The organism is Pseudomonas sp. NPDC088444, from assembly GCF_044900175.1.
In the GTDB taxonomy this organism is placed as follows: Bacteria; Pseudomonadota; Gammaproteobacteria; order Pseudomonadales; family Pseudomonadaceae; genus Aquipseudomonas.
Genome location: NZ_JBJDNK010000003.1, coordinates 401,902 through 458,336, shown reverse-complemented (window position 1 = coordinate 458,336; position 56,435 = coordinate 401,902). Strand labels below are relative to the sequence as shown.

Here is a 56,435-nt window from a genome sequence, read left to right as displayed (position 1 = left end):
CAGCCACTGGGCAGCGAACGCAGCTGCGTCTTCTTTGCTCTTGACCAGCTTGACGCCGCCAGCCTTACCGCGACCACCTGCGTGAACCTGGGCTTTGACGACCCACTCGGCTCCGCCGATCTTGTCGCACGCTTCTGCTGCTGCTTCCGGGGTGTCTACTGCGAAGCCTTTGGATACTGGCAGGCCGTATTCAGCAAACAGCTGCTTACCCTGATACTCGTGAAGATTCATGCTTTTTACCGTCTTCGTTAGGTACTGCGCTTCGGTGCTGCTCGTCCAGGCGTGCCGCACCACCTGTGACCGCTTCTCCTGACGATTATCCGGCCATCACCGAAGTCATGACCTGACCCTTGTCAGGAGTTCGAGTCCAACGGACCTTCCGCGGCACGCCTTGCGAGCAAGGCCTGCGACGGGCGGTCCGCCGTGGTTTTTTCTTAGCGTTTCTTCTTGTTCTGAATGTGGATGGCGTGGCCATTCACAGCCAGCGCTGCTTCGTGCAGAGCTTCGGACAGGGTCGGGTGCGAGAAGACCATCATGCCGATGTCTTCAGCGCTGGTGCCGAATTCCATACCGATAGCGCCCTGCTGGACCAGTTCAGCAGCGCCTGGGCCAATCACGTGTACACCCAATACGCGGTCGGTCTTGGCGTCCGCGATGACCTTGACGAAACCGCCAGTGTCGTTGGCCGCCATTGCACGGCCGCTGGCCGCGAACGGGAACTGACCGACGTTGACTTCAACGCCTTCGGCTTTCAGGGTCTGCTCGGTTTTACCGACCCACGCGATTTCCGGGTGGGTATAGATAACCGAAGGGATCAGGTCGTAGTTCATCTGGGTCTTGTGACCCTTGATGCGCTCAACCACCATGATGCCCTCTTCCGACGCTTTATGCGCCAGCATCAGACCACGAACCACGTCACCGATCGCATAAACGCCAGGCACGCTGGTTTCGCACTGATCGTTGACGAAGATGAAGCCGCGCTCGTCGATGTCGACGCCGCTGTCGGCTGCCAGCAGATCGGTGGTAACCGGACGACGGCCTACCGCAACGATCAGGCGGTCGAACGTGATGTTCTGCTCACCGTCTTTGTCGGTGTAGTTGACGACCACTTCGTTGCCGTTGACTTTCGAACCGGTGACGCGAGCGCCCAGTTTGATGTCCAGACCCTGCTTGGTGAAGGTCTTCTGTGCTTCTTTGGACACGGCTTCGTCAGCGGCTGGCAGGAACTTCTCCAGTGCTTCCAGAACGGTGACCTTGGAGCCCAGACGGGACCATACCGAACCCAGCTCCAGACCGATCACGCCAGCACCGATCACGCCCAGACGCTCTGGTACTGCCTGGAATTCCAGGGCGCCAGTGGAGTCGACGATGACGTTCTGGTCGACCGGAGCCGGTGGAATGTCGATCGGACGGGAACCGGACGCCAGGATGATGTTGTCGGCTTCGATCACTTCAGTGGTGCCGTCAGGCTTGGTCAGCTCGACTTTCTTGCCGGCCAGCAGTTTGCCGTGACCTTGCAGAGAAGTGACGCCGTTGGCCTTGAACAGGCTGGCAACGCCGCCGGTCAGGCCTTTGACGATCTGCGACTTGCGACCGACCATGGCCGGTACGTCCATCTTCACGTCGCCCGAGATCGAGATGCCGTGAACGTTGAACTGGTTTTTCGCTTCATAGAACTTCCAGGAGCTGTCCAGCAGCGCCTTGGACGGAATACAACCTACGTTCAGGCAGGTACCGCCGAGGGCCAGCTTGCCCTCTTTATCCTGATACTTCTCGATGCAGGCAGTCTTGAGACCAAGTTGCGCAGCCTTGATGGCGGCAACATAACCGCCAGGGCCTGCGCCAATCACTACCACGTCGAATTTCTGGGACATAACAAAGTTCCTTGTTAGCTGCGAGCTTGAAGCTGCAAGCCACAAGCCGGACTGCGCTGATTTGCAGCACCGGCTTGCCACTTGTTCATAGGGGCGAAACTGTACACCTCAAACTGCACGCTGGTCTGCTTCCAAAGGAAGTTTTCAGCCTGCAGCATGGAGATGCCTCTTAGATGTCCAGCAACAGACGAGCCGGATCTTCCAGCAGGTTCTTGATGGTCACCAGGAAGGTCACAGCTTCTTTACCGTCGATCAAGCGGTGATCGTAGGACAGAGCCAGGTACATCATCGGACGGATCACAACCTGACCGTTGATCGCCATCGGGCGTTGAACGATGTTGTGCATGCCCAGAATGGCCGCTTGTGGCGGGTTCACGATCGGGGTCGACATCATCGAACCGAAAGTACCACCGTTGGTGATGGTGAAGGTACCGCCAGTCATCTCGTCGATGGACAGTTTGCCGTCACGGGCTTTCTTGCCGAAAGTGGCGATGCCGCCTTCGATTTCAGCCAGGCTCATCTGCTCGGCGTTACGCAGAACCGGAACCACCAGACCGCGGTCGCTGGAGACGGCAACGCCGACGTCTGCGTAGCCGTGGTAAACGATGTCGGAACCGTCGATCGACGCGTTGACTGCCGGGAAGCGCTTCAGCGCTTCGGTAGCCGCCTTGACGAAGAACGACATGAAGCCCAGACGCACACCGTTATGGCTCTTCTCGAACAGGTCCTTGTACTTCGAACGCAGCGCCATGACTTCGGTCATGTCGACTTCGTTGAAAGTGGTCAGCATGGCCATGGTCGATTGAGCTTCAACCAGACGCTCGGCAACCTTGGCACGCAGACGGGTCATCGGCACGCGCTTCTCGGTGCGGTCGCCAGCGGCGAAAACAGGCGCAGCAGCAGCTGGAGCTGCGGCAGGCTTGGCAGCAGGTGCGGCGGCCGGAGCGGATTTCTTCGCTTCGATGGCAGCCACCACGTCTTCTTTGGTGACACGACCGTCTTTGCCGGTGCCTTTGATGCTGGACAGCGCGATGCCGTTTTCTTCAGCCAGCTTGCGGGCAGCGGGGGCGCCGATGGCGTCTTCGTCAGCAGCGGCAGCAGTAGCGGCTGGCGCGGCAGCAGGAGCAGCGGCCGGAGCAGCAGCGGCAGCCGGAGCAGCCGATGCAGTGGCGCCTGCGTCCAGGGTTGCGATCAGTTCGTTGGACAGGACAGTGTCGCCCTCGCCCTTGACGATGGAAGCCAGCACGCCGTCTGCTTCGGCCAGCACTTCGAGCACGACTTTGTCGGTTTCGATGTCGACCAGCAGTTCGTCACGCTTAACCGCTTCACCCGGCTGTTTGTGCCATTTGGAAATGGTGCCGTCGGCAACGGATTCCGGGAAAGAGGGGGCTTTGATCTCAATAGCCATTGTCTGTAATTCCTTAATTCGGTTTCTAGTGCGCGAAGGCGTTAAACAGTGAACGCGTCTTGCAGCAGTTTTTCCTGCTGTTCGGCGTGCATCGAAGCGTAGCCACAAGCAGGCGCAGCGGAAGCATCACGACCGGCATACTCAAGCACCAGATTGCGGTTGTGATTGCCGATGCTACGGCGCAAGTGATGCTGGCTGCTGTACCAGGCGCCCTGGTTCATCGGCTCTTCCTGACACCAGACCACATTGGTCAGGTTGGTGTAAGGCGCGATGGCCTCCATCAGGTCGTCTTCCGGGAACGGATAGAGCTGCTCGATACGCACGATGGCGATATCTTCGCGGCCTTCGGCACGGCGTTTTTCCAGCAGGTCGTAGTAGACCTTGCCACTGCACAGGACCAGGCGGGTCACTTTTGCCGGATCGAGGGTATCGATTTCCGGAATGACCGTCTGGAACGAGCCTTCGGCCAGATCTTCCAGGGTCGAGATCGCCAGTTTGTGACGCAGCAGGGATTTGGGCGACAGCACAACCAGCGGTTTGCGCAGCGGACGAATCACCTGACGACGCAGCAGGTGGTAGATCTGAGCCGGGGTAGTCGGCATGCACACCTGAATGTTGTGCTCGGCGCACAGTTGCAGGTAGCGCTCCAGACGTGCCGATGAGTGCTCCGGACCCTGACCTTCGTACCCATGAGGCAACAGCATGGTCAGACCGCACAGACGGCCCCACTTGTGCTCGCCGCTGGTGATGAACTGGTCGATCACGACCTGTGCACCGTTGGCGAAGTCACCGAATTGAGCTTCCCAGATCACCAGCGCGTTCGGCGTGGTGGTCGAGTAGCCGTATTCGAATGCCAGCACTGCCTCTTCCGACAGGAAGGAGTCGTACAGTTCGAATTTGGGCTGACCGGCGAACAGGTTCTGCAGCGGCAGGTAGACGCTGGCGTCCTTCTGGTTGTGCAGCGCAGCATGGCGGTGCGAGAAGGTGCCACGACCTACGTCCTGGCCGGTGATGCGCACAGGATGGCCTTCGAACAGCAACGTGGCGTAGGCCATGGTTTCTGCGTAGCCCCAGTTGATCGGCAAGCCACCGGCCTGCATCTTCTGGCGGTCTTCGTAGATCTTCTGAACCTGACGCTGAACCACGAAGCCTTCCGGCAGCTCCATCTGTTTGGCAGACAGCTCTTGCAGGGTCTTGAGGTCGAAACGGGTGTCGTGACGCGCGGTCCAGGCGTGGCCCAGGTACGGACGCCAATCGACGAACAGTTCCTTGTTAGGCTCTTTGACCAGGCTCTTGACCACGTGCATGCCGTTGTCCAGTGCACTGCGGTACTCATCGACCTTGGCCTGAGCGCCTTCAGCGTTCAGCACACCGGCGGTGGCCAGTGCATCGGCGTACAGCTCACGGGTGGTGCGCTGCTTGGCGATCTGCTGATACATCAGAGGCTGAGTACCGCTTGGTTCGTCGGCCTCGTTGTGGCCGCGACGACGGTAGCAGACCAGGTCGATGACCACGTCACGCTTGAACTGCATGCGGTAGTCGATCGCCAGTTGGCTGACGAACAGCACCGCTTCCGGGTCATCGCCGTTCACGTGCAGGATCGGGGCCTGAATCATCTTGGCAACGTCGGTCGCGTACTCGGTGGAGCGCGAGTCCAGAGGATTGCTGATGGTAAAGCCGACCTGATTGTTCACCACGATGTGGATGGTACCGCCGGTCTTGAAGCCGCGGGTCTGCGACATCTGGAAGGTTTCCAGAACCACGCCCTGACCTGCGAACGCAGCGTCACCGTGGATGGAAATCGGCAGCACTTTCTCGCCAGTGGTGTCGTTACGACGGTCCTGACGAGCGCGCACCGACCCCTCGACCACAGGAGAAACGATCTCCAAATGGGACGGGTTGAATGCCATCGCCAAGTGAACTTCGCCACCGGTGGTCATGACGTTGGACGAGAAACCCTGGTGGTATTTCACGTCACCGGAGCCCAGCTCGACCTTCTTCTTGCCTTCGAACTCGTCGAACAGCTCGCGCGGGTTCTTGCCAAAGGTGTTGACCAGCACGTTCAGACGACCACGGTGGGCCATGCCGATGACGATTTCCTTGGTGCCGTAGGAACCGGAACGCTGGATCAACTCGTCCAGCATCGGGATCAGGCTTTCGCCACCTTCCAGACCGAAACGCTTGGTGCCCGGGTATTTGGTGCCCAAGTACTTTTCCAGGCCCTCAGCCGCGGTGACGCGCTCGAGCAGATGGCTCTGAATGTCGGCGGAGTAAGCTGGACGGCCACGCACGCTTTCGAGGCGCTGCATGAACCAGTTGCGCTGGTTGGAATCGACGATGTGCGTGAACTCGGCGCCGATGGTGCGGCAATATGTCTTCTGCAAAGCGTCGACGATTTCGCGTAGGCTCGCTTCCTCCTTGCCGATGAACAGGTCTCCGGCACGGAAGGTGGTATCGAGGTCAGCGTTGGTCAGACCGTAGTGGTCGATCGACAGGTCAGCTGGCGCAGTACGCTTCCACAAACCCAGCGGATCGAGCTGCGCACCCTGATGGCCGCGCATACGGTATGCCTGGATCAGTCGCAGCACTTCGACTTGCTTCTTCTCGTGTTCACTGCTCACGCTACCGGCAGAGACCGGCTGTGCGCGACGCTGGTTCTTGCCCAGCAACACGAAATGATCGCGAACCGTAGAGTGCGATACATCGGTGACAGTGCTGCCATCTGCCGGCAGCGTCTGGAAGTAGGTGCGCCATTCTTCTGGCACAGCGTTAGGGTCGTGCAGGTAGAGCTCATAAAGCTCTTCCACATAGGCAGCGTTACCACCTGAAAGGTGGGCGCTGTTCCACATGCGCTGCATCACGCTTTCTTGCATGCTTGGTCACCCTCGGTTAGGGGACACCATCAGCGTCGATGGCCCGGGCAAACTCGAAAGTCCATACAACGACCGCTTCAGGTCGTCGAGTGCACCAAGTCGCCAAGGATCGCGCAGATAGCCCGGGTACCAGCCCGGATGCCCCTGCTGGTCTCATTTCTTCAAAATAAGAGCCGCAGCCTGATGGCCGTTGCTCAGGTTTAAACCACGACGTGGGCTGTTGCCTGTGCCGCAGCGTTTACGGGTACAACATTTTCAAATACTGCAGTGCATCGATGCCACAAGGTGCAACGAACCGGCCCGTGACATGCACGGGCCAGAACATTAGATACCGCTGGTCAGAAGCATGCTGCGAACGTGACCGATAGCCTTGGTTGGGTTCAGGCCTTTCGGGCAAACGTTCACGCAGTTCATGATCCCTCGGCAACGGAACACACTGAACGGGTCGTCCAGCGATGCCAGACGCTCCTGGGTCTTGGTGTCACGGCTGTCAGCCAGGAAACGATAGGCTTGCAGCAGGGCAGCTGGACCGAGGAACTTGTCCGGGTTCCACCAGAACGAAGGGCAGGAAGTCGAGCAGCAAGCGCACAGGATGCACTCGTACAGACCGTCCAGCTTCTCACGTTCTTCAGGCGATTGCAGACGCTCGATGGCCGGAGCCGGCGTATCGTTCTGCAAGAATGGCTTCACCTTCTCGTATTGCTTGTAGAAGATGCTCATATCGACGACCAGGTCACGAATGACCGGCAAACCAGGGAGCGGACGCACCACCAGCTTGTTGTTCTTCACCACGGCAGACAGCGGCGTGATGCACGCCAGGCCGTTTTTGCCGTTGATGTTCATGCCGTCAGAACCGCAAACGCCTTCACGGCACGAACGACGGTAAGAGAAACCTTCGTCCTGCTCTTTGATCAGCGCCAGCACGTCCAGAACCATCAGGTCCTTGCCACCGGTATCGACGTCGAACACCTGAGTTTTAGGTGCCGAGTCGGTGTCGGGGTTGTAACGATAAACTTCGACTTTCAACATAGCAGCCACCCTTAGTAAGTCCGGACTTTTGGTTCGAACGCCGGAACGGTCTTCGGCGCGAAGTTGACGGCACGTTTGGCAACGCGCTTGTCACCCGGGTAGTACAGGGTGTGGCACAGCCAGTTGACGTCATCACGGTCTTCGAAGTCTTCACGGGCGTGAGCGCCGCGGGACTCGGTACGGGTGTTGGCAGCGATCGCGGTGGCTTCAGCGACTTCCAGCAGGTTTTGCAGCTCCAGCGCTTCGATACGCGCGGTGTTGAAACCCTGGGACTTGTCGTTGATTTTCACGTTGGCGATACGCTCGCGCAGGCCCGCCAGTTGCTCGATGCCCTTCTCCATGTATTCACCGGTACGGAATACACCGAAGTAGTTCTGCATGCAGCTCTGCAGCTCGCGCTTCAGGCTGGCAACGTCTTCACCTTCGGTACGGCTGTTCAGCGCGTTCAGACGGTTCAGCGCGACATCGATGTCGGTATCGCTGGCGTCGGCGTATTCGATGCCGTCGCTCAGCGCTTTTTCCAGGTGCAGACCGGCGGCGCGGCCGAACACGACCAGGTCGAGCAGCGAGTTGCCGCCCAGACGGTTGGCACCGTGGACCGATACGCACGCCACTTCACCTACGGCGAACAGACCTGGAATGATCTGGTCGTTGCCTTCGGCGTCCATGGTGATCGCCTGACCGTGGATGTTGGTGGCAACGCCGCCCATCATGTAGTGGCAGGTTGGAACGACAGGAACCGGAGCGACGACAGGGTCGACGTGGGCGAAGGTCTTGGACAGTTCGCAGATACCTGGCAGGCGGCTGTGCAGCACTTCCTCACCCAGGTGATCCAGTTTCAGCAGCACGTGATCCTTGTTCGGACCAACACCGTTACCGGCGATGATTTCTTTAACCATGGAACGCGCAACCACGTCGCGACCTGCCAGGTCTTTCGCGTTCGGCGCATAACGCTCCATGAAGCGCTCGCCGTGAGCGTTGATCAGGTAGCCACCCTCACCGCGGCAGCCTTCAGTGACCAGTACACCTGCGCCAGCAATGCCGGTTGGGTGGAACTGCCACATTTCAATGTCCTGAACTGGAACACCCGCACGCAACGCCATGCCGATACCGTCACCGGTGTTGATCAGGGCGTTGGTGGTGGAGGCGTAGATACGGCCTGCACCGCCGGTGGCCAGAACGGTAGCCTTGGACTTGATGTACATGGTTTCGCCGGTTTCGATGCAGATCGCGATCACGCCGACGAAGGCGCCTTCGGAGTTCTTCACCAAATCGACGGCGTAGTACTCGTTCAGGAAGGTGGTGCCCGCTTTCAGGTTGCCTTGATACAGGGTGTGCAGCAGCGCGTGACCGGTACGGTCGGACGCCGCGCAAGTACGGGCAGCCTGACCGCCCTTACCGAAGTCCTTGGACTGACCACCGAACGGACGCTGGTATATACGACCGGTTTCGGTACGGGAGAACGGCAGGCCCATATGGTCCAGCTCGAAAACCGCGGCCGGGCCTTCCTGACACATGTATTCGATAGCGTCCTGGTCACCGATGTAGTCGGAACCCTTGACGGTATCGTACATGTGCCAGCGCCAGTCATCGTTCGGGTCGGCCGAAGCGATGGCACAGGTAATACCACCCTGGGCGGACACAGTGTGGGAGCGGGTCGGGAAGACCTTGGTGACTACGGCGGTCTTATGGCCGCCCTGAGCCAGCTGCAAGGCAGCGCGCATGCCCGCGCCGCCACCACCAATGATGATGGCGTCGAAGGAAAGAGTCTTGATGTTAGCCATGAATCAGATACCCCAAAGAATCTGCACACCCCAGACGAAGTACGCGAACATCACGATGCCGCAGAACGCCTGGAACAGGAAACGCACAGCCAGCGCCGACTTGCCGAAGCTCATTGGCGTCAGGTAGTCGGTCGCAATGGTCCACATGCCGACCCAGGCGTGAGCGCCCAGAGCAACGAGGGCCAGCAGACTGAAGATGCGCATTCCGTTATGGGAGAACAGGCCATGCCACTGGGCGTAATCGAGGCCCGGGTGCACAACGATGTATCCGATCAGGAAAATGAAATAAGCCGCGAGCACTACGGCGGAGACGCGTTGCGCCATCCAGTCATAGAGGCCCGAACGAGACAGGTTCGTAACGCTGGTTACCATATCCAAACTCCCGCCAGAACGATCAACACCACGGAAACGGCGATGACGATTTTCGAGCCCAGCTTTCCGCCTTCCAGCGTCTCACCGACACCCGAATCCATGATCAGGTGACGAACGCCCGCCACCAGGTGATACAACAGGGCAGACAGCAGCCCCCATGCGATGAACTTGGCCAGAGGACTGGTCAAGGTCGCCTTCACATCGGCAAAGCCTTCTTCGGAACCCAGCGATTTGCCCAATGCGTAGAGCATGAAGGCGATGCCGACGAACAGAATGATGCCGGAGATGCGGTGAAGGATCGACGTGATCGCGGTGATGGGGAGTTTGATGGTCCTTAGGTCTAGGTTTACAGGTCGTTGGCTATTCACGGCTTTTTTTCACACTGAAGAGCCCCTAGGAATCAGGGCAAGTTGTTGGGAAGTGCACTGGTCAGGTACCCACTACCCAGGAAGTGACGACCCCCAGAAAAACAGGCTTGCAAGCCCCTGGCGGTCGGGTGCCGAGTATAGACAGTTAGCCAACTAATGACAACGCACACGCCCTCCCCTAATGGCGGATTGCATTAGCGGAATAAAAGGCGTAAATGGCAGGGAATTTCGCGGAAAACCGTGGGTTAAAGCCTTCTGCTACAAGACTTTTGGCAAATTGACTTTAGAATTTATCTCACTATAGTGATGCGGGCCCTGCGTGGGGGGCCTGTCTGATGATTTGAAGCATAAATAGGAGGCCACATGGCTGACAAAAAAGCGCAGTTGATCATCGAGGGCGCTGCCCCCGTCGAGCTGCCCATTCTGACCGGCACCGTTGGTCCCGATGTAATCGACGTACGCGGCCTGACCGCCACCGGACGCTTCACATTCGACCCAGGCTTCATGTCGACCGCCTCATGCGAATCCAAGATCACCTACATCGACGGTGACAACGGCATTCTGCTGCACCGTGGCTACCCGATCGAGCAACTGGCCGAGCAGTCCGACTACCTCGAAACCTGCTACCTGCTGCTCAATGGCGAACTGCCAACTGCCGAACAGAAAGCCCAGTTCGTCGGCAACGTGAAAAACCACACGATGGTTCACGAGCAACTGAAGACCTTCTTCAACGGCTTCCGCCGCGACGCCCACCCGATGGCCGTCATGTGCGGCGTTGTCGGCGCCCTGTCCGCGTTCTACCACGACTCACTGGACATCAATAATCCGCAACACCGCGAAATCTCGGCGATTCGCCTGGTCGCCAAGATGCCGACCCTGGCCGCCATGGTCTACAAGTACTCCATGGGCCAACCCATGATGTACCCGCGCAATGACCTGAGCTACGCGGAAAACTTCCTGCACATGATGTTCAACACGCCGTGCGAGATCAAACCGATCAGCCCGACGCTGGCCAAGGCCATGGACCGGATCTTCATCCTCCACGCCGACCACGAACAAAACGCATCGACCTCGACCGTGCGCATGGCCGGCTCTTCGGGCGCCAACCCGTTCGCCTGTATCGCCGCCGGTATCGCTGCACTGTGGGGACCTGCTCACGGCGGCGCCAACGAAGCCGTACTGACCATGCTCGATGAAATCGGCGATGTGTCCAACATCGACAAATTCATTGCCAAGGCCAAGGACAAGAACGACCCGTTCAAGCTCATGGGCTTCGGTCACCGCGTTTACAAGAACCGCGACCCACGCGCCACCGTGATGAAGCAGACCTGCGACGAAGTACTGCGCGAGCTGGGCATCACCAACGATCCGCAACTGGAACTGGCCATGCGCCTCGAAGAGATCGCTCTGACCGATCCGTATTTCATCGAGCGCTCGCTGTACCCGAACGTCGACTTCTACTCGGGCATCATCCTGAAGGCGATCGGCATTCCAACCAGCATGTTCACCGTGATCTTCGCCCTGGCACGCACCGTTGGCTGGATCTCGCACTGGAAAGAAATGCTCTCCAGCCCGTACAAGATTGGCCGTCCGCGCCAACTGTACACAGGCGAAACGCCACGCGACATCAAGCCCTTGGCTGAGCGCAAGTAAGCGATACGACCAACGAAAAAGGCTGCCACTGGCAGCCTTTTTTTTGTTTGCGCAGAAGCTGTAACAGCTACTTGGCAGCCGCACGCTCGCGCAATGCTTTCAACGTATTGAAAGGCGCATCGACTACAAATTTGTTCGCCAACCACGACGGAACACTGCCACCCGGCTCGGTGTGCACCTGATACGTCACTTCCGTTTCGTTCGGACCCTTTGGCACCAACTTCCAGAAGCCCTCGACCTGAGCTACACGGACAAAGCCTTTTTCTTCCGGAATGTACGCAGGCTGCCCCAACAGGTTCCGCGTCACACTCCCATCTGCACCCTCAACCGTGGTGATTTGCAGAACAGAATCACGAGGCGTGACAGGCCATGGCGTGTTGAACTGGGTGTATGTCCACGTTTTGTCACCATCGTGCTTGAGCACTTTTTGCAGCTTGCACTCGTGCACCCACGAACAAGCCCCAGCCACATCCTCTTGCAGAGCGCGCAACTTGGCGACACTGGCCCCGATTGTGGTAACACCCTGGTACGCCTTGTATTGCGAGCCCGCAACATCACTCAACGATACCTTGATGCCATCCTCATTCTTGGCGACCTTCCAGTCATCAGCCTGAGCAGCACTCATCACCAGTACAGTCATGCCAAGACCTAATGCAATCCGGTACAGAGAACCCATATCTTATTCCTTATTGTCGGTAGTTCCGATGCGTCAATTGCGCACACACGTGCGTCAAGCGACCGATGTGGCCTGCTCCCACCAACCGATCAAGCGAATAGCCTCCTCGGAGCTGTCGCCACACACTTCGGGATCCGCCGCAAACCCGCCGCACACCAAAGGCCGATCAGGCTGACCGAAGATCATGCACAGCATGTCGACCGACAACTGCACACAACGTTCTCCTGTCGGCTTGCCGTGGGGCATGCCAGGGATGGGCGACGAGATGGAGGGCGCGATGCAGCAAGCGCCACAGCCCGGACGGCATTCCATGAAGGCATTCTCTTGAAGATCGATGAGAGACCGCTGGATCTTAACCGCTGAAACGCGCGTTTGAAAACGCAGCGTTTTCGGCAATCACCAGAGATTTACTGTTTGAATTTGAAATCCAGCGCAGCGCCGTCAACTTCCTTGCGCGCCTCGTTACGCAGTTGCAGCTCCATTTCATTGCTCAACAAGCGCCCCTGTAGCTGGAAGTCCGAAGGGGCTTCGCTGTCAGGAAACATTTTGGGTAGCAACGGTTTGCCGCCCACGGGCTGGGCTTTTGTCTTGCCGTTGGCCGTGATGACGTTGGCAGGAGGATTGAGCTGCTTGACCATGTCGGGCGGCAAACTCAAGTCCAGAGACGCCTTTGGCAATCGAGTGTCCTTCACCACTTGAGCGGGCGTTTTACTCTTGCTGGCCACGGGTGCGCGGTTCGCCACCTCGGCGTTATCCGCTTTAACCTTGGCGGATTTGGCGTTCACACTGGGCGTCTTCTGTTCGATCGCAGCCGCCTTGGCGGGCGTCGTGGCCTTCTTTGCCACATCGGTCTTCGCGGGATCGGCTCGGGTGTTCGCAATGACAGGCACGACATTCACGTTGGGCTTGAGCTCATGCACCACTGGCGCCGACTCCGGCGCCTTTTGAACCGACACAGCAGCTTCAGGAGCCTTGTCAGCAGGCACCACCGCAGGTGCTTGCGCAGCCACCTTTGGGGGCGGCGCAGGCGACTTGTCAGCGTCACATCCACTGAGAAACACCCACATCAAAAGACCGACACATCGCAGTGAATTCATAATTGAACGGCAGAAAAATAGGCGGAAGCCAATATGCTGGCTCTTTGCAGGATCGCTGACAAGTGAAGGCCTTGTCAGCGACCTCGTTATAAAGTGGAAAACGCCCGGCGGCACGAGTTCACCAGGATTGACCGGCGTCCTGACACAGCTGTTTGGCCAACATGCCCAGCGTCATCAACGCTCGCTCGGCCTCCCGATTCCAAGGCAAACCACAGTTCAGGCGAATACAGTGATTGAATTGTTCTGTATTGCTGAAAATCAGGCCCGGCGCAATGCTGATGCCCTGCTCCAACGCCCGGACATGCAGTTCCTGCGTATTGACCCTTCCCGGCAAGCTGATCCACAAGATGAACCCGCCAGCGGGGCGACTGATCTGTGTGCCTTCCGGAAACATCTGTTGGACTGCCAGCTGGAATGCACTCAGATTCTTCCGATGCTCCTGTCGGATGTAGCGCAAGTGGCGATCGTAACCGCCGTTTTCCAGATAAGACGCCACCGCCATCTGCGTCACACTGCACGCAGAATGGGTACTGAACGTCTGCAAACGCTGGATTTCCGCTTGGTATTTACCGGCGATCATCCAGCCGATCCGCACGCCCGGCGACAGGGTTTTCGAGAAACTTGAGCAATAGATCACGCGCCCCAGACGATCAAAGGCCTTGAGCGCCTTGGTCTTGTTCTGCTCGTACATCAGCTCGCCGTAGATATCGTCTTCGATGACCTGAATATCGAAGTCGGAGGCCAGTCGCAGCAGGTGCTTCTGCCGCTCTTCAGGCATGGTGCTGCCCAAGGGGTTACTCAGGCGCGAGGTCATCACCAGCGCCTTGATCGACCATTGATTGGCCGCCAGTTGCAAGGCTTCCAGACTGATACCCGTGTTCGGGTCGCTGGGAATCTCGATCACTTTCAGGCCCAGCAGATCAGCCAGTTGCAGCAGCCCGTAATAGGTAGGGGACTCCGCCGCAATCAGGTCCCCCGGGCTGGTCAGCACCCGCAGCGACATTTGCAGTGCATCGACACAGCCATGAGTGATCACGACATCAGAAGGGTCGACCACCACACCTGCATCGCGCATGCGGATCGCCACCTGCCGACGCAGCGGCTCAAATCCGGGACTGAACATGTAGTTGAAGGCACGGGGGCTCTGAAAACGCGTGACCTTGGCCAGTTGCTGATGCAAGGCGCGCAGCGGCAGGTAGTCGATATGGGGCACAGCGGCGCCAAAGGCAAAGACGCCCTCACGACGCGCCTCGACCAACACTTGCTGAATGATACTTGCTCGCGTGACCAGGCCAGGCCGCTCAACCCGCGCAATATCAGGGGTCGGCGCCGTCAGCGCGGGGGTCTGATGCACGTAGTAACCGGACTGCGGACGTGCGCGGATCAGCCCCTGATCCTCAAGATTGGCGTAGGCCTGCAATACCGTCGCATGGCTCACATTGAGCTGAGAACTCATCTTGCGCACCGAAGGCACACGCTCACCGGGCTGATAAACGCCACGGCGAATGTCTTCAGCCAACTGCTGAGCGATGCGTTGATACAGCAGAAGATTGGTCATTTCGTGTCCCTCGATTGCGCGCCTTCACTGCTATGGCCGAGTGCGAAACAGCGATCAGCGCAAGCCACTTACCGTAACAGTTGGAAAGTGTACGGGGACAGTTCAGTTCGCGGCTAGTCATACTTCGGTTTGCGAAAAAATAAACTGCAGCATATCTGCCAAATGACCGGCTTTTATGTACAAAAAAGCCCGGCTTTTCTGATTAAAACCGGGCTGATTGAAAAATATTTTTCAGCGGGCAGCGCTGAGCTTGCCTTTTTCGTCAGAAAACACGATTTCAACCCGACGATTTTGCGCCCGACCGCGTTCCGAACTGTTCACATCCACCGGAAATTGATCACCGTAACCCTCAACCTGGATGCGCTCGTCTTCAATGCCAAGGTCCGACAATACATCCGCCACGGCCTGCGCGCGGTCGCGAGACAGTTGCAGGTTCTCCTGGCTGTCACCCGTGCTGTCGGTGTAGCCCTCGATCCGTACCACCCGCTTTGGGTTGAATTGCAGGAACTGTACGACCTTCAGCACGGTGCGATTGGCAGAGCTTTTCAACTCCGCGCGCCCCGTGTCGAACAACATGTCGCCAAGGGTCATCACCAGACCGCGCTCATTTTGTTGAGTCGACAGGCTGATGACCTGATCCTCTGCCCACTTGCCCTGCTGCTGCGCCCCGGCGAGCTTGGCTTCGCGCAGTGCCAGTTGCAGGCGCTGGCGTTCGAGCTCAAGCCGCGCCAGTTTTTCCTGATTGAGCAGCAACTGGCTGTGTTCCGCAGCAATGGCACTGTATCGGCTACTCAGGTACGCGTAGTGGCTGACGTCGTCCGAACTACCAACATAACTGGACAAGCGCTCAGCTCGCGCCAGCAATTCACCGGCACGGATCACATCCTTGGGCGCGCTGCGCAAAACGTTGGTATCACCCTTCACTTTCTGGAAATCGGCGCTGGCGCTTTGCAGTGCTTTTTCACTGCTCTGGTGCCCGGCGCAGCCATACAGACCCGCACTGCCCAGGAGCAGACATACGCTCAAGATGCGAGGGATGCAGTTCATTGAGCAGCCCCCAACTGTTTGCGCAACCGCTCCAGACGAGTGTTCACCTGGGTCAGTTGCTCGTCGCTCTTTTGAGTCAGTACGCGCGCTTCCGCCAGCCGCGCATCCAGCTCCGACTGCTCCGCCTGCATGCGTGCATCCTTATAGGACTTGTTCGTCATGTCGGCCCGGGCTTGGGCGAGCTTTGCCTGAGCACTGGCCATATCAGGCTCTTCGTCGGTGGCGCCGACAGCCGTCGCCTGAGCAACAGCCTGTTCGGTGAGTTTGAGTTGCTCGTTGGGCGCGGGGTCATTGGCGCAGCCGAATAGCGAGACAATGGCCATGACGGCGAATAAAGGTCGTATTCTCGAAAAAACGCTCAAAACGAATTCCTGTTGAACATGCTTACTGTTTGATGGCGCTGGTCGGCTGCTGAAGTTGAGCTTTCCACAGTTCCAGGTTGTGCGCGATAGCTTCACTGGAACGACCCGAAGCCGCCAATTCTGTCATTTTTTTCGCCAACTGTCCGCGCAGCCAAGGGTCGTTACAGGCCGAATTGAACGACAGCGCCAAATACAAACCCGGTCTATCAAGCGGCAACGGCTGCGACTGAAGGTCCTTGGCCATCGCCAGCGTTTGGACCAACGCCATTCCGGCATAGCGCCCGGCGAGCACAAACTCGACCTGCCCCAGCATCAACTTCTGGAAGGCTTGCGTCAGATTGGGCTGTTTCTCGAGGGTCAGATGTTCCTTGATAGCGTTATCGAATCCGGGAGTGATGCGGGTTTTTTCCGAGATTGCACCGGGATGCCCGTGCAGTTCAGCGAGTGAGTTAAAAGGCTGCGCATGCCCGACGCGGGTCCAGACCATGATTTCGTTCTGGGCAATCGGCGGGTGAATGAAATCCAGCGATTCCAGTTCGTTATTGTTCAGCGGCGTGTCGGCCAGCAGGTCCATTCGGCCGGTGCGCACTTCTTCCAGTGCCTGGCTGCGCTTGCCGCCATAGAGCAACTCAACTTTGACGCCCATTTGCGCCGCAGCCTCCTTGAGCAAGTCGGCGTTGGCCCCCATCAAGTGCGCGGGGTCCTGCGGGTCGCGCCACAGATACGGCGGGGCGTCGGGGCTGCCGGTCACGACCAGCCGATCACATTTGCCTGCCGCACTGGCCTCCATCGAGGACAACAGCAGCAAACCCGCAAACAGCGTAATCAGCGTCTGCCTTGGCGACGGCATGGCAACATCCTTTTTCAATCCAATAAAAAACCCGCTCATTCCAGGCTATGGAACACACAGGCCATCGATGAAGCTCGATGATAGTGGGTTCGAACAGCCCGAAAGAACGGGTTCTCTTTATAAGTCAGGCGACTGAATTAGACCAGCTTCTCCAACTCGGGAACGGCTTCGAACAGATCCGCCACCAGACCGTAATCGGCCACCTGGAAGATCGGTGCTTCTTCGTCCTTGTTGATCGCAACGATCACTTTGGAGTCTTTCATACCGGCCAGGTGCTGGATCGCGCCGGAGATGCCGACAGCGATGTACAACTGAGGTGCGACGATCTTGCCCGTCTGACCGACCTGCATGTCGTTCGGTACGAAGCCTGCGTCGACCGCAGCGCGGGAGGCGCCCACGGCAGCACCCAGCTTGTCGGCCAGGGCGTACAGGTGTTTGAAGTTGTCACCGTTCTGCATGCCACGGCCGCCAGAAACGACGATTTTGGCAGCGGTCAGCTCAGGACGGTCGGACTTGGCCAGCTCTTCACCGACGAAAGACGATTTGCCTGCGTCGTGAGCAGCGCCCACGGCTTCAACAGCAGCGGAACCGCCCTCAGCAGCAACGGCATCGAAGCCGGTGGCGCGAACGGTAATGACCTTTATGGCCGCCGACGACTGAACGGTCGCAATGGCGTTACCCGCGTAGATTGGGCGCTTGAAGGTGTCAGCCGATTCAACCGAAATGATTTCGGAGATCTGATCGACGTCCAGTTGTGCAGCCACACGCGGCAGGACGTTCTTGCCGTTGGACGTCGCTGCAGCCAGAACGTGGCTGTAACCCGATGCCAGCTCAACGACCAGTGGCGCAATGTTTTCTGGCAGTTGGTGCGCGTAGGCCGCATTGTCGGCCACCAGCACTTTCGAAACACCGGCGATTTTCGCAGCGGCTTCTCCGACAGCGCCAACACCCTGGCCTGCGACCAGGACGTGAATGTCGCCACCGATCTTGGCAGCAGCAGCAACGGTGTTCAGGGTGGCGGGAGCGATCGCGCCGTTTTCGTGCTCAGCGATAACCAGGATAGTCATTTAGATTACCTTCGCCTCGTTCTTCAGTTTCTCGACCAGTTCAGCAACCGACTTGACCTTGATGCCTGCGCTGCGAGCAGCCGGGGCTTCGACTTTCAGGGTCTTGTTGGTGGAAGCCACGGAAACGCCCAGTGCATCCGGGGTGACGGTTTCCAGTGGCTTCTTCTTGGCCTTCATGATGTTCGGCAGCGACGCGTAGCGTGGCTCGTTCAGACGCAGGTCGGTGGTGACGATGGCCGGCAGGCTCAACGACACGGTTTGCAGACCGCCGTCGATTTCGCGGGTGACGGCAACCTTGTCGCCCGAGACCTCGACTTTAGAAGCGAAGGTGCCTTGCGCGTAACCGCTCAGGGCAGCCAGCATCTGGCCAGTCTGGTTGTTGTCGCTGTCGATGGCCTGCTTGCCGAGGATGACCAACTGTGGCTGCTCTTTATCGACGACGGCTTTGAGCAGCTTGGCCACGGCCAGGGAGTTCAGCTCGTCAGCGGCTTCAACGAGGATGGCGCGGTCGGCACCCAGGGCCAGCGCGGTGCGCAGTTGCTCCTGAGCAGTGGTCGGGCCGACGGTCACGACGACGATTTCGCTCGCAACGCCCTTCTCTTTCAGGCGAACAGCCTCTTCCACAGCGATTTCGCAGAAAGGGTTCATGGACATTTTGACGTTAGCGAGATCGACGCCGGAGTTGTCCGCTTTGACGCGAACCTTGACGTTGTAGTCGACCACTCGTTTGACAGCTACAAGAACCTTCATGGATTCCTCGTTACTCTCCGGTGAAAAGAAGTCGCCAGGTCGTGCCTGGCGATGGGTACACGTCAGTGTAAAGAACACCTTTGAAAACAGCGTATTCGTGGTTGCTTAACGGTGAGTTCAGCAAAAAACAACCGCCCATCCGCCTTAAGCCAAGTCATACGCGGGCCGCACGTGTAAACTGCTCCCCGCCTGCGGTCCTTGAAGATTCAAGGTACTTTGCGGGTTTGCTGCACGGCACTCGCGTCGCTTTCAGAGGTGTTCTCGTACCAACGGCCAGCCTACGGCGAGCGCAAAACCGCCCGTATCTTGACCGGAACGCCTATTCCGGTCAATACGACAAAAACGCCAGTCACAAGCCGTCTCCCTATGTTTTATCAGGGTTTCAGCTGATTCAAACAAACGTTTGTATTGGACCTTCAAGGTGGTGTAGATATAATGCGCCCCTTTGAGATGACACCCGGATGACAACCTGCCCCGCGTGTCGGTTTTCAGTGACCTATAAAAAAATACCGTTCGAGCCTTGATCAGGAGATAGCCAGTGGAACGCGAATTTATGGAATTCGACGTCGTCATCGTCGGAGCCGGCCCCGCCGGGCTGTCCGCCGCATGCCGTCTGAAGCAGAAGGCCGCCGAAGCGGGCCAGGAAATCAGCGTCTGCGTGGTGGAAAAAGGCTCCGAAGTCGGCGCCCACATTCTCTCCGGTGCCGTGTTCGAACCACGCGCCCTGAACGAGCTGTTCCCTGACTGGAAAGAGCTTGGCGCACCGCTGAACACGCCGGTCAAGGGCGATGACATTTATGTGCTGACCAGCGGCGAAGCCGGGACCAAAGTCCCTGGCGCCTTCGTGCCGAAAACCATGCACAACGAAGGCAACTACATTATCTCCCTCGGCAACCTGTGCCGCTGGCTGGCACAGCAGGCCGAGAATCTGGGCGTCGAAATCTATCCAGGCTTCGCCGCTCAGGAAGCGCTTATCGACGACAACGGCGTGGTGCGCGGAATCGTCACAGGCGACATGGGCGTGGACCGCGAAGGCCAGCCCAAAGACGGCATGTACACCCCCGGCATGGAACTGCGCGGCAAGTACACCCTGTTCGCTGAAGGCTGCCGTGGCCACATCGGCAAACAACTGATCAAGCGTTTCAATCTGGACAGCGAATCCGACGCCCAGCATTACGGCATCGGCCTTAAAGAAATCTGGGAAATCGACCCGGCCAGGCATCAACAAGGCCTCGTCGTGCATACCGCTGGCTGGCCGCTGGACGTCATGGGCACCGAGAACACCGGCGGTTCCTTCCTTTATCACCTGGAAAACAACCAGGTGGTGGTCGGTCTGATCGTTGACCTGTCGTACTCCAACCCGTTCCTGTCGCCGTTCGACGAGTTCCAGCGCCTCAAGCATCACCCGGTCCTCAAGCAGTACCTGGAAGGCGGCAAGCGCATCAGCTACGGCGCTCGCGCGATCTGCAAAGGCGGTCTGAATTCGCTGCCGAAGATGGTCTTCCCGGGCGGCGCACTGATCGGTTGCGACCTGGGTACGCTGAACTTTGCCAAGATCAAGGGCAGCCATACCGCCATGAAGTCCGGCATGCTGGCCGCCGAATCGCTGGCCGATGCCCTGCTCGCCGGTAACGAAGGCGGTGAAGTGCTGAACACTTACGTGGATGCGTTCAAAGGCAGTTGGCTGTACGAAGAGCTGTTCGCCAGCCGCAACTTCGGCGCGGCGATTCACAAGTTCGGTCCGATCCTGGGTGGTGCGTTCAACTACATCGATCAGAACTGGTTCGGCGGCAAGATCCCGTTCACTCTGCACGACAACAAGCCGGATTACGCCTGCATGAAGCTGGCCGCGGATTCGAAACGCATCGAGTACCCGAAACCGGACGGCAAGCTGAGCTTCGACAAACTGAGTTCGGTGTTCATCTCGGGCACCAACCACGAAGAAGAGCAACCGTGCCACCTGAAGCTGAAGGACCCGAACATCCCGATCAGCGTCAACCTGCCCAAGTACGACGAACCGGCGCAGCGCTACTGCCCGGCGGGCGTGTATGAGGTGGTGACGCAGGAGGACGGCGCCAAGCGCTTCCAGATCAACGCCCAGAACTGTGTGCACTGCAAGACCTGTGACATCAAGGACCCTTCGCAGAACATCACCTGGGTCACACCGGAAGGTGCGGGCGGACCGACGTACCCGAATATGTAAACGCCTGTAGGAGCGCGCTTGCCCGCGATGAACGATGACGCGGATTGCCTGACAGACCGCGGTGCGGGTTTCGCGGGCAAGCGCGCTCCTACAATGCGCTACCGAGTCATGCCGAAATCCTCAGCTGCGCCCCCTCCTCCCCCGGGCTTCGCTCGAAGTAGCGCTTGTACTCGCGACTGAACTGCGATGTGCTCTGATACCCCACCTTGTGCGCGACCTGCGCCACGCCCATGCCTTCACCGATCAACATCTGTTGCGCCTTGAGCAATCGCACGCGTTTGAGGTACTGGACCGGCGACAGCAACGTGCAGCGTTTGAAATGCTCATGAAAGGTCGAAGCGCTCATGTTGGCGCAACGGGCCAGTTCTTCGACGCTCAGCGCTTCGTTGTAGTGATCGCGCAGGTGCTGCAATGCCGCGGCGATCCGGGCGAAGTGGCCTTGCTGCTCGACCAGCGCGCGTAACACCCCCGCCTGTGGTCCGCGCAAGGCGGCATACAGTACCTCGCGAACCAGCGACGGCCCCATGACCTGACGATCCATCGGCGTGTGCAGGCAGCGCAACAGGCGTTCGACGCTTTCCCGCATCGGTGCGTCCAGCGCCGCAGAGGTCATGGATTCCGGGGTCTGGGCCTTGACCGACGCATCGATGGGCAGCGCCATGGCTTGCACCAAATCCCCCAGCACCATCCGGTCAATCGAGACCGACACGCCATACAGCGGCTCTTCAGGCGTAGCGAAGGTTTCGCACATGAACGGCACCGAGAGGGCTTGCACCAGATAGTGCCCCGCACCGTATTCGAATGTCCGAGCGCCCAAACGCGCCAGCTTGCTGCCTTGAGCCAGGATGATCAGGCTGGGTTCGTAGATCTGAGGGCTGCTGGCAACGTAATAGCTCCATGAGAGTGTCTGTACGCCCGGCAGCCCCGTGTCGAGAAAACCGGGTGTATGGGAAAGCGGCTTGATCAAAGACACCAGCGTTTCGTTTTCTGCGGAATGAGAAGTCAGGGGCATGGGGAACCAGGCAGAGGATTAGACACTGGCATGATCGCAGATCCGCACGCCCACGCATCGCCCGATCATCCAACTCCGGAGCATTAGGCATGACAGACGTAGGAATGGTCATGGTCGCAGAGGACCTCGCTGAGCAGAATGCATCGCCTCCACTGTATCGTTTTAGCGAGGTTCCACATGTACACAGCTATCGGTTACGCCGCCCAGTCGGCCACCACTCCCCTCGCCCCCATGACCTTCAACCGCCGCAGCCCGCGCCCGGACGATGTGGCCATCGAGATTCTGTACTGCGGCGTCTGCCACTCCGACATCCATCAGGCGCGCAACGAATGGGGCATCGCCGTTTATCCGCTGATGCCGGGCCACGAAATCGTTGGCAAGGTCACTGAAGTCGGCGCCAACGTGACGAAACACAAAGTCGGCGACCTGGTCGGCGTCGGCTGCATGGTTGATTCCTGCCGTCATTGCGAAGCCTGTGCGGCGGATCTGGAACAATATTGCCTGGAAGGCCCAACCCTGACCTACGCCACGCCGGACCGTGTCGACGGCAGCAACACCATGGGCGGCTACTCCAGCAGCATCGTGGTCAGCGAACACTTTGTGGTGCGCATTCCCGAAAAACTTAACTTGGCAGCTGCCGCGCCGATCCTCTGCGCAGGCATCACCACCTACTCGCCGCTCAAGCACTACGGTGTGAAAGCGGGCGACAAGGTCGGTGTACTGGGCATGGGTGGTCTGGGCCACATGGGCATCAAATTCGCCAAGGCCATGGGCGCTGAAGTCACGTTGTTCACCCGTTCGGCCAGCAAGGCTGAAGAAGCCCGTCGTCAAGGCGCAGACCATGTGATCGTGTCCACCGACGCCGCGCAAATGAAGGCCGCTGCCGGGCGTTTCGACTTCCTGCTGGACACCATTCCGGTGCAGCACGACCTGAACCCGTACCTGGAAACCCTGCGTTTTGACGGCGTGCACATTCTGGTGGGCCTGATCGAACCGGTCGACTCGGCACTGCATGCGGCCAATCTAGTGATGAAACGCCGCGTGCTGGCTGGCTCGTTGATTGGCGGTATCGCCGAAACTCAGGAAGTGCTGGATTTCTGCGCCGAGCATGACATCAGTTGCGACATCGAGATGCTCGATATCAAGAACATCAACGAGGCGTACAGCCGCATGATCGCGGGCGATGTGAAGTATCGGTTCGTGATTGATATGGCGACGTTGAAGGCCTGATCACCTTACCGTGATCGTTGATCGTTCCCACGCTCTGCGTGGGAATGCCGGTAGTGACGCTCGCGGAGCGTGGGAACGATCATCATCGGCTGTACCGGCGTATCGCGAATGAATTCGCTCCCACAGAGGGATCGCGGAGTCTGGCAGACCTCTACCTTACCCACCCAACTCCGCCGACAAGCGCGCCGCCACTGCCTTGATCACCGGCACCAGCTCGGCCATCTTCTCCAGCGGCATGTAGGGAACGGTACTGGCAATGCTGATCCCGGCCACAATGTGTTTGCTGGCATCCCGAATCGGCGCCGCCACGCAGCGAATCGACGGCTCGTTGTCTTCCAGATCGAATGCATATCCGCCCTTCACGTACTCGTGCATCCGCGTGCGCACCTGTTCCCAGGTCTGTTCCTCATAAGCGGGCCAGAGTGGATTCCTCACCCCTTCCGGCACGCTGATATCGAACAGCCGCTGCCATTCACTTTCCGGGCTGTCCAGCAGCAGCGCCTTGCCGATCCCGGTACGCGCCAGCGGCATGCGATGGCCGACCCGAGAGCGCATTTCCGGGCCGTTGCGGCCTGGGTTTTTGTGCAGATAAAGCACATCATCGCCTTCGCGAATCGCCAAATGCACGGTGTCGCCGGTCAGCGCTGACAACTCATCGAGAAACGGTCGCGCCAGCATGGGCAGCGGCAGTTCTTCCCGCGCCTGAAACCCCAACTCGATCAGCTTTGGCCCCAATACGTAACCCATCTGTGGCAGCACCCGCAGGTAACGCTCTTCAACCAGACAACTGGCCAGACGATGGGTCGTGCTGCGCGTCGTGCCGATCAGGCGGGCAATTTCCTTGAGGTCACGGGCACCACTGGCCACCGCGTGCACCACACCCAAGCCGCGCATCAACGTTTGCGTGCCGGTAGGTGCTGGGTCTTTGCCTGTTGTCGGTGCGGTGTCGGGGGAATCTTGCATATCGCGCCTTATCGATGTGGGAGCTGGCGACATTATCGTCGCCAGTTCTTTGCAGTGCCAACCTTACAGCTCGATCCGCTCCACCTTGCCCACCAGCAGGATGTAGGACAGCGCGCCGAGCAACGCCAGCACGGCAATGTAAGTGATCGCCGGGGCGAACGACTCACCCGACGCCAGGAAGCCGATCACGATCGGCGTGGCGATGGCCGCAAGGTTGCCGATCAGGTTGAAGGTGCCGCCAGTCAGCCCCAGCAAACGAGCCGGTGCCAGGGTCGAGACCAGCGACCAGGTGATCGACGCCAAACCGTTGCCGAAAAACGCCAGCGCCAGGAAAGCGATGACCAGCGGCGTCGATTCCACATAGTTGGCACCAATGATCGACGTGGAGATCAGCAGGCCCGCGATGATCGGCAGTTTGCGCGCAAAACCCACGGTGTAGCCGCGACGGATCAGCCAGTCGGAAAAGAAGCCCGAACAGAGCACGCCGATGAAGGCGGCAAGAAATGGCAGCGACGCCAACAGCCCGGACTTGATGAAGTCCATGCCCCGGTATTTGACCAGGTAGGTCGGAAACCAGGTGAGGAAGAACCACAGGGTGGAGTTGAGACAGAACTGGCCCAGGTAAATGCCCCACAGTTTGCGCTTGCTCAGGACGATGCCCAGGTCGGACCAGTTGAAGCCTGCCTTGGCTTTGGCGGTGTCAGTCTGGATGTCCACCAGCCCGCCGCCCTCTTTGATCAGGTCGATTTCTCCCTGATTCACACCTTTGAAGTCGCGAGGCTCGCGATAGACCATGTACCAGATCGCCGCCCACAGCACGCCGACACCACCGGTGACAACAAACACCATGTGCCAGCCGAATGCGGTTTGCAGCCAGGCGAGGATCGGGGTCAGGAACGCCAGGCCCACGAATTGCCCCGAGGTGTAGAAGCCCACCGCGGTGGCGCGTTCTTTTTCCGGGAACCAGGCGGTGACCACGCGGCTGTTGATCGGGTAGGCCGGAGCTTCCAGCGCGCCGACGGCCATGCGCAGGACGAACAGGCCGACAAAACTGCCGACGAAGCCGAGGAAAATGGTGGCGATGGACCACAGTGCCAGCGCGACGGTGTAGAGGATGCGCGGCGGGACGCGGTCCACCAGCCAGCCGCCGGGCAATTGCATGGCCGCGTAGGTCCAGCCGAACGCAGAGAAAATCAGACCGGCGTGCACCGCGTCGATGCCCAGTTCGTTGGTCAGCGCGGGGGCGGCGATGGACAGGTTGCTGCGGTCCAGGTAGTTGATGACCACGGTGATGAACAGCAACACCATGATGAAGAAGCGTTTGCGGGTGGGCGTGGCAGTGATCGCCTGCGCCTCCGGCAAGGTCTGTGTGCGCATGGGGGAGTGCCTCTTTTTATGGTTGTCTGAGGTCGTGTGTATTTTTTTGAAGTGTTGATCGTTCCCACGCGGAGCGTGGGAACGATCAGAGGATCAGATCACCACTCGGCAAAGCTGCCATCGGCATGGCGCCAGATCGGGTTGCGCCAGCGGTGGCCGACGGCGGCGCGTTCCTTGACGTACTCTTCGTTGATTTCGATGCCCAGACCCGGACCATTCGGGATTTTCACCATGCCCTGTTCGTAATCGAACACCCGTGGATCTTTGACGTAGTCCAGCAGGTCGTTGCTTTCGTTGTAGTGAATGCCCAGGCTCTGCTCCTGGATGAACGCGTTGTAGCAGGCCGCGTCCAGTTGCAGGCACGCCGCCAGCGCGATCGGCCCCAGCGGGCAATGCAGCGCCAGCGCCACGTCGTAGGCTTCGGCCATGTTGGCGATCTTGCGGGTTTCGGTGATGCCGCCTGCGTGGGAGGCATCAGGCTGGATAATGTCGACGTAGCCTTCGCTCAGCACACGCTTGAAGTCCCAGCGCGAGTACAAACGCTCGCCCAGCGCAATTGGCGTGCTGGTCAGCGGCGCCAGTTCTTTCAAGGCCTCGTAGTTTTCGCTGAGCACCGGCTCTTCGATGAACATCAGCTTGTAGGGATCCAGTTCCTTCATCAGCACCTTGGCCATCGGTTTGTGCACACGGCCATGGAAATCCACACCGATGCCGACGTTAGGGCCGACCGCATCGCGTACGGCGGCGACGTTGGCCAGCGCCAGGTCGACCTTGTCGAAGGTGTCGAGGAACTGCAGTTCTTCAGTGCCGTTCATCTTCACAGCGGTAAAGCCACGGGCCACAGCCTCCTTGGCCGCTCGCGCCGTGTCAGCCGGACGATCACCGCCAATCCACGAATACACGCGAATCTTGTCGCGCACCTGGCCGCCCAGCAGGTCGCTGACCGACACGCCCAGCGCCTTGCCCTTGATGTCCCACAGGGCCTGGTCGATACCGGCCAGGGCGCTCATGTGAATCGCGCCGCCGCGGTAGAAGCCGCCGCGATAGAGTACGGTCCAGATGTCTTCGATGTTGCGCGGGTCTTTGCCGATCAGGTAGTCGGACAGCTCATCCACGGCAGCGGCCACGGTGTGGGCACGGCCTTCGACCACAGGTTCGCCCCAGCCGGTCACGCCCTCGTCGGTTTCCACTTTCAGGAAGCACCAGCGCGGCGGCACGATGAAGGTCGTCAGTTTGGTGATTTTCATCTTGTCTCTCTCTTATTCGAAGTCACGTAGTCCGCAAGCGGCGTCTCAAGAACGACCGCCGATCATCATCATTGGCCGACCGGGCGATACTGCTTCCAGGCCGCAACATAGGCCTTGGCACGCTCAGCCACATCGCTGGCGCTCATGCCCGGCTTGAACAGGCCCGAGCCCAGACCAAAACCGCCCACGCCCGCCTCCAGGAACACCTTCATGTTGTCCGGCGTGATGCCACCCACCGGCAGCAGCAACGTGCCCGCAGGCAACACTGCCAGCCAGGCTTTCACCACGGCAGGCCCCATCTGCTCAGCCGGGAACAGCTTGAGTACATCGGCGCCGTTGGCCAGCGCAGCGAAGGCTTCGGTCGGTGTGGCGACGCCTGGCGACAGCAACAGCCCCTCGGCCTTGGCCGCACGCAGCACGTCGGGATCGCTGTGAGGCATGACGATCACCTGACCACCCGCCGCTTTCACCTGACGCACCTGCTCCGGGGTCAGCACCGTACCGGCGCCGATCAGGCAATCGGCGGGCAGGCTCTGACGCAGCAAGCGGATGCTGTCGTACGGCTGGGGGGAATTGAGCGGCACTTCGATGACACGAAAACCGGCGGCGTACAGGACTTCGCCAATGGCGATGGCTTCTTCGGGGCGCAGGCCGCGCAGGATCGCGACCAGGCCGTTTTGCGCGAGGGCTTGCTTGAGCATGTCAGTTCTCGACGTGTTGGGGCCGGGGAGCGGCCACGGAAAGAGGGGCAATCAGACCGGCCTGTAGCGCGACCTGCCACAAGCCACGTTCGGTGGCCTGTTCGGCAAGGGTCACCTGCGGGAAACCGTTGGCGTCCAGCGCGCGCTGGTAACGTTCGAGCAACGGACCGCTGCCGATCAGAATCACCGCAGGCAGCGCGGCGTCGGCCTGTGGCAGCAGTTGCTTCAACGCGACGATTTCATGACCGATCAACAGGCCAGACAGATAATCGGGCTGCTGCGCGCCGGACAGTACACCGGTCAGACCCAGCGTCCGGGTGCTGAAGATGGTCGACAGCGGCCCGGCAGCGCCGTCAGAGGAGCGCGAAACCGCCACGCCCCGGTCAAACGCCGCGCAATCGAAGGCCTCGCTGCGCTGCATCGTGCGCCCGAGGATGGTGTGAGCGGACAGCGCGGCGTAGACCTCGCCAGTCATGAAGGTGTCGAAATGTTCGATGCGCCCGTCCACCGCCCTCACCCACTTGGAGTGGCTGCCGGGCAAGCCGATCAACAGGGATTGAGTGTCATGGGTGGGCAAGGCGTTGAGCACGCCAAGCACTTGGGTCTCTTCGCCGCGCATGACATTGGGCAGTGCCGAGCGCTGCAACACGCCAGGCACGATGTGTACGTCCACACCGCGAAGACTGCGCACGCTTACCAGTGCCGAACTCAGCGCACTGACGCTGGCCGGGGTTACCTGATAGACCGCCTCGCGCCAGCCCTGAGCGCTGCCGACCATGCCACAGGCAATCACCGGCACATGCGGCCCAGCATCGAGCCAGTCACCGCAGGCCTCGTCGAAGGCCAGTTCGAATCCGTCCGCGCACAGTCGCCCGGCAATCGGCCGAGGCGTCGAAGGCAGTTGCATGATGCCCGCACTCAGCGAGCGTTGTTCCAGTACCCGGCCGTTCTCGCCGAGCCGATACGCGCGAAGGGAGGTCGTCCCCCAGTCGAGCGCGATCAATTGCGCCTGCATGGCTTCACCTGATTGTTATTAATGAGTGAATGCGGGGCGAACTATAAACCTGGCGCTACAAATTTCTCAATATGTAAATAAATATCCCATATATTGGGATATTTACGATTTGCGACGAATATACAATGGGTCTCGCGAAACGCGGGTGGTAGAACCTTCAAGCGCTAGGGCATACTCCAACGCACTTGGCGCCCACATTCCTACAAGCCATGACCACCGCTCATCAGCCTTTCGTGCCGAAGGTGGTAACCTCCCCGCCCCTTTTCCTGCCTGTTTTTTCGACGGCTTCAGCGCGTATTCACGCTTGATAGCTCACGACCAGCCAACGTCTACACTCATCTACAAAAGGACCCGTAAGATGAAGCGATTCCTCGTGCTCGACAGTTTTCGCGGCCTCTGCGCAGTGGCCCTGATCGTTCATCATTCGCACATTGAACGCAGCATCACTGAGCTTTCGTTTTTCCGGAACGCCAGCCAGTTCGCCGGGTTCTTCTTCGCGTTGAGCGGCTTTTTGATCTATCGCCGTTACAGCAGCCACCTGGGCACCCCTCGCCTGTTGGGTGAATTCATGGTCACCCGCGCCTGTCGGGTCATGCCGCTGCATGTCGCCGTGTTGCTGTTCTTCATCGGGTTCGAATGCCTGAAGCTGGTGCTGGAGCGCTATGGCCTGTCGCTCAGCTATCCGGCGTTTAGCGGCGACCGCGCACCGAGGGAAATCCTGCCCAATCTGCTGTTGATCCAGGCGTGGTGGCCGACGTTCAACGCCCTTTCCTTCAACTACCCGTCGTGGCTGATCAGCGTCGAGTTTTACGTGTGGATGATCTTCGGCCTGCTGCTGTTCTCGTTGCCGGGTATCGCGCGCAAGCTGTTTCTGGTTCTGGCCGTGTTGGCGTTCGTGGCGCTGTATCTGGAATTCACGTTGATTCCGCGCAACGTGCTGTGGGGGATATCGTGTTTCTTTGCAGGGGCGATGACCTATCGCCTGTACGTGCGTCTACACGATTCGGCGCCGGGGCCATGGGTGTCCAGCGTGCTGGAAGTCGCCATTCTGGCGGCAATCTTCTGGGTGATGACCGAGGGGGGCGGCCCGTTGACCGTTGAATTGGGGCTGCTGTTCTGCGCGGCCATCCTGATCTTTTCCCACGAAGCGGGAATCGTCTCGCAGCTGTTGAGCCTGCGGCTGTTTCCGGCGCTGGGCAAACTCTGGCTGTCGATCTACCTGACCCACGCAGCGGTGATTTTCGTGCTGGCGACAGCTCTGACCCTCGCGTCGAAATTCGCGGGGATCTCGCTGCTGCTAGACAAACCGGGCGAGACCAGCGGGGTCATGGTGCGTTACCTGAGCACCGGCAGCGCGCTCAACGACAACTTGTTGATGCTGTTCGTGGTGGTGGCCGTGATCGTGGTCTCGATGATCACTCACTGCTACATCGAGGCGCCGGGGATTCGCTTCGGCAAGCACTGGAAGCGTGGCACGCTGTTTCGCCGACGCAAGGACGACCCGCCGCAAGCCCAGGCTTGAGCGCGGGCTTTAGCCTTTCATGGCGGCTTCGATGACGGCTATGTCGATCTTGGTCATGTTCATCATCGCTTCGAAAGCGCGCTTGGCCGTTGCCCTGTCCCGATGGGTGTAGGCTTCGGTCAGGATGCGGGGAGTAATCTGCCATGACAGCCCCCATTTGTCCCGGCACCAACCACAGACGCTGGCCTGGCCACCGTTATCAATGATGGCGCTCCACAAGCGGTCGGTTTCGGCCTGATCGTCCGTCGCGACTTGAAACGAAAATGCTTCGCTGTGTGTGAACTCAGGCCCGCCATTGAGGCCGATGCACGGGATGCCCATGACGGTGAATTCCACCGTCAATACGTCGCCCTCCTTGCCGGACGGGTAGTCGCTGGGCGCGAGGTGTACAGCGTTCACCGTGCTGTTCGGAAAGGTAGCGGCGTAAAAGCGGGCGGCTTCTTCTGCGTCGCCGTTGTACCAGAGACAGATCGTATTTTTGCTGACCATTTCACTATTCCAGAGCCGGGAGGATGGAGTAAGCAGTGTAGCTGCCACAGCACCTGTAGCAGTCCGGCTTGCCGGCGGTAGGGACCCGGAATACGCCACCGCCGGCAAGCCATGCTGCTATATAAGCTCGGACGCAGCTATCAAGGATTCACTGGCCCTCGGCCGCCACTTCAACGCGATTACGCCCCGTACGCTTGGCCTGGTACAACGCCGTATCCGCCCGCCCATAGGCCATGTCGAACCCCGTGCCCTGCGGATTGGCACTGACGCCGAAGCTGGCGGTGATCACCCGATTCACCGGATCGCCGAACACATGATCGGCGATGGCCTGACGCATGGCCTGGGCCAACGCCACACCCTCCTCCAGCGTCCCCGCCGGAATCAGTACCGTGAACTCTTCCCCGCCCACCCGACCAATGGCCCCGTTCTCACCGACAATACTTCGCAAACAACCCACAATCCCCTGAATCACCGCATCCCCCGCCGGATGACCAAACTCGTCGTTGACCTGTTTGAAATGGTCGATGTCGAGCACGATCAGCACCGCACCACTGTGCAACAGCGCCTGAGCCGTCATATCAATGATCGCGCCCCGGTTCAGCACCCCGGTCAGTGCGTCGTGGGTCGCGCGGTATTCAAGCTGGCGCGCCAGAGTTTGCAGTTGAGCGTTGAGGGCGTTCATCTCGCGCTCGGCACGGTCGCTACGCCCGATCAAACGGCGAGTTTCACGCATCAGGCGCTCGTAATGGGTCGCAAGCCCCGAGAGCGACTGGCGATAGACGTGTGCATCAGCATCCGGCAGCGCCAGCACCGAGCGCACCTCTTCAAGTGCCTCTGCCTCGCTGGTGAACAAGTCCGGGGCCGGGTCGCTGGGAATGCTGCGCGAAGCCACTGAAGCTGCCATGTCCAATACCCTCTTCACGTCGTGATGGGACGGTCATTGAAGACGATCGAGGTGAAGTCGGCCTTCAGCTCTTCGCCGAACTCGAAAATGGTTTCGTCTTCTTGTTCGTAATACCAGTTCACTTCGACCCCGTTACCCGCTTCGGCCGATTGGTCCAGCGCATCGAAAATGCTGAACAGCATTTTGGTGCTGGAACTGTTGAAGTAGGCCAGCGCGATATTGGCGGTGATCGTCGCCCCTTCTTTGCTCGCCAGATAGGTGCGCAGTTGCTGGACGATGGGCGCGTAGAAAGCCGCTGCGTTTTCCGGGTACGACTCACCTTTCATCGACAGCAGGTTCTGGTCGAAACGGAAGTCGATCTCCGGCGAGGTGGCCGTTGCTTCAATGTAGAAGTTGTCCATGGCTAAGCATCGCTCAATTCAGATAGTGGCTTTAAGGCAAAACAGCGTGGTGTCGGGGTCATCGGCGCGCGGATGGAAATCGAATTCCAGCGGCGCACTGGCATCGCGGGCCATGGTCAGGAAACCGAGGCCTGCGCCCTTGCTGTCTTCAGGTGTTTCGGCGCGCAGGGTGACTTTGTACGCCTGTTTGATTTCTTCAATGGTCATGTTGCGCAGCGGTTCGAGCTTTTCTCGCAGGCGTTCGATGTCGGCGGTGGCAATCGGGTTGGCGCACAGCATCAAATGACGTTCGCCGTCGGTGCTGATGCACACCGCGCCCTGGCGCAGCCCGGACTCTTCAGCCTGGGTGCCACTCAAGGCATCGGAGGAATAATGGATGATGTTCTGCGACAGCTCGACGAACGAGGAGAACAGCTTGCGTCGGGTCGGACCGCTGACCCCGGAGATTTCCAGTTGCAGCTTCACCACCTCGGCCATCGCCGAGACGATGTGATGGGAGAAATAGCCCATGTGATAGAAAATCACGTTGCGCTGTTGGGCCAGATCGAAAAACGTGCAGTCCTGCTGAGCGGTGGCTGAATTAAACATGGTCATTCCTGAAGCCGGGCACAAAAGAGGGTCAAATCATCACGACGGCTCTGCTCGGCCTGCCACACGGCCAACGCCTGACGCATGGCTTCGCAGATCGCGGTCGACGGCTGATGGCGGTGTTCAAGCAACGCGTCGAACGCCTTGCGCTTGCCGAAGGCGATGCGTTTCGGTCCGCCGATCTGATCGATCAGGCCGTCGGTGGCCACGAACATCAGACTGCCCGGCTGCATCTGCACGGTGCTGACCGACCACTGGTAATCGAAATCGCTGCCGACGTACCCCACGCCCATGCGCTGGCCGGGCAGGGTTTCGAGCTGCTGGGCGTCGGGATGCAGAACGTGCAGGGCCATATGAGCCCCGACGTAGCTGAGGGTACGGGTGGCGTTGTCGAACCAGAAAAAGGCAGCGTCCAGTCCGTCATCGGACTCCGGAGTGCCGTCCCCACCGTCGACCTGCCCCAGTTGCTCCTTGACGCTACGGTTGACTGCCGATAGCAACCGAGCCGGGTCTTGTGGGCCGATCTGGCTCAGGGCCTGGGTCAATGAAGACGAAGCGATCAGCGTCATGAACGCCCCCGGCACACCGTGGCCGGTGCAGTCGGCGATAGCACCGAACCAGCCTTCGGGGTACGCGCTGAAATGGTAAAAGTCACCGCCCACCACGTCCCGTGGTTCCCACAACAGCGAGGCATCACTCAGCGTCGAGGTCAGCGCCTCGCGGGACGCCCGCAACATGGCGCGCTGAATCACGCTGGCGTACTCGATGCTCTGCATCATCTGGCGGTTCTTCTCGGCCTGCATCGCCGCCACCACCGCCATCAGTTCCAGGCCGTTGCCCAGCCCGGCAAAGCGCCCGTTGCGGGTGACGATGAAGCCGTCGGCCAACGCCTTCTCACCGAACTCCACGGTCTTGAAGGTCAGCTCTTCGATGCTCATCTGCGCATCGACGATCAACGGCTCCTTGTCCATGAAGGCGATGCAGCTTTTCTTGTCGTACAGCTCGCGATGAAAAGGTTTGCTCATCTGCGACAGGAAGATGTTGCGGTTGATCAGGCCGATCGGCCGGTCGCCTTCCAGTACCGCCAGACACGCACGCTCGCGATGGGCGCTGAAGATTTCCATGACGCGATGGTTGGAGCTGTCCGACTCGATGCCGGGTACTTCATTGCATAGATCACCGGCACAGCGATGATCCCGGGGCAGCTTTGGCCGCGAAAAAGTGAAATGTTCTGCCTGCATGCCGCGCTACCACGCCAGACCAAAGCGAGCACCGTAGCAGCGTGATGTTAAGATGATGTTACAGACAGCACAAAAAACCGCCTCTGCCTCCGGCGCGTGACTTGGTGTTAAATACCGTTCGCGGATTACACGTACAGCCTGCTGCTTCCATTTGACGAAGCGCACGCCATGAAACGGAAAGCACCATGAACAGCCTATTCAAGACTCCCCTCGCAGCGGTGGCAGCATGATCGAAGTCACCGAAGTTTCCATTGCCGACCTGCGCGCGGCGCTGACGTCCGGCCAGACCACCTCGGTCGAGCTGGTTCAGGCCTATCTGGCCCGTATCGACGCGTACGACGGCCCGGACACCGACACCCGACTCAACGCCGTGGTCGTACGTAACCCCGAGGCATTGCAAGAGGCGCAAGCCGCTGATGCTCGTCGCGCAGCCGGTCAAACCCTTGGCCCACTGGATGGCATCCCCTACACCGCCAAAGACAGTTATCTGGTCAAGGGCCTGACCGCCGCGTCTGGCAGCCCGGCCTTCGCCGATCTGATCGCCTATCGCGACGCTTTCACCATCGAGCGCCTGCGCGCTGCCGGGGCGATCTGTCTGGGCAAGACCAACATGCCGCCGATGGCCAATGGCGGGATGCAGCGCGGCGTTTATGGCCGTGCGGAAAGCCCGTACAACGCCGATTACCTCACTGCACCGTTCGCCTCTGGCTCGTCCAATGGCGCGGGCACTGCGACAGCGGCCAGCTTCGCGGCGTTCGGTCTGGCCGAGGAAACCTGGTCCAGCGGACGTGGCCCGGCGTCGAACAACGGCCTGTGCGCCTACACCCCGTCGCGCGGGGTCATTTCGGTGCGCGGCAACTGGCCGCTGACGCCGACCATGGACGTGGTCGTGCCGTTTGCCCGGACCATGGCCGATCTGCTGGAAGTGCTCGATGTGGTCGTTGCCGAAGACACCGACACCCGTGGCGACCTGTGGCGCTTGCAGCCTTGGGTGCCGATTCCACCCGTTGCGTCCGTGCGCCCCGCTTCTTATAGCGAGTTGTTGGTGAAGTCGGATGCACTGGCGGGTAAACGTCTGGGCATCCCACGCATGTACATCAACGCTGACGCAGAAGCAGGCACCAGCGAAGCACCGGGCATCGGTGGCCCGACCGGGCAACGCATCAATACCCGTCCTTCGGTGATCGGTCTGTGGCAAGAGGCGCGTAAAGCGCTTGAGGCGGCAGGCGCAGAAGTGATCGAGGTGGATTTCCCGCTGGTTTCCAACTGCGAAGGCGATCGTCCCGGCGCCCCGACCGTGTTCAATCGCGGCATCGTCTCCAAGGAATTCCTGCACCACGAATTGTGGGACCTGAGTGCCTGGGCCTTCGATGATTTCCTGCGTGCCAACGGTGATCCGAAGCTGAACCGGTTGGTGGACGTCGACGGGCCGAAAATCTTTCCCCACGACCCCGGCACCTTGCCCAACCGCGAGGGCGATCTGGCCGCTGGCATGGACGAATACGTGCGCATGGCCGAGCGTGGCATCACACCGTGGAACGAGATTTCCACCCTGCCCGACGGCCTGCGCGGTCTGGAAAAGACCCGCAAGCAGGACCTGGAAGACTGGATGGACGGGCTGGGCCTGGACGCCGTGCTGTTCCCGACCGTGGCGGACGTGGCACCAGCCGATTCGGACGTCAACCCTCAATCAGCAGACATCGCCTGGAGCAATGGCGTGTGGGTCGCCAACGGCAACCTCGCCATCCGCCACCTCGGTGTACCGACCGTGACCGTGCCGATGGGCGTGATGCCGGACATCGGCATGCCGGTGGGGCTGACGTTTGCGGGGCGGGCTTATGATGATTCGGCGTTGTTGAAATTGGCGGCGGCGTTTGAGTCGACGGGGAGCAAGCGCATGATCCCGCCACGGACACCTGCGCTGAGCTAATCCTGTGGGAGCCGCCTTGGTGGCGAAGGCGTTGGGTCAGTGCCGGTTGACGCCCACTGATGCACCGCATTCGCCAGCAAGCCGGCTCCCACAATGTTCGTGCAACTCCGAGATAGATGCGCTCTGCGAGGCCTTGTCACCCCACCGCATCCAGCTCCGCCAACAAATCGGCCGGGATCTTCAACCCCGCCGCGCCGAGATTCTCCCGCAAATGCGCCACTGATGACGTGCCCGGGATCAGCAAGATGTTCGGCGCCCTTTGCAGCAGCCACGCCAGCGCGACGTTCAGTTGCGAGGCGCCCATGCGCTGCGCGACGCTGGCCAGCACGTCCGATTGCAGCGGTGAAAAACCACCCAGCGGAAAAAACGGCGTATAGGCGATGCCTTGTTTGCCGAGTTCGGCGATCAATTGCTCGTCAGCGCGATGGGACAAGTTGTAGTGGTTCTGCACGCAGACCACCGGCGCAAAGCCCTGCGCCTCCTTGACCTGCCTGGCCGTGACATTGCTCAAACCCAGATGACGAATCAAGCCCTGCTGTTGCAGTTCGGCCAACGCTGTAAAGCCTTCTGCAATGGATTCCTCACCTGGCGAATGCAGGTTGCCCCACACCCGAAAATTCACCACGTCCAGCACCTCCAGCCCCAGATTGCTCAGGTTGTCGTACACCGCCTGTTTCAGCTCGGCAGGGCTTTGCGCAGGGTTCCACGAAGCATCGTCACCCCGAACCGCGCCAACTTTGGTGACCAGCGTCAGGTCATCGGCGTACGGATGCAGTGCCTCGCGGATCAACCGGTTGGTAACGTGAGGGCCATAAAAGTCCGAAGTGTCGATGTGGTTCACCCCCAGCGCCACCGCTTCGCGCAATACGGCAACAGCCGCTTTGGGGTCCTTGGGCGGGCCGAACACGCCGGGGCCAGCCAGTTGCATCGCGCCATAACCCATGCGATTCACGGTCCGGTCACCGATCTGGAAAGTACCTGCTTTGCGGGGGTCGCTCATGTCGTTTGCCTCTCTCAACGGGTGTCCGGCCACTATAGGCGTTGACCCGTCGCTCGATAATCGGGTGCAATCGGGACAGGTTGTACGGCTGACCGAACAATGCGGAGCGCAGAATCATGGCAGCGGATATTCAGGACCTGATGGCCTTCGTGGCCGTGGTCAAAGCAGGCGGCTTCCGTGAGGGTGCGCGTCTGACTGGCAAATCGGCCTCCAGCCTGAGCGATGCCGTGCGACGCATCGAAGCGGGCCTTGGCGTGCGACTGCTCAATCGCACCACCCGCAGCGTGGTGCCGACCGAAGCCGGAGTGCGCTTGATGGAACGCATCGTGCCCGCCCTCGGTGAAGTCGAATCGGCGCTGGACGTGGTCAACGATTTCCGCGACCGCCCTTCCGGCACCTTGAAACTCAACGTCCCCGCCAGCGCTGCGCGCCTGGTGCTGCCCCCGATCATCACCCCCTTTTTGCAGGCCCACCCGGACATCCGAATGGAAGTCATCGTCGAGGAAAGCTTCGTCGATATGCTCGCCGCCGGGTGTGATGCGGGCATCCGCTACGACGACCGCATCGAACAGGACATGATTGCCGTACCCATCGGCCCGCGTTTTCAACGCTTCGCCACCGCCGCGTCCCCGGCGTACCTCAACGCCCGAGGCCGCCCGAACCATCCTCGGGACCTGCTCGACCACGCTTGCTTGCGAGGCAAATTTCCCAGTGGCTGGGTGCCCTTGTGGGAATACGAAAGGGGCGAAGACGTCATCAGCATCGACCCCACAGGCCCGCTGCTGGTGAACATCGCGGGCGGCGTCGACCTTGCCATACAGGCCGCCATCGACGGACTTGGCCTGGTTTACCTGTTCGAAGACTGGTTGCGCCCACACTTGGACAGCGGCGCGCTGGAGCCGGTGCTTGAGCCGTGGTGGCAGACGTTCAACGGGCCGTTTCTGTATTACTCGGGAAGGCGATATCTGCCGTCTCCGTTGCGGGCGTTTGTGGATTTCATCAAGCAGCAGGAAAGCGGCTAGTACCGTCGCCGCGCCCTTCTGGAGCAGTCCGGCTTGCCGGCGGCGGCGATCTCACGGACGCTACCGCCAGCATGCCGGACGGCAGGGCTATTCCAGGTAAGTGGCCGAAAGAAAAATAAGTCTGGCGTTTGCCAGAACTGCATTAGCAAAGATCAGCGCGAAACTCCGGTATCTACTCAACTCAGTTCTCCGCCAGTCGCACATTTCGAGGTGGTGCTGGCCAGTGGCTTTCTGCTGCTGGGAGCGCTGGACTGGGTCATTACCCGGTCCCTCTACCGCAATCGCCTCTCTCGGGAAGACACCGTCACCCCCGCCCCCGCGCCTCAATCATCTCGTAAAGCTGCTGCGCCGCCGCTGACAACACCCGCCCCCGACGACGAATCAGCCCCACGCTGCGGCTGACCACCGGGTCGACCAACGGGACACTGACGAGAATCGGGTGGTCATCATCCGGCATGGCCAGACGTGGAACGGCAGCGATGCCGACGCCAGCTTCCACCAGGCTGACGACGCTCATGACATGGCGCACTTCACAGAACGAACGGGGCAGTTCAGGGCTTTCTGCCAGGGCAAGGTCCAACAGCAAGCGGTTGCCACTGGCTTTCGCGACGCTCATGTAGTCGTACTGTTGCAACTCGCTCCAACTGACCTGCTGGCGTGAAGCCAAAGGGTGATCCCGACGGCAAGCAACCACGAATGCCTCTTTCAATACAGGCTGAAAGTCGACATTGGCCTCCTGCACGCCAATGTAATTCAGGCCGAAATCCGCCTCGCTGCGCACCACGCTCGACAGCACGTCACTGGCGCCTTCATCGAGGATGCGAATGACGATACGCGGGTATTGCCCGTGAAAAGTGCGCAGGACCTGCGGCAGAAAGTAGCGCACCACGGAGGGTACACAGGCGACCGTGACTTCACCGCTCATACGTCCAGCGACGTCCCCAAGGCCGATCAGGGACTCATCGAGGTTGTTGAGGATGTCCCGCGCCTTGCGGGCGAACTCGCGTCCGAAGGCGGTGAGGTCGACCCGCCGCGTGGTGCGCTCGATCAGGCGCATGCCCATTTTCGCTTCCAGCTTGGCAATACGTCGTGACAACGCCGGTTGCGACAGATGCAGGTCCAGCGCTGCGGCGCTGAAGGTGCCCCGCTCAGCCACGGCCACGAAGGCGCGCAGGTCGCTCATTTCCAGATTCATGTTTGGCATGCATAGATCCATCAGATTGTTGCAATTCAAATGCTACCACCGCTGCTTCATGATCGAGGAGTGCCCCTCGGCACGTGCAACCGACAATCATAAATAGAAGGAACGCACCCTCATGACCACGATCAACCGCCGCGGACTGCTCAAGGCAGGCGCCATCGCCTCGGTCGCCGCTGCTGCGCCCGGCCTGTCCTTTCCTGCCTTGGCGCAAGGCGAGCCCGTCAACAACGCACCTCAGGGAGACGCCATGAAGCCCGCAGCCGCGGCCCCCGAACCGGTAACCCGGATGCTGGCGCACTACCTGGTCAATGCCCGTTATGAAGACCTGCCCGCCAACGTGCGCAAGGAAGGCACGCGCACGCTGCTCAACTGGGTCGGCGTGGCGGTCGGCGGTTCTCATCATGAAACCGTGGAGCGCGCCCTGTCGGCGCTGAAGCCGTTTTCCGGCCCGCCACAAGCCGGTCTGCTGGGCCGTTCTGAGCGTCTGGACATCATGAACGCGGCGTTTCTCAACGGCGTGGCCAGTCATATTTTCGACTTCGACGACACCCACCTGAAAACCATCATTCACCCGGCAGGCCCGGTGGTGTCGGCGATTCTCGCCCTCTCGGAATACCACCCGGTGTCGGGCAAGGATTTTCTCAATGCCGTCGTATTGGGCGTGGAAACCGAGTGCCGGATCGGCAACGCCGTGTACCCCAATCACTACGATGTTGGCTGGCACATCACCGGGACTGCCGGGGTGTTCGGCGCGGCGGCGGCAGCCGGGAAGATTCTCGGCCTGAACGAGCAGCAGATGGTCTGGGCGTTGGGTCTGGCGGCGTCTCAGCCGGTGGGTTTGCGCGAATCGTTCGGTTCGATGAACAAGAGCTTCAATCCGGGGCGTGCCGCCAGCAATGGCCTGTTCGCAGCGCTGCTGGCGGCGAAGAACTACACCAGTTCCGACGGCATGATCGAGGCCAAGCGTGGCTGGGCCAACACCATCAGCACCAAACAGGACTACCGCGAAATCACCGAAGGTCTCGGTCAACGCTATGAGTCGGCGCTGAACACTTACAAGCCCTTCGCCTGCGGCATCGTGATTCATCCGGCGCTGGACGCCGCGATCCAGTTGCGCAATCAAAACAAGCTCACCGCCGATCAAATCGCCCGCGTCGACCTCAAAGTGCACCCGCTGGTGATCGAGCTGACCGGCAAGAAAACGCCAAAGATCGGACTGGAAGGCAAGTTCAGCATCTACCACTCGGTGGCCGTGGCGATCATCGAAGGCGCGGCGGGCGAGCGGCAGTACAGCGACCGCGCGGTGAACGACCCGAACGTCATCGCCCTGCGCGACAAGGTCACGGCCACGATCGATCCGGCGATCAAGCCGGAGCAGGTGGACATGACCATCACCCTGAAGGATGGCCGCACGCTGCATAAATTCATCGAGCACGCCATTGGCAGCCTGGAAGTGCCGATGAGCGATCAGCAACTGGAAGCCAAGTTCACCGATCTGGCCAAGGGCGTGTTGCCGGATGCAAAAGTGCGCAAACTGATCGAGACCTGCTGGTCGGTGGAAAAACTGGCGAGCGCGGCAGACATCGCCAAAGCGGCGGTGGTTTAGCAGCTCTTTTGTAGCAGTCCGGCTTGCCGGCGGTGGCGTCCTCAATAACGCCACCGCCGGCAAGCCGGACTGCTACAAGCACCGATCATCAGTCATGCACTCAACACCATGATGGTCTCTGCCACCCGGGCCGGGCAATAATGCACGACGTTTCAATGCCCCGCCCAGAAGGAAGCCCCGTGTCGTCGAGCACTTCAACCCCTGCCCTGCTTGAAGTCAGGCACTTGAGCCGTCTGGACCCCAGCGGCAGCACTCTCCTGTTGCAACCCGCCGACTTTGCACTGATGCCCGGCGATCAGGTGGCGATCACCGGTTCATCCGGCTCCGGCAAGAGTGTCTTCCTGCGCACCCTCTCGCTGCTCGACGCCCCCAGCGGCGGCGACCTGCTTTGGAAACAGCAAACGCTGACCAACGATGCCATTCCCCACTACCGCACCTGCGTGAGTTACCTCGCGCAGCGTCCGGCCTTGATCGAGGGGTCGGTGCTGGACAACCTGCAATTCCCCTACAGCCTGAAGAGCCTCAAGGGCCGAACCTTCGATCGCCAGCACGCCAGCGATCTACTGGCCCAGGCGGGCAAGGAGCCGGTGTTCCTGAACAAGTCCGCGGCCGATCTTTCCGGCGGCGAATCGCAGATCGTCGCGCTGGTGCGCACGCTGCAACTGGCCCCTCAGGTGATGCTGTTCGACGAACCGACGTCCGCCCTCGACCCACAATCGGCAGCAGCCGTTGAAGCGCTGGTACTGCACTGGTTCAACGCGGGGGCAGGCTCGCGGGCCTATGTCTGGGTGTCCCACGACCCTGAACAGGCCAGACGCATGAGCACCCGCCACCTCACGATGAACAAGGGCGTGCTTCAGGGAGCCAGTGCATGAACTATCAGAACCTGACGTCCCTGGACCTTGCCATCGCCGCCACGCTGATCCTGATCAACGGCGCCCTCTCACTGCTGCTCAAACTGGGTCTTGGGCGCCAGTTACTCTTGGCGGCCATGCGTACCGTGGTGCAATTGCTGGCCATCGGGTATCTGCTCGGCTGGGTGTTCGCTAACGCTCAGTGGTACATCGTGCTGCCGCTGATGTGCCTGATGACGTTGATTGCCGGGGCTTCGGCAGCGGGTCGAGGCAAGCGCACCTACACCGGCCAACTGGTCGACAGCATCGCGGCGGTGTGGAGCAGTTCATGGCTGGTGGCGGCCATCGGGCTGTTCGTGATCATCCGCATTCGCCCGTGGTATGAGCCGCAATACGCGATTCCGATTCTCGGGATGATTCTGGGCAATACGCTGACGGCCGTGTCATTGGGCATCGAGCGCATGACCCAGGAACTGGTATCGGGGCGCAATACCATCGAGATGGTTTTGGCGTTAGGCGGCACTCGCTGGGAAGCCGCTCAAGGTGCCGCACGACAGGCCGTGCGCGCGGGCATGATGCCGACCCTGAACCAGATGACCGTGGTCGGCATCGTCAGCCTGCCGGGCATGATGACCGGTCAGGTGCTGGCCGGGGAAAACCCGGTGGACGCGGTGCGCTACCAGATCGTGATCATGTTCCTGATCGCTGCCGGTTCGGCGCTGGGCACGGTGTGCGCGGTATTGCTGACGTTTCGGCGGCTGTTCTCGGCGGATCATCGCTTCATGAGCCATCGGTTGGTGATGCGCCACTGAAAATCCGGCGACCGGCTGGTCACGCGTCTGTCACAAACCAGTATTATTCTGCCATCACTTCGCGGCAGGAGCTTCACGCAGTGATCCGCCGATCGTTCTCCTCCCTGAGTTTCCTGCAATGGCTGCTGATGACGCTGTGTGCGGCGACGCTGGTGTTTCTCTGGGCGCTGTACGCCCAGCAGAAAGCCACGTCGAATCACGAAGCGCTGGCGGCCAAATCCGCTGAACACCTGAACCTGGCGACCATCGCGGCAGAAAACCTGCGCCAACTGGTCGACCGCGCACAGGCCATCGGTCGGGTCACCCGTGGCGACATGGACGACCTCGGCCAGCGCCATCGCGGGGTGGTGCGCATGCTCGCCGAAGACCCGGTGTTCAAGCGCATGAGCCTGTACGGCAGCGACGGCACCCTGCTCTCCGCCAGCCACTTCGACGAGCCCCGCCAATTGCCGCCCGAGTGGCTGGCGCAACTGCAACAACACGCCGAACAGTACGGTTTCAAACCGCTGCTGCCCAACGCGCTGGCCTCGCAGCTCAACGCCTCGCTGCCCAGTTGGCGCCTGCCGTTTCTATTGCCACTGGTCGATTCGTCCACCGGCAAGATGGACAGCATTCTGGTGGTGCAACTGGACGTGGGCTACCTCGCAGCGCTGTTCGAGCACATCGATCTGGGACAGAGCGGCCTGATGCGCCTGATCGACAGCAGCGGCCACGAACGCCTGCGCATCAGCAACAGCGGCGTCGTGGTGTCGGGCGTGCCAATGACGCCGGAACTGACCGACAATGGCGAGCTGACCGGCACATTGATCCAGCGCGGCGGCCCCCATCAGTACCAAAGCATGTACCTGCGCGTGCCCCAGCGCGGATTCAGTGTGATGGTGAGTCAGAGCCATGATGAAATCCTCGCCTCGTCACGTCTGACCTACGAGCGCCAGCTCTGGCTGAACCTGTGCATGACGCTGCTGATCCTCGGCAGCCTGATCTGGACCCTTCGCGTGTTGCGCAAGCGACAAGAAGCCTTCAACGCGCTGGAGCAGGCGCAGCAGGTCAATCAGGAACTGATCGATCGCCTTGAGGACGAACACCGTCGCAGCAGCCACGCCGCCGCCACCGATCACCTGAGCGGCCTGCACAACCGCCGCCAATTCCTCGAAGTCGCGGCCAGCACGCTGTCGACCCAGCGCGGCAAACGCCGATTGATGGCGATTCTGTTCATCGACATGGACCGCTTCAAATCGATCAACGATTCCCTCGGGCACAAGGTCGGCGACATGCTGTTACAAGCCGTGGCCGGGCGTATTCAGCGTTTGCTGGAGCCGGATGACGAGGCCGCACGCTTTGGCGGTGACGAGTTCGTCGTGCTGTTGGCGGGCGAACGCACCGAGGACCAGATTGACGCCTGGGTCCGTTCGCTGGTGCAGAAACTGTCGGCGATCTACTCGCTGGGCGAGCACGAAGTCAGCACCAGCCCGAGCGTGGGGGTGAGCATCTGCCCTCGTGACGGTCAGGACGTCGAAGACCTCATCCGCAGCGCTGACGCGGCGATGTACTCGGCCAAACGCGCCGGTCGGGGCCAATACCGCTTCTTCGACCCCTCGCTGAACGTGGCCGACGTCGAGGAATTCATTCTGGAGCAGGCATTCGGCAATGCCCTGAACGAACGCCAGTTCGTGCTCCACTACCAGCCACAAGTGCGGCTGGACTCGATGGTCGTCGACGGCTACGAAGCGCTGGTGCGCTGGGAACATCCCGAGTTCGGCCTGTTGTACCCGGACCGCTTCATTTCGCTGGCCGAGCGCAGCGGCTTCATCATCGAACTGGGCTGGGAAGTCCTGCGGCTGGCCTGCGAAACCCTCGCCTGCTGGCACGCCGAGGGGCGCGAATTGCGGCTGGCGGTCAACGTCTCGGCGATTCAGTTGCATCAGGCGGACTTCAGCGATCGGGTCCTGCGAAAACTCTTTCGACACAACCTCGAACCGCACTGGCTGGAGCTGGAGATCACCGAGACGACGCTGCTCGATGAAGAGGGTCGCGCCATCGAGCAATTGCAACGCCTGCGTGACGCCGGGCTGAATATCAGCCTCGATGACTTCGGCAAGGGCTACGCCGGCTTTGCCCATTTGCAATCGCTGCCGCTGACCAAACTGAAGATCGACCGAACCCTGATCGCGCCGCTGTCCAACAGCCCGGACGACAGCCCCATCGTGTCGTCCACCATCATCCTCGCCAAACGCCTGGGCCTCACGGTTGTGGCCGAAGGCGTCGAGACCCGCGAGCAGGTGGTGTGCCTGAAAATTGCCGGTTGCGACGTCGCACAGGGCTATCACTTCGCGCGCCCGCTGGCCCCGGAGCAACTGGCCGAATATCCCCCCTTCATGGAAGCCGCCCACATGGATGCCACGGAACACACATGCGTGCAGTAAGAACCTTCACCGCTGCACTCGCCTGTTTGCTGCTGACGGCGGTTTTCCTCGCTGACAGCGCCCGGGCGCAATGTGCCCAGCAAAGCCTGCGCATCGCGGTCATTCCCAAAAAGAGCATGGACGAGCTGCTTCAAGAGCAAAAACCCTTGCTCGACCGCTTGAGCGCTGCCACGGGCCTGCCAGTGGAAGTGGTGCCCTCCTCGTCCTATGAAAGCGTGGTAGACGCCATTGTCTCCGGCGGCGTGGACATTGCGTGGCTGGGGCCTGCGTCCTACATGCTGGCGTATCAGCGCGACCCGCGCATCGAGCCGTTCGCCAGCCTGACCATCGCCCACAGCTTCTTCACCCCCGCTGGGCATCATTATCAGGCGTTGCTATTGGCGCGCCCCGAGGTCGCCAGCAACCTCAAGGAGTTGCGCGGCAAACGGGTGATCCTCACCGACCCGGCCAGCACGTCCGGCAGCGTGATTCCCAATGCTGAATTTTCCGAAGAAGTGGGCATGCCCCTCGCGCAGTTCTTCGCGGCGATTGCCTACTCGGGTTCTCACGACAAATCCCTCGACGCGCTGATCAACCGCAAGGCCGACGCTGCGTTCGTTTCCAGCGTGCGGGCTGACGAGTACCTGACCAACGGCCTGATCCAGCGCGACACCTTCAAGATCCTCTGGCGCTCGGAGCCGATTTATTACGACCCCTTCGTATTCAGCGGCACGTTATGTTCACGTCTGAAAGACAAAGTGCGCGCGGCGATGCTCAATGACCAGCAAGGGCTGGCGACCTTTCTCGATTCGCAGAAAGCGTCCGGCATCGTGCCGGTCAGTCATGCCGAATACGCCCCGTTGCTGCGCATGATGCAGGGCCTGCCTGGCGTGCAGTGATGGGGTCAGGGCCCAGAGGTTCAGCGTCGAAAACGAGATCTGGATTCGGCGTGATAGGTGTGGGAGCCGGCTTGCTGGCGAAGGCGGTTGACCAGACAACATGAAATCACCCACAAAGACCGCGTCCGGCCCAAACACTGCGCTGTCACTGCAGACGAATTCAAGAAGCAGCATCCCAATGAAGATTGCGTCAGAAACCGCCATCAACGCTGATCTATAACCCCGATTGGCCCATACTGCCCCCGCCCCCTTTCCATGAAGGAGATTGCCGATCATGTCTGTCGTCCATAAAGCAGCGCAGGTGGGATTTTCGACGCAAGCTGGCACCTACACCCAAGGGCGGCCAGACTATCCCGATGAGTTAAGCCACTGGCTCAGGCACACGCTGAATATCGATGAGCAATCGTCGGTGGTTGACCTTGGCGCTGGCACGGGCAAGTTCACCCGCCTGCTGGTGCCACTAACCGATCACCTGAAGGCCGTGGAACCCGTCGAGCCAATGCGTCAGGAATTCGCCAAAGGCTTACCGCACACCCCGATTGTCGGCGGCACCGCCGAAGCATTGCCCCTGGCCGATCGCAGCACCGATGTGTTGCTGTGCGCCCAGGCCTTTCACTGGTTTGCCAACGAACAGGCACTGGCCGAAATCCATCGGGTGCTAAAGCCCGGTGGACGTCTGGGGCTGGTCTGGAACGTGCGTGACGAGTCGGTAGACTGGGTGGCCGAAATCACTCGCATCATCACACCTTACGAGGGCGACACGCCGCGCTTTCACACCGGCCAGTGGCGCCGCCCGTTCAACGGCCTTTACTTCGCGCAACCCGAACTGACCTGCTTCAGCTACAGCCACAGCGGATCGCCAGAAACGGTGATCATGAATCGCTTTCTGTCGGTGAGTTTCATCGCCGCACTGCCCGACGCCGAGAAAGCCGAAGTCACCCGGCAACTGCGGGAACTGATCCAGACCCACCCGGCGCTGCGCGGTCACGAGACGGTTGATTTCCCCTACCAGACCCAAGCCTACCTGTGCCGTCGGCTGGATTGAACCCAGGTACACGCCGTGAAGATCATTCGCAGTAAGGTCTTAACCGGCGACCGACCGTGGGCGGCCCTCGACATCGTAAGCGTGTGACGTCTCAACCGTAGGTCCGAACCGCCGGACTTTGCGGGGCGAAACGTTGCGCGTACTCCCGAGGTGTGACGCCAAGGCGCCGAACGAAGGCTTTACGCAACACGTCGATGCTGTTGTAACCGCAGCGGCGGGCGATTTCCTCCATGGAGCGCCCGCCCATTTCGAACGCACGACAGGCCGCCTCCAGCCGCACGTCTTCGACATATTTGGCCGGGGTGGTCTGCAACTCTTTCTGGAACAGGCGGATCAGCGTACGCACGCTGGTGGCCATGCGATCGGCCAGCATTTCCACGGTCAATTCGCGGTGCAGGTGCTCGCTGATCCACACGCACAGGTCTTCCAGCCCCGAGCCGGCAGCGCGCTGGGATTGCAGAGTCACGCTGAACTGCGCCTGGCCGCCCGGACGCCGCAGAAACAACACCAGGTTCTTCGCGATCTCCATGGCAATGTCGTCGCCCAAGTCCTCGCTGACCAGCGCCAGGGCCAGATCGATCCCCGCCGAGATCCCCGCCGAGGTGTAGACGTTGCCATCCTTGATCCAGATCGGATTGGCGTCGACGTTCACCTTGGGGTACTGCTGCGCCAGTTCATGGGCTTTGGCCCAGTGCGTGGTCGCGCGCCGCCCGTCCAGCACGCCGGTTGCGGCCAGTGCGAATGCGGCGACGCAGATCGAACAGACACGCCGCACCCCCTCGACCCGCGTACCGACCCAGGCAATGGCCTCCCGGTCCAGCGCCAACACGGACCTGGCCCCCGAGGCCACGATCAGAGTGTCGATGGGCGGGCTGTCCAGACGCTCCTGAGCCAGCGTCTTGTGGGCCATCAGGCCGATGCCGGTTTCACTGCGCAGGTGCACGTTATCGGTCGACGAAATCAGCTCCAGTCGATACGGCGGCGTATCGCCCATGCACAGCCGGTTGGCGTAGGTGAACACCTCGGCCGGACCGATCACGTCCAGCGCACTCACCGGGGCCAGCCCCAGAATCACCACCCGTTTCTGTGGCCGTGAGACAAGGCGCGGTCGAGTGTCGTTGTGTTTTTTCACGTTGGGCTCCGGCGTTTGGCAACGCGGCATCTTGTCACGAATCAACTGAAAATGGTCAATTCCGACAGCGTTGAATCCTTAGATTAGGGGTAGATCCACTCTTCTCAGGTAAGCACACATGAACACTCCCGTTTCCGTCGGCGGCATCATCGCCCCCGACTCGGCGCTGACCCGCAAGGCAACATCGCTGGTCGCGCGCGTCCATTCCAAAGCCATGCTCAACCACGTTCATCGTAGCTGGTGGTTCGCGGACTTTCTGGGCCAGAAGCGCGGCCTGAAATACGACCGGGAAGTCGTCTATCTGGCGGCTTTGATGCACGATCTGGGACTGACGCCCGAGTTCGCCGCCGATCAGCGTTTCGAGGTCGACGGCGCCAATGCCGCCAGCCGGTTCCTGCTGGACAACGGCTACACGGACGCCAAGGCACAATTGGTCTGGGACGCCATCGCTCTGCACTCCAGCGCCGGGATCGCCGAGCGCAAACAGCCGGAAATCGCGCTGATTTTCATGGGCGCTCACGTTGACGTGATGGGTCTGTTCATCGAGGAAATCACCCCGTCGTTGATCGATGACACCCTGGCGCTGTACCCGCGTCTGGGCATGAAAGCGGCATTCACAGCCGCCGTCGCCGAAGTCGCACGCAAAAAGCCCCACACCGCCATCGGCACGGGGCTGGCTGACGTCGGGCGCCGCCACATTCACGGTTTCGACTGCCCGAACGTCTGCGACCTGATCGACAACGCGCCGTTCGACAGCTGAGTGGAGATCAAAGATTGCGGCAATACCCTTCGAACATCAGGGGGTCCTGAAGCAGTGGCGCGGTGTCTGGCGACACTGCGATCCATCCGCCCATGATCAGCAAAAAAGCCGCAATCGGCATGGCCAGCCTGCGACCATTGGGCAGGACCTTTTCGGCAAACATGAACAGCGTCAACAGGGCCATCCACGTCAGGCTCATGACTCCCACGGCGAACATGACTGCCATCAGCGCCCAGCAACAGCCGACGCACACCAGGCCATGGCGAAAACCCATGGTCACGGCTCCGCCATTCCCTGCCCGCCAGTGCAGTTGAAAGAAGGAAAACGGTGATCGACAGCCCTTGAGGCATGCGTGTTTGAGCGTTGACAGTTGATACATCCCCGCCAGTATCAGCACCGCACCGGCCAGCCATGGACCTGCGCGATTCCAATGAATGACGTCAGGATTGACGAACCGCACCAGCCCATCCAGCGTGAAAGCGATCAGCCCGTAAACCAGCCACGCCATGCCGTAACCGCCGATGAAGCCGAGCACGCGCCTTACGCGGATCGCAGGCGCCACACCGCGCCCGCGCAACATCCCCACGAGGGCACCAATGTAGTTGAGTTCCGAAGGCAGCATCATGGCCGTGAGCATCACCACCCAACCGACGAGAAACACCGGCAGCCGGTGCAGCGGCGTACCCGGCCCCTCATCCATGCCGCCCATGAACATCAGGGTGCCGAGCCACGCGGCAATGCTCAGCGCCACGATGATCATGCTCCAGCCCGAGACCGAAGGACGCGCGCCAAGCAGCGAGCGCGATGCAGAAACGAAGGTCCTGATCATGGCGCGTCCGGCCCCTGCCAGTCGAACGGAATGTGCTTGCTGGCCTGCCCGGCCGGAATGTTCTGATCGAAGCCGAAGGCCTTCCAGCGCCCGGCCACGCTTTTACCCCAGGTGACCGGCGCCGAGGTCGGCCCCACTTCACTGCCCGGCGGGTTGTAGCTTTGCAGGCGCTTGCTCGGGTCGGAGGTCGGCCCGCTCATGGCCTTGCCGCTGGCCTCGACTTTGTCTTCCACGGTCACGCGCCAGTGCTCGAGGGTACTTTCGATGTCCACCGAGATGTCGGCGAATTCCACGCCGCGAACGTCGCGCACGTGGGTCGGCACGAACTGGGTCATCCAGCCGCCGACCTGCCCGGTGAAAATCGCCACCATCGCTGCGCGCTGCGCTTCATCGCCTGTCGCGTCGAAGAAAAACCCGCAGTCGAGCCACGCGCCGTCCCACAAGTTGCCGGTGAAGTTGGCCAGGAGTACCACTTTCAGGCCCGCCATCGGCGTCTCGCCAAAATGCCCCTCGTTGATCCGGTAGGCCCACAGCACTTCACAGTGGTTGCCGGTGGGCGGTTGCGCGTAGGTGCAGGGGCATGGCGAGTTGCAGGAACACACGTCGAGCCATTCGCCTGCAATGCGCCAAGGGGGAATCGAAGCCTTTTGGGGTACGGAATCACTCATCGCTTGCTCCTTTGATGGTCCGATAAATTGTCTGGACATCATCGGGCACCGGGCAGAACATCATCAGTGGCGAAATCGACATTCTCAGGGTCAGTATCGACACATGACACACCTCGCTCCGATTGAAATAGGCCTCGTGCCGTACCCCGGCGCTCAGCAGGCCGCCCTGCTCGGCCTGACCGATCTGTTCGAGATCGCCGACCACTTTGCCGCCCGCCACCACGCGCAAGCGGGTCCGTTTCTGCGGGTGACGCAACGCCTGCCCTCGGACGATGAAACGGGGTTGACCTCGCCTTCTGTGCTGATCTTCGCGCCGAAAATCGCCACGCCGCCGACGGCTGGGGAAGCCGCGCTCTTTGTCGAGTGGATCATCAAGCACCATCGCCACGGTACGACTCTGGCGTCGGTGTGTGGCGGCGCGTTCCTGCTGGCCGAAACCGGCCTGTTGGAGGGGCGCTCGGTCACCACCCACTGGGACCACGCCGAGCTGTTTCGCCAGCGCTTTCCCGAGGTAAATCTGGACATCGACAAGCTGATCATCGACGACGGCGACCTGATCAGCGCGGGCGGGATCATGGCGTGGATCGACCTGGGCCTGAAACTCGTCGATCGTTTTCTCGGCGCAACGGTCATGGCCGAGACTGCGCATTACCTGCTGGTGGACCCGCCCGGTCGCGAACAGCGCTATTACAGCGCGTTCTCGCCGAACCTGACCCACGGCGATGCGGCGATTCTCAAGGTTCAGCACTGGTTGCAAGCGGGCGGCGCCAAGGACACGGCTCTCGCCGCGCTGGCCGGGCATGCGGGTCTTGAAGAGCGCACCTTTCTGCGGCGCTTTCGCAAGGCCACTGGCCTGACTGCCGTCGATTACTGCCAGCGCCTGCGCGTAGGCAAGGCCTGCGAGATGTTGCAGTTCACCACGCAACCCGCCGAAGCCGTGGCCTGGCAAGTGGGCTACACCGACGCAGGGGCGTTTCGCAAAGTCTTTCTGCGCATCACCGGTCTGACGCCGGGCGAGTACCGCAGGCGCTTCAGCGTGAGGCGTGCCTAGGCGACTGCGCTGACCGCGAACTGGCACGAATCCCTCGGAAACTGTCAATTTTCGCCGCTCAGGGCTGCATAGACTGCCGAGCAGAACGTTGACCGAGGTTATTTCCATGCCTGTCGCACTCATTCTTCCGCTGAGCGTCACTCTGGGCCTGTTGGCCTGGGGGCTGATCGCGCTCTGGTACATCTGGCCGCGCATTCGTGACCTGAACGCGCGGGAGGCGCTGATTCCGCTGATCCTGCCCCATTGCTTCCGTTATCTGGGGCTGTCGTTTCTGATCCACGGCGTCACAACCGACGCCCTTGATCCGCGCTTCTCATGGCCCACCGCCTACGGCGACCTGCTGACCGCGCTGCTGGCCTTCGCCGCCGTCATTGCACTGCGTAGCCATGCGCGATTCGCCAAGGCGCTAGTCTGGCTGTTCAGCGCGGTGGGTGTCGCGGATTTTCTCAACGCCTTCGCCCGTGGCCTGACCTTCGTCGAGCCGGGCAGCTTTGGCGCGACCTATTACATCCCGATGGCCGTGGTGCCGCCGCTGATGATCAGCCACCTGTTAATCATCGCTTACCTGCTGCGTCGACCCCACCGCACTGCATAACTGAATAAAGAGGCATGCATGATTTCTGACTGGCTTTCCCGCGCCCTCGCCCGGCGCGGCATTCACTACGGCTGGGCGATGATCGCCGTGACGTTTTTCACCGCGCTGATCACCGCCGCATCGGTGGGTGCGCCGGGGGTGTTCATCGTGCCGATGCAGATGGAATTCGGCTGGAACACCGTGGAAATCTCCTCGGCGCTATCGATCCGCTTCGTGCTGTTCGGCCTGATGGCACCCTTTGCCGCCGCGCTGATGAACCGCTACGGGCTGCGTAATGTGGCGCTGGCGGCGATTCTGGTGATCATGACCGCGCTGCTGTTGTCACTGAGCATGACTGAAGTCTGGCAACTGGTGGCGCTATGGGGCGTGGCCGTGGGCATTGGCGCCGGGATGACGGCGCTGACCCTGGGCGCCACCGTGGCGTCACGCTGGTTCAGCGCCCGTCGTGGGCTGGTGGTGGGTGTATTGACCGCCAGCACCGCGACCGGACAACTGATCTTCATGCCGCTGCTGGCCAACGTCACCGAGCATTACGGCTGGCGCTGGGCGCTGGTGCTGATGTCGGCGATGCTCGCATTGGCCGCCATTGCGGTGCTGATGCTCATGCGCGACCGCCCCGCCGATCTGGGCTTGCGTCCCTTTGGCGACACCGGCACAGGCCCGATTGCAGCGCCCGCGCCCAGTGCCGCGTCGATCTTCAGCGCGTCGTTGAACACCCTGCGCGATGCGTCGAAAACCCGCGTGTTCTGGATTCTGTTCGGCACGTTTTTCATCTGCGGCGCCACCACCAACGGGCTGGTGCAAGTGCATCTGATCCCGATGTGCGGCGATTACGGTATCTCCCCTGTCAAGGCCAGCGGCTTGCTCGCGGCAATGGGCGTGTTCGACCTGATCGGCACCGTGGCGTCAGGCTGGCTGTCCGACCGGTTCGACAACCGCCGCTTGTTGTTCTGGTATTACGGGTTGCGCGGGCTGTCGCTGATCGCCTTGCCATTCACCGACTTCTCGATTGTCGGCCTGTCGCTGTTCGCGGTTTTTTACGGCCTGGACTGGATCGCCACAGTGCCCCCGACCGTGCGCCTGGCCGCTTCCCGTTTTGGTCCTGAACGCGCGGGCATGGTGTTTGGCTGGATTTTCGCAGGCCACCAGATCGGTGCCGCTGCCGCTGCGTTTGGCGCCGGTTGGTCACGCACCGAGTTGCTGAGCTACTTGCCCGCGTTTTTCACCGGGGGCGTGTTGTGTTTGCTCGCCGCGGTCACGATTCTGTCGGTTCGTCAGGAAAAGGCCGCACTCAAACCGGCGGCGGCCTGACTCGACCAATCGGACAGGTTTTGTCACACATCTGCCATTTACAGGTGCTAGTGTCCCGCGATTTCTCACTCTCGCTGGCCGGTGATTGTCTATCACCGGCCGTGGACAAGGCCGACATCCGATCGATTCATTTTCTCGACAACCACGCGCAGCACGGCATGTCGATTGATCGCGGGTCGTTGACCGAACGGCTGTCTATCCTGTTGGAAAAGCCGGTGCTGGAGAGGCTGCATTTCGAGCCGGTGGTGGACCTCAATGCTCATGGGTTTCAGGGCATCCGTGCGTTGATCGATCTGGCCACTGGCAGCGAATTCGATCTGCTGATCAACACGGGGTCATTGCGGCCTTCGCGGCTCAAGGAAATGCTCATCGACGCTGTGCTGGACGTCTGGCCGCACAACTTCACCGACGCGCTGCGACGCCCGGCTCCACCGATTGCGCCGCGTCATGTGCGGTTGGCGGTGGAGTACATTCAGGCGCACCCGCAGATGCTGGTCAGCGGCACGGATCTGGCGCGTTTGAGCCACGTCAGCCTGCGCGCCTTGCAGGACGGGTTTCGGCGCTTCATGGGGATGTCGATTGTCGCGTATCAGCGGCAGGTGCGACTGGAACGCGCTTTCAAGGTGCTGGAGCGAGGAGGGATGGCGTCGGTGACCGAGGTGGCGTTGCAGCATGGATTCAGCAATGTCGGGCGGTTTTGCCAGTATTTTCAGAGCGCCTATGGCGTCAGCCCGGCACAGGTCAGAAAGCACACGCAGTAGCCAATCCTGCAATTGAGTGTCGAGCAGCGTGTGGCTGCCAACTGGGTGGCGACTGCGTCGTGTCCGTCATTGCTTGGTTTACAGACAGACCGCTTTCGCCAGCAAGCCGGCTCCCACAGATTTAGCGTCGAACGCGAGATTTGGATTCAACGCGATCCTTGTGGGAGCCGGCTTGCTGGCGAAAACTACAGGCCAGTCAACACCGTCTGTAGGGTAGGAATCAGAACGCGTAACTGGCCTTCAGACTGCCGCTGTAACCCTGACTGTCTCCCCCACCATTGGCACCCACTTGCGCCCCCACACTGAACGCGCCAAGACTGGCTATGACGTTGACCGCGCCGTTGAACTGGTCACGGCTGTCGAAAGCTGCTCGCTGCTCGATGTCCAGCCCCAGCAGATGACCTTCGCTGTCGACCTGATGATCGCCAAGCGCGTGCTCATACCCCACTTGCACACCCGGTACCACCTGCCAGGCGCCCAGTGCGACAGGGGCCAGCGACGCATTCAGATTCGCCACAGCGCTGCGGCGGGTTTGCTGAATGCCGTCAACGTCCAGTGCCAGCTCACTGCCCTTTTCATTGAAACCCGACAGGTCGAGATGGCTGACACGCACGCCAAGACTTGGCTCCAGCGTCACGCCGCTCAATGCCATGCGATAGCCCAAGGCCAACGTAGCACCGGCCAGGGTGCCGTGGCTGTCGCCTTTCGCTGCGCCCAGACCGCCGCCCAGTTCGCGCTTGCTGTCATAGTCGAGCCAGCCGCCGCTGACGTTGGCGTCGACAAACACGCCTCGTTCCAGCCCGTCCGGAGCAAAGCGTGCGCCTGCGCTGAGGAACGTCAGGTCAGTCTTCGCCTCGCCCCCTGCCGCTCCCACGCTGCCATGGTTGTAACCGAATCCGGCATAAGCGCTGAGTTGCTCGGAGAAACGCTGCGTCAGGCCCACCATCATCCCCTGACTGTGTTCATTGCTACTGGCTGCACGGGACGAACCGTCCGTGCCCAGATAGCCCGCCAACGCCGAACCCCACAGGCGGTATTGCCCCACCTTGAGGTCGATGCCGCTGGCATAGGGCGCGGCGGCCTGCGCGGCAGCGATGGACAGGCTCAGAACGGACAAGGAAAACAGAACACGCTGGAACACGGTGCAGCCTCTTGAAATTGTGTCGGGCTGGCTACTATCGAGGGCGGGTCGATACCGAATATGACAATTCGCTACACAACGGAAATGCTTGCGCGATTGGTCCGCGGGCTGCGTTTTATGTCCTTAGCAGAAGCGAAAACACCGAGTTATACGGGAGCCGGACGGCTACAGGGTTGTTTTATTCGGGAGGCCAAAACGAAACCGCCCGAGCAAGTCGGGCGGCGTTCATGAACAGGGTTGATCAGTCTGGCGTGAGTTCTAGAATCCGGTCACGCCCGCCTTCGGCCAAGAGGTACGTACCGCGTCCCGTTGGGATGATGGCCTGCGGTGCCTTGAGAAACGACAGCACGGTGCGCTGCTTGCCTTGGGGGTCGATCAACAGCAAACGCGCACGGTGGGTCGAATCCTCGCTGATCCACAAGCCCCGCTGATCACACATCAGGTAGGTCGGCTGGTTGAAACCGCTGAGCACCACCGGATCGCGACCGTCGTCAGTGAGTTGGTGGATGACGCCCTTCTCTTTTTCGGTGTAGAGCATGCGGCCATCGGTGCAGCGAGTGATGGATTCGGTTTCGGACAGACCGCTGCGCAGCACTGTCAGCGTGCCGTCCGGCCAGTGATAACGCAGCAAGCGGCCATCGTCCTTGCGGTCTTCGATGGCGTACAGGTCGTCACCTTCGTTCCACAGCCCCTGCACGTCTGAACCTTTGAACAGGCCCTTCACTTCACCGTCCTTGAAGAAATTGACCATCGCGCCATCGATTTCCTGGCTGAACACCCATCCGCCATGCACGGCGACCATGCCGTCGGGTTTGGACAACCCTGACACCACGGTCTCCCGCTTGCCGTCCGGCAGAATGCGCACGATGCTGCCTTTGCCGTCGCGCAATTCCTGGCTGACGATCAGCGAGCCGTCGCCGTTGACCACCATCGACGCGGCCTTCGGCACGCTTGTGTGCACCACTTGATAACGCCAGCCATCGCTGGCCTGCACCGGGAAAAAGCTCTGCCAGGCGAAGAAACCGAGGGCTGCCAGAATCACTGCGCCCGGTACCGCCAACATCAATTTCAGGTAACGCCGAGGCGCGCATGTGGTGTTCGGGTTTTGAACGGCTGTATTCATTGATCAGGCTGCCGACAAGTGCTCGTAAAGGATGGTTGCACCGACCATTATCAACACAATGCCGCCAACAATCTCGGCGCGTTTGCCCACGACCGTACCCAACACGCGGCCCAACATCACGCCAATGGTGACCATTACCGTGGTGGCGATGCCGATGGCCAGCGCTGCGACGACGATGTTCACGTCCACGAACGCCAGGCCCACGCCCACCGCCAGCGCGTCGATACTGGTCGCAAAGGCAGTGACGGCGAGAATCAGAAACGAGTGCTGTTGGGGTTTATCGTCGTCTTCTTCGTCGTGTTTGAAACCGTTGTGGATCATGTGCAGCCCCAGCACCAACAGCAGGGTGAAGGCGATCCAGTGATCCCAACTCTCGACGAAACGGCTCGCGACCTGTCCGATGGCCCAACCGATGACAGGGGTGATGGCTTCGATGACACCGAAAATCAAACCCGTGCGCAGGGCTTCTGAGAGGCGAGGTTTGTGCAGGCTGGAACCTTTGCCGATGGCCGCCGCGAAGGCGTCCGTGGACATGGCCAATGCCAGGAAGATGAGAGAAATCGGGCTCACGGTAGGAATCCAGTCGGGCTATGAGACAACGACACAACCACACGCCCGACTTTAGGCATGGA

General features: G+C 60.5%; 51 protein-coding genes, 2 pseudogenes and 1 riboswitch (2 of these 54 only partly in view). Of the genes and pseudogenes, 17 read left to right on the top strand and 36 right to left on the bottom strand.

The genetic code is table 11. The annotated features are described in order from the left end of the window. The 8 genes from sucC to sdhC all read right to left on the bottom strand — a co-directional run. On the bottom strand, positions 1–231 hold part of the coding region annotated (gene sucC, locus ACI2KB_RS09040) for an ADP-forming succinate--CoA ligase subunit beta (protein WP_404633540.1) (this coding region is incomplete at its 3' end). 880 nt of the annotated region lie to the left of the window's left edge; 231 of 1,111 annotated nt are visible. 203 nt (positions 232–434) lie between these two features. Continuing rightward, on the bottom strand, positions 435–1,874 hold the full coding sequence (gene lpdA, locus ACI2KB_RS09035) for a dihydrolipoyl dehydrogenase (RefSeq protein ID WP_404633538.1): 1,440 nt from the start codon (positions 1,872–1,874) through the stop codon (positions 435–437). Positions 1,875–2,043: 169 nt separating this feature from the next. Then, entirely contained in the window at positions 2,044–3,282 is a 1,239-nt protein-coding gene (gene odhB / locus ACI2KB_RS09030; protein WP_404633536.1) for a 2-oxoglutarate dehydrogenase complex dihydrolipoyllysine-residue succinyltransferase, read from the bottom strand. A 41-nt stretch (positions 3,283–3,323) separates the two neighbouring features. Next, positions 3,324–6,155 carry a 2-oxoglutarate dehydrogenase E1 component gene (locus ACI2KB_RS09025; protein WP_404633534.1) on the bottom strand — a complete coding sequence of 944 codons (2,832 nt, stop codon included), beginning with the start codon at positions 6,153–6,155 and terminating at the stop codon, positions 3,324–3,326. Positions 6,156–6,479: 324 nt separating this feature from the next. Beyond that, positions 6,480–7,184, bottom strand: a complete 705-nt coding sequence (locus ACI2KB_RS09020; RefSeq protein ID WP_108238738.1) for a succinate dehydrogenase iron-sulfur subunit — start codon at positions 7,182–7,184, stop codon at positions 6,480–6,482. An 11-nt stretch (positions 7,185–7,195) separates the two neighbouring features. Continuing rightward, positions 7,196–8,968, bottom strand: a complete 1,773-nt coding sequence (gene sdhA, locus ACI2KB_RS09015; RefSeq protein WP_404633532.1) for a succinate dehydrogenase flavoprotein subunit — start codon at positions 8,966–8,968, stop codon at positions 7,196–7,198. Between the two features lie 3 nt (positions 8,969–8,971). Further along, positions 8,972–9,340, bottom strand: a complete 369-nt coding sequence (gene sdhD / locus ACI2KB_RS09010) for a succinate dehydrogenase, hydrophobic membrane anchor protein (protein WP_404633530.1) — start codon at positions 9,338–9,340, stop codon at positions 8,972–8,974. Continuing rightward, complete coding sequence (gene sdhC, locus ACI2KB_RS09005; RefSeq protein ID WP_404633528.1) at positions 9,334–9,708, bottom strand: succinate dehydrogenase, cytochrome b556 subunit; 375 nt, start codon at positions 9,706–9,708, stop codon at positions 9,334–9,336. Before sdhC ends, sdhD begins: the two co-directional genes overlap by 7 nt. Before the next feature lie 363 nt (positions 9,709–10,071). Between sdhC and gltA the strand changes: the two genes are divergently transcribed. Next, positions 10,072–11,361 carry a citrate synthase gene (gene gltA, locus ACI2KB_RS09000; protein ID WP_404633526.1) on the top strand — a complete coding sequence of 430 codons (1,290 nt, stop codon included), beginning with the start codon at positions 10,072–10,074 and terminating at the stop codon, positions 11,359–11,361. A 67-nt stretch (positions 11,362–11,428) separates the two neighbouring features. On the opposite strand, the gene ACI2KB_RS08995 is transcribed toward gltA, so the two are convergent. From ACI2KB_RS08995 to ACI2KB_RS08955, 9 genes are all read right to left on the bottom strand, one after another. Continuing rightward, entirely contained in the window at positions 11,429–12,037 is a 609-nt protein-coding gene (locus ACI2KB_RS08995) for an START domain-containing protein (protein ID WP_404633524.1), read from the bottom strand. A gap of 54 nt (positions 12,038–12,091) precedes the next feature. Continuing rightward, on the bottom strand, positions 12,092–12,349 hold the full coding sequence (locus ACI2KB_RS08990; protein WP_404633522.1) for a YkgJ family cysteine cluster protein: 258 nt from the start codon (positions 12,347–12,349) through the stop codon (positions 12,092–12,094). A gap of 95 nt (positions 12,350–12,444) precedes the next feature. Further along, complete coding sequence (locus tag ACI2KB_RS08985) at positions 12,445–13,248, bottom strand: translation initiation factor 2 (protein WP_404633520.1); 804 nt, start codon at positions 13,246–13,248, stop codon at positions 12,445–12,447. 4 nt (positions 13,249–13,252) lie between these two features. After that, the gene (locus tag ACI2KB_RS08980; protein WP_404633518.1) at positions 13,253–14,692 is read right to left on the bottom strand and encodes a PLP-dependent aminotransferase family protein; all 1,440 of its coding nucleotides are present in this window, start codon (positions 14,690–14,692) and stop codon (positions 13,253–13,255) included. 231 nt (positions 14,693–14,923) lie between these two features. Beyond that, positions 14,924–15,739, bottom strand: coding sequence for an OmpA family protein (locus ACI2KB_RS08975; protein ID WP_404633516.1), 816 nt, complete (start codon positions 15,737–15,739; stop codon positions 14,924–14,926). After that, entirely contained in the window at positions 15,736–16,062 is a 327-nt protein-coding gene (locus ACI2KB_RS08970) for a DUF4398 domain-containing protein (protein ID WP_404633588.1), read from the bottom strand. Before ACI2KB_RS08970 ends, ACI2KB_RS08975 begins: the two co-directional genes overlap by 4 nt. Before the next feature lie 61 nt (positions 16,063–16,123). Then, positions 16,124–16,951 (bottom strand): substrate-binding periplasmic protein, encoded by an 828-nt coding sequence (locus tag ACI2KB_RS08965; RefSeq protein ID WP_404633514.1) that lies wholly within the window; start codon positions 16,949–16,951, stop codon positions 16,124–16,126. Positions 16,952–17,088: 137 nt separating this feature from the next. Continuing rightward, positions 17,089–18,018: an electron transfer flavoprotein subunit alpha/FixB family protein gene (locus ACI2KB_RS08960; protein ID WP_404633512.1), complete on the bottom strand. Its 930-nt coding sequence runs from the start codon at positions 18,016–18,018 to the stop codon at positions 17,089–17,091. Next, positions 18,019–18,768 (bottom strand): electron transfer flavoprotein subunit beta/FixA family protein, encoded by a 750-nt coding sequence (locus ACI2KB_RS08955; protein ID WP_404633510.1) that lies wholly within the window; start codon positions 18,766–18,768, stop codon positions 18,019–18,021. A 538-nt stretch (positions 18,769–19,306) separates the two neighbouring features. Between ACI2KB_RS08955 and ACI2KB_RS08950 the strand changes: the two genes are divergently transcribed. Continuing rightward, complete coding sequence (locus ACI2KB_RS08950; protein ID WP_404633508.1) at positions 19,307–20,971, top strand: electron transfer flavoprotein-ubiquinone oxidoreductase; 1,665 nt, start codon at positions 19,307–19,309, stop codon at positions 20,969–20,971. A 106-nt stretch (positions 20,972–21,077) separates the two neighbouring features. Here ACI2KB_RS08950 and ACI2KB_RS08945 read toward each other — a convergent pair whose 3' ends face one another. Beyond that, positions 21,078–21,983 carry an AraC family transcriptional regulator N-terminal domain-containing protein gene (locus ACI2KB_RS08945; protein ID WP_404633506.1) on the bottom strand — a complete coding sequence of 302 codons (906 nt, stop codon included), beginning with the start codon at positions 21,981–21,983 and terminating at the stop codon, positions 21,078–21,080. 177 nt (positions 21,984–22,160) lie between these two features. Between ACI2KB_RS08945 and ACI2KB_RS08940 the strand changes: the two genes are divergently transcribed. Next, on the top strand, positions 22,161–23,213 hold the full coding sequence (locus ACI2KB_RS08940; protein WP_404633504.1) for an NAD(P)-dependent alcohol dehydrogenase: 1,053 nt from the start codon (positions 22,161–22,163) through the stop codon (positions 23,211–23,213). Between the two features lie 156 nt (positions 23,214–23,369). Here ACI2KB_RS08940 and ACI2KB_RS08935 read toward each other — a convergent pair whose 3' ends face one another. The 5 genes from ACI2KB_RS08935 to ACI2KB_RS08915 all read right to left on the bottom strand — a co-directional run bounded on the left by ACI2KB_RS08935 (position 23,370) and on the right by ACI2KB_RS08915 (position 28,516). Next, positions 23,370–24,176 carry an IclR family transcriptional regulator gene (locus ACI2KB_RS08935; protein ID WP_404633502.1) on the bottom strand — a complete coding sequence of 269 codons (807 nt, stop codon included), beginning with the start codon at positions 24,174–24,176 and terminating at the stop codon, positions 23,370–23,372. 63 nt (positions 24,177–24,239) lie between these two features. Next, positions 24,240–25,553, bottom strand: a complete 1,314-nt coding sequence (locus ACI2KB_RS08930; protein ID WP_404633500.1) for an MFS transporter — start codon at positions 25,551–25,553, stop codon at positions 24,240–24,242. Between the two features lie 98 nt (positions 25,554–25,651). Further along, the gene (gene dgoD, locus ACI2KB_RS08925) at positions 25,652–26,800 is read right to left on the bottom strand and encodes a galactonate dehydratase (protein WP_404633498.1); all 1,149 of its coding nucleotides are present in this window, start codon (positions 26,798–26,800) and stop codon (positions 25,652–25,654) included. A 68-nt stretch (positions 26,801–26,868) separates the two neighbouring features. Beyond that, positions 26,869–27,501, bottom strand: coding sequence for a 2-dehydro-3-deoxy-6-phosphogalactonate aldolase (locus ACI2KB_RS08920; RefSeq protein ID WP_404633496.1), 633 nt, complete (start codon positions 27,499–27,501; stop codon positions 26,869–26,871). Between the two features lies 1 nt (position 27,502). Beyond that, positions 27,503–28,516, bottom strand: coding sequence for a 2-dehydro-3-deoxygalactonokinase (locus ACI2KB_RS08915; RefSeq protein ID WP_404633494.1), 1,014 nt, complete (start codon positions 28,514–28,516; stop codon positions 27,503–27,505). 358 nt (positions 28,517–28,874) lie between these two features. Between ACI2KB_RS08915 and ACI2KB_RS08910 the strand changes: the two genes are divergently transcribed. Next, positions 28,875–30,038 (top strand): acyltransferase family protein, encoded by a 1,164-nt coding sequence (locus ACI2KB_RS08910; protein ID WP_404633492.1) that lies wholly within the window; start codon positions 28,875–28,877, stop codon positions 30,036–30,038. A 9-nt stretch (positions 30,039–30,047) separates the two neighbouring features. On the opposite strand, the gene ACI2KB_RS08905 is transcribed toward ACI2KB_RS08910, so the two are convergent. The 5 genes from ACI2KB_RS08905 to ACI2KB_RS08885 all read right to left on the bottom strand — a co-directional run bounded on the left by ACI2KB_RS08905 (position 30,048) and on the right by ACI2KB_RS08885 (position 33,661). Next, positions 30,048–30,527 carry a VOC family protein gene (locus ACI2KB_RS08905; protein WP_404633490.1) on the bottom strand — a complete coding sequence of 160 codons (480 nt, stop codon included), beginning with the start codon at positions 30,525–30,527 and terminating at the stop codon, positions 30,048–30,050. A gap of 148 nt (positions 30,528–30,675) precedes the next feature. Further along, on the bottom strand, positions 30,676–31,431 hold the full coding sequence (locus tag ACI2KB_RS08900) for a GGDEF domain-containing protein (RefSeq protein WP_404633488.1): 756 nt from the start codon (positions 31,429–31,431) through the stop codon (positions 30,676–30,678). A 14-nt stretch (positions 31,432–31,445) separates the two neighbouring features. Then, the gene (locus ACI2KB_RS08895; RefSeq protein ID WP_404633486.1) at positions 31,446–31,832 is read right to left on the bottom strand and encodes a DUF1987 domain-containing protein; all 387 of its coding nucleotides are present in this window, start codon (positions 31,830–31,832) and stop codon (positions 31,446–31,448) included. Between the two features lie 18 nt (positions 31,833–31,850). Beyond that, a complete protein-coding gene (locus tag ACI2KB_RS08890) occupies positions 31,851–32,420 on the bottom strand; it encodes a SiaB family protein kinase (RefSeq protein WP_404633484.1) in 570 nt (189 codons plus the stop codon). Positions 32,421–32,422: 2 nt separating this feature from the next. After that, entirely contained in the window at positions 32,423–33,661 is a 1,239-nt protein-coding gene (locus tag ACI2KB_RS08885; protein WP_404633482.1) for a SpoIIE family protein phosphatase, read from the bottom strand. A 226-nt stretch (positions 33,662–33,887) separates the two neighbouring features. Here ACI2KB_RS08885 and ACI2KB_RS08880 point away from each other — a divergent pair, with 226 nt between their 5' ends. Further along, positions 33,888–35,591 carry an amidase gene (locus ACI2KB_RS08880; protein ID WP_404633480.1) on the top strand — a complete coding sequence of 568 codons (1,704 nt, stop codon included), beginning with the start codon at positions 33,888–33,890 and terminating at the stop codon, positions 35,589–35,591. A 136-nt stretch (positions 35,592–35,727) separates the two neighbouring features. Here the strand turns inward: ACI2KB_RS08880 and ACI2KB_RS08875 are convergent, their stop codons facing one another. Then, positions 35,728–36,591, bottom strand: coding sequence for an aldo/keto reductase family oxidoreductase (locus tag ACI2KB_RS08875; protein WP_404633478.1), 864 nt, complete (start codon positions 36,589–36,591; stop codon positions 35,728–35,730). 116 nt (positions 36,592–36,707) lie between these two features. On the opposite strand from ACI2KB_RS08875, the gene ACI2KB_RS08870 reads away from it, so the two are divergent. After that, complete coding sequence (locus ACI2KB_RS08870) at positions 36,708–37,613, top strand: LysR family transcriptional regulator (RefSeq protein WP_404633476.1); 906 nt, start codon at positions 36,708–36,710, stop codon at positions 37,611–37,613. 304 nt (positions 37,614–37,917) lie between these two features. Here ACI2KB_RS08870 and ACI2KB_RS08865 read toward each other — a convergent pair whose 3' ends face one another. Then, on the bottom strand, positions 37,918–38,817 hold the full coding sequence (locus tag ACI2KB_RS08865) for a LysR family transcriptional regulator (RefSeq protein ID WP_404633474.1): 900 nt from the start codon (positions 38,815–38,817) through the stop codon (positions 37,918–37,920). Between the two features lie 112 nt (positions 38,818–38,929). On the opposite strand from ACI2KB_RS08865, the gene ACI2KB_RS08860 reads away from it, so the two are divergent. From ACI2KB_RS08860 to ACI2KB_RS08835, 6 genes are all read left to right on the top strand, one after another. Then, positions 38,930–40,420 carry an MmgE/PrpD family protein gene (locus tag ACI2KB_RS08860; protein WP_404633472.1) on the top strand — a complete coding sequence of 497 codons (1,491 nt, stop codon included), beginning with the start codon at positions 38,930–38,932 and terminating at the stop codon, positions 40,418–40,420. Between the two features lie 155 nt (positions 40,421–40,575). Next, positions 40,576–41,295: an ATP-binding cassette domain-containing protein gene (locus tag ACI2KB_RS08855; protein WP_404633470.1), complete on the top strand. Its 720-nt coding sequence runs from the start codon at positions 40,576–40,578 to the stop codon at positions 41,293–41,295. Beyond that, on the top strand, positions 41,292–42,086 hold the full coding sequence (locus ACI2KB_RS08850) for an ABC transporter permease (protein ID WP_404633468.1): 795 nt from the start codon (positions 41,292–41,294) through the stop codon (positions 42,084–42,086). The genes ACI2KB_RS08855 and ACI2KB_RS08850 overlap by 4 nt, the downstream gene beginning before the upstream one ends. 80 nt (positions 42,087–42,166) lie before the next feature. Beyond that, positions 42,167–44,509, top strand: coding sequence for a putative bifunctional diguanylate cyclase/phosphodiesterase (locus ACI2KB_RS08845; RefSeq protein ID WP_404633466.1), 2,343 nt, complete (start codon positions 42,167–42,169; stop codon positions 44,507–44,509). Next, positions 44,497–45,387, top strand: a complete 891-nt coding sequence (locus tag ACI2KB_RS08840) for a phosphate/phosphite/phosphonate ABC transporter substrate-binding protein (protein ID WP_404633464.1) — start codon at positions 44,497–44,499, stop codon at positions 45,385–45,387. Before ACI2KB_RS08845 ends, ACI2KB_RS08840 begins: the two co-directional genes overlap by 13 nt. 274 nt (positions 45,388–45,661) lie before the next feature. After that, positions 45,662–46,432 (top strand): class I SAM-dependent methyltransferase, encoded by a 771-nt coding sequence (locus ACI2KB_RS08835; RefSeq protein ID WP_404633462.1) that lies wholly within the window; start codon positions 45,662–45,664, stop codon positions 46,430–46,432. A 91-nt stretch (positions 46,433–46,523) separates the two neighbouring features. Here ACI2KB_RS08835 and ACI2KB_RS08830 read toward each other — a convergent pair whose 3' ends face one another. Further along, positions 46,524–47,564: a GlxA family transcriptional regulator gene (locus ACI2KB_RS08830; RefSeq protein ID WP_404633460.1), complete on the bottom strand. Its 1,041-nt coding sequence runs from the start codon at positions 47,562–47,564 to the stop codon at positions 46,524–46,526. Positions 47,565–47,682: 118 nt separating this feature from the next. On the opposite strand from ACI2KB_RS08830, the gene ACI2KB_RS08825 reads away from it, so the two are divergent. Beyond that, positions 47,683–48,324, top strand: a complete 642-nt coding sequence (locus tag ACI2KB_RS08825) for an HD domain-containing protein (RefSeq protein ID WP_404633458.1) — start codon at positions 47,683–47,685, stop codon at positions 48,322–48,324. 7 nt (positions 48,325–48,331) lie between these two features. Here ACI2KB_RS08825 and ACI2KB_RS08820 read toward each other — a convergent pair whose 3' ends face one another. Both ACI2KB_RS08820 and ACI2KB_RS08815 read right to left on the bottom strand, forming a co-directional pair. Continuing rightward, complete coding sequence (locus ACI2KB_RS08820; protein WP_404633456.1) at positions 48,332–49,153, bottom strand: DUF2182 domain-containing protein; 822 nt, start codon at positions 49,151–49,153, stop codon at positions 48,332–48,334. Then, positions 49,150–49,821, bottom strand: coding sequence for a DUF1326 domain-containing protein (locus tag ACI2KB_RS08815; protein ID WP_404633454.1), 672 nt, complete (start codon positions 49,819–49,821; stop codon positions 49,150–49,152). The genes ACI2KB_RS08820 and ACI2KB_RS08815 overlap by 4 nt, the downstream gene beginning before the upstream one ends. 103 nt (positions 49,822–49,924) lie before the next feature. On the opposite strand from ACI2KB_RS08815, the gene ACI2KB_RS08810 reads away from it, so the two are divergent. The 4 genes and pseudogenes from ACI2KB_RS08810 to ACI2KB_RS08795 all read left to right on the top strand — a co-directional run. After that, positions 49,925–50,872: a GlxA family transcriptional regulator gene (locus ACI2KB_RS08810; protein WP_404633452.1), complete on the top strand. Its 948-nt coding sequence runs from the start codon at positions 49,925–49,927 to the stop codon at positions 50,870–50,872. 106 nt (positions 50,873–50,978) lie between these two features. Continuing rightward, positions 50,979–51,467, top strand: a complete 489-nt coding sequence (locus ACI2KB_RS08805; protein ID WP_404633450.1) for a hypothetical protein — start codon at positions 50,979–50,981, stop codon at positions 51,465–51,467. A gap of 18 nt (positions 51,468–51,485) precedes the next feature. Next, positions 51,486–52,778 carry an MFS transporter gene (locus ACI2KB_RS08800; protein WP_404633448.1) on the top strand — a complete coding sequence of 431 codons (1,293 nt, stop codon included), beginning with the start codon at positions 51,486–51,488 and terminating at the stop codon, positions 52,776–52,778. A 98-nt stretch (positions 52,779–52,876) separates the two neighbouring features. Beyond that, a pseudogene (locus ACI2KB_RS08795) lies at positions 52,877–53,539 on the top strand (helix-turn-helix transcriptional regulator); the annotation flags it as partial. A 220-nt stretch (positions 53,540–53,759) separates the two neighbouring features. On the opposite strand, the pseudogene ACI2KB_RS08790 reads toward ACI2KB_RS08795, so the two are convergent. The 3 genes and pseudogenes from ACI2KB_RS08790 to mntP form a co-directional block, all read right to left on the bottom strand. Next, a pseudogene (locus ACI2KB_RS08790) lies at positions 53,760–54,623 on the bottom strand (autotransporter outer membrane beta-barrel domain-containing protein); the annotation flags it as partial. A gap of 298 nt (positions 54,624–54,921) precedes the next feature. Then, complete coding sequence (locus tag ACI2KB_RS08785) at positions 54,922–55,743, bottom strand: hypothetical protein (protein ID WP_404633586.1); 822 nt, start codon at positions 55,741–55,743, stop codon at positions 54,922–54,924. 63 nt (positions 55,744–55,806) lie between these two features. Continuing rightward, complete coding sequence (gene mntP, locus ACI2KB_RS08780; protein WP_404633446.1) at positions 55,807–56,373, bottom strand: manganese efflux pump MntP; 567 nt, start codon at positions 56,371–56,373, stop codon at positions 55,807–55,809. A gap of 8 nt (positions 56,374–56,381) precedes the next feature. Next, positions 56,382–56,435, bottom strand: a riboswitch (yybP-ykoY riboswitch) (it continues 122 nt past the right edge of the window).

What these genes read in the sequence shown, in the direction of transcription:
- ACI2KB_RS08940 (WP_404633504.1), top strand. Translation starts at nt 22,161, where the DNA reads ATGTACACAGCTATCGGTTACGCCGCCCAGTCGGCCACCACTCCCCTC.
- sdhA (WP_404633532.1), bottom strand. Translation starts at nt 8,968, where the DNA reads ATGGCTAACATCAAGACTCTTTCCTTCGACGCCATCATCATTGGTGGT.
- ACI2KB_RS08975 (WP_404633516.1), bottom strand. Translation starts at nt 15,739, where the DNA reads ATGAACTGCATCCCTCGCATCTTGAGCGTATGTCTGCTCCTGGGCAGT.
- ACI2KB_RS08855 (WP_404633470.1), top strand. Translation starts at nt 40,576, where the DNA reads ATGCCCCGCCCAGAAGGAAGCCCCGTGTCGTCGAGCACTTCAACCCCT.
- odhB (WP_404633536.1), bottom strand. Translation starts at nt 3,282, where the DNA reads ATGGCTATTGAGATCAAAGCCCCCTCTTTCCCGGAATCCGTTGCCGAC.
- ACI2KB_RS09025 (WP_404633534.1), bottom strand. Translation starts at nt 6,155, where the DNA reads ATGCAAGAAAGCGTGATGCAGCGCATGTGGAACAGCGCCCACCTTTCA.
- ACI2KB_RS08875 (WP_404633478.1), bottom strand. Translation starts at nt 36,591, where the DNA reads ATGAGCGACCCCCGCAAAGCAGGTACTTTCCAGATCGGTGACCGGACC.
- ACI2KB_RS08810 (WP_404633452.1), top strand. Translation starts at nt 49,925, where the DNA reads ATGACACACCTCGCTCCGATTGAAATAGGCCTCGTGCCGTACCCCGGC.
- ACI2KB_RS08890 (WP_404633484.1), bottom strand. Translation starts at nt 32,420, where the DNA reads ATGTTTAATTCAGCCACCGCTCAGCAGGACTGCACGTTTTTCGATCTG.
- ACI2KB_RS08980 (WP_404633518.1), bottom strand. Translation starts at nt 14,692, where the DNA reads ATGACCAATCTTCTGCTGTATCAACGCATCGCTCAGCAGTTGGCTGAA.
- ACI2KB_RS08910 (WP_404633492.1), top strand. Translation starts at nt 28,875, where the DNA reads ATGAAGCGATTCCTCGTGCTCGACAGTTTTCGCGGCCTCTGCGCAGTG.
- ACI2KB_RS08915 (WP_404633494.1), bottom strand. Translation starts at nt 28,516, where the DNA reads ATGCAGGCGCAATTGATCGCGCTCGACTGGGGGACGACCTCCCTTCGC.
- ACI2KB_RS08990 (WP_404633522.1), bottom strand. Translation starts at nt 12,349, where the DNA reads ATGGAATGCCGTCCGGGCTGTGGCGCTTGCTGCATCGCGCCCTCCATC.
- ACI2KB_RS08955 (WP_404633510.1), bottom strand. Translation starts at nt 18,768, where the DNA reads ATGAAGGTTCTTGTAGCTGTCAAACGAGTGGTCGACTACAACGTCAAG.
- ACI2KB_RS08905 (WP_404633490.1), bottom strand. Translation starts at nt 30,527, where the DNA reads ATGGTCAGCAAAAATACGATCTGTCTCTGGTACAACGGCGACGCAGAA.
- ACI2KB_RS08850 (WP_404633468.1), top strand. Translation starts at nt 41,292, where the DNA reads ATGAACTATCAGAACCTGACGTCCCTGGACCTTGCCATCGCCGCCACG.
- ACI2KB_RS08970 (WP_404633588.1), bottom strand. Translation starts at nt 16,062, where the DNA reads ATGGCCATTGTCTCGCTATTCGGCTGCGCCAATGACCCCGCGCCCAAC.
- ACI2KB_RS08860 (WP_404633472.1), top strand. Translation starts at nt 38,930, where the DNA reads ATGACCACGATCAACCGCCGCGGACTGCTCAAGGCAGGCGCCATCGCC.
- ACI2KB_RS08835 (WP_404633462.1), top strand. Translation starts at nt 45,662, where the DNA reads ATGTCTGTCGTCCATAAAGCAGCGCAGGTGGGATTTTCGACGCAAGCT.
- lpdA (WP_404633538.1), bottom strand. Translation starts at nt 1,874, where the DNA reads ATGTCCCAGAAATTCGACGTGGTAGTGATTGGCGCAGGCCCTGGCGGT.
- ACI2KB_RS08900 (WP_404633488.1), bottom strand. Translation starts at nt 31,431, where the DNA reads ATGGCAGCTTCAGTGGCTTCGCGCAGCATTCCCAGCGACCCGGCCCCG.
- ACI2KB_RS08800 (WP_404633448.1), top strand. Translation starts at nt 51,486, where the DNA reads ATGATTTCTGACTGGCTTTCCCGCGCCCTCGCCCGGCGCGGCATTCAC.
- ACI2KB_RS08920 (WP_404633496.1), bottom strand. Translation starts at nt 27,501, where the DNA reads ATGCTCAAGCAAGCCCTCGCGCAAAACGGCCTGGTCGCGATCCTGCGC.
- ACI2KB_RS08805 (WP_404633450.1), top strand. Translation starts at nt 50,979, where the DNA reads ATGCCTGTCGCACTCATTCTTCCGCTGAGCGTCACTCTGGGCCTGTTG.
- ACI2KB_RS08960 (WP_404633512.1), bottom strand. Translation starts at nt 18,018, where the DNA reads ATGACTATCCTGGTTATCGCTGAGCACGAAAACGGCGCGATCGCTCCC.
- ACI2KB_RS09020 (WP_108238738.1), bottom strand. Translation starts at nt 7,184, where the DNA reads ATGTTGAAAGTCGAAGTTTATCGTTACAACCCCGACACCGACTCGGCA.
- ACI2KB_RS08840 (WP_404633464.1), top strand. Translation starts at nt 44,497, where the DNA reads ATGCGTGCAGTAAGAACCTTCACCGCTGCACTCGCCTGTTTGCTGCTG.
- ACI2KB_RS08995 (WP_404633524.1), bottom strand. Translation starts at nt 12,037, where the DNA reads ATGGGTTCTCTGTACCGGATTGCATTAGGTCTTGGCATGACTGTACTG.
- ACI2KB_RS08945 (WP_404633506.1), bottom strand. Translation starts at nt 21,983, where the DNA reads ATGCCCCTGACTTCTCATTCCGCAGAAAACGAAACGCTGGTGTCTTTG.
- ACI2KB_RS08820 (WP_404633456.1), bottom strand. Translation starts at nt 49,153, where the DNA reads ATGATCAGGACCTTCGTTTCTGCATCGCGCTCGCTGCTTGGCGCGCGT.
- ACI2KB_RS08870 (WP_404633476.1), top strand. Translation starts at nt 36,708, where the DNA reads ATGGCAGCGGATATTCAGGACCTGATGGCCTTCGTGGCCGTGGTCAAA.
- ACI2KB_RS08935 (WP_404633502.1), bottom strand. Translation starts at nt 24,176, where the DNA reads ATGCAAGATTCCCCCGACACCGCACCGACAACAGGCAAAGACCCAGCA.
- ACI2KB_RS08880 (WP_404633480.1), top strand. Translation starts at nt 33,888, where the DNA reads ATGATCGAAGTCACCGAAGTTTCCATTGCCGACCTGCGCGCGGCGCTG.
- gltA (WP_404633526.1), top strand. Translation starts at nt 10,072, where the DNA reads ATGGCTGACAAAAAAGCGCAGTTGATCATCGAGGGCGCTGCCCCCGTC.
- ACI2KB_RS08895 (WP_404633486.1), bottom strand. Translation starts at nt 31,832, where the DNA reads ATGGACAACTTCTACATTGAAGCAACGGCCACCTCGCCGGAGATCGAC.
- ACI2KB_RS08930 (WP_404633500.1), bottom strand. Translation starts at nt 25,553, where the DNA reads ATGCGCACACAGACCTTGCCGGAGGCGCAGGCGATCACTGCCACGCCC.
- ACI2KB_RS08965 (WP_404633514.1), bottom strand. Translation starts at nt 16,951, where the DNA reads ATGCCGTCGCCAAGGCAGACGCTGATTACGCTGTTTGCGGGTTTGCTG.
- ACI2KB_RS08865 (WP_404633474.1), bottom strand. Translation starts at nt 38,817, where the DNA reads ATGCCAAACATGAATCTGGAAATGAGCGACCTGCGCGCCTTCGTGGCC.
- ACI2KB_RS08815 (WP_404633454.1), bottom strand. Translation starts at nt 49,821, where the DNA reads ATGAGTGATTCCGTACCCCAAAAGGCTTCGATTCCCCCTTGGCGCATT.
- ACI2KB_RS08785 (WP_404633586.1), bottom strand. Translation starts at nt 55,743, where the DNA reads ATGTTGGCGGTACCGGGCGCAGTGATTCTGGCAGCCCTCGGTTTCTTC.
- ACI2KB_RS08885 (WP_404633482.1), bottom strand. Translation starts at nt 33,661, where the DNA reads ATGCAGGCAGAACATTTCACTTTTTCGCGGCCAAAGCTGCCCCGGGAT.
- dgoD (WP_404633498.1), bottom strand. Translation starts at nt 26,800, where the DNA reads ATGAAAATCACCAAACTGACGACCTTCATCGTGCCGCCGCGCTGGTGC.
- sdhD (WP_404633530.1), bottom strand. Translation starts at nt 9,340, where the DNA reads ATGGTAACCAGCGTTACGAACCTGTCTCGTTCGGGCCTCTATGACTGG.
- ACI2KB_RS08825 (WP_404633458.1), top strand. Translation starts at nt 47,683, where the DNA reads ATGAACACTCCCGTTTCCGTCGGCGGCATCATCGCCCCCGACTCGGCG.